Origin of the sequence: Spirillospora sp. NPDC052269 (assembly GCF_040679435.1) — a bacterium.
In the GTDB taxonomy this organism is placed as follows: Bacteria; Actinomycetota; Actinomycetes; order Streptosporangiales; family Streptosporangiaceae; genus Spirillospora.
Genome location: NZ_JBFAUU010000012.1, coordinates 112188 through 163464, shown reverse-complemented (window position 1 = coordinate 163464; position 51277 = coordinate 112188). Strand labels below are relative to the sequence as shown.

General features: G+C 70.5%; 42 protein-coding genes and 1 riboswitch. Of the genes, 24 read left to right on the top strand and 18 right to left on the bottom strand.

Annotated features, from left to right (window positions below; translation table 11 throughout):
* Positions 1-544 precede the first annotated feature (544 nt).
* From AB0L06_RS25960 to AB0L06_RS25950, 3 genes are all read right to left on the bottom strand, one after another.
* Positions 545-2410, bottom strand: coding sequence for a sensor histidine kinase (locus AB0L06_RS25960; protein ID WP_500233694.1), 1866 nt, complete (start codon positions 2408-2410; stop codon positions 545-547).
* Between the two features lie 511 nt (positions 2411-2921).
* Complete coding sequence (locus tag AB0L06_RS25955) at positions 2922-4280, bottom strand: purine-cytosine permease family protein (RefSeq protein ID WP_500233693.1); 1359 nt, start codon at positions 4278-4280, stop codon at positions 2922-2924.
* Positions 4270-4386, bottom strand: a riboswitch (TPP riboswitch). Its footprint overlaps the gene before it by 11 nt.
* Before the next feature lie 153 nt (positions 4387-4539).
* Entirely contained in the window at positions 4540-4875 is a 336-nt protein-coding gene (locus tag AB0L06_RS25950) for a rhodanese-like domain-containing protein (RefSeq protein ID WP_500233692.1), read from the bottom strand.
* A 242-nt stretch (positions 4876-5117) separates the two neighbouring features.
* Between AB0L06_RS25950 and AB0L06_RS25945 the strand changes: the two genes are divergently transcribed.
* A complete protein-coding gene (locus AB0L06_RS25945) occupies positions 5118-5564 on the top strand; it encodes an SSI family serine proteinase inhibitor (RefSeq protein ID WP_500233691.1) in 447 nt (148 codons plus the stop codon).
* Between the two features lie 180 nt (positions 5565-5744).
* Here the strand turns inward: AB0L06_RS25945 and AB0L06_RS25940 are convergent, their stop codons facing one another.
* On the bottom strand, positions 5745-6608 hold the full coding sequence (locus tag AB0L06_RS25940) for an Fpg/Nei family DNA glycosylase (protein ID WP_500233690.1): 864 nt from the start codon (positions 6606-6608) through the stop codon (positions 5745-5747).
* Positions 6609-7017: 409 nt separating this feature from the next.
* Here AB0L06_RS25940 and AB0L06_RS25935 point away from each other — a divergent pair, with 409 nt between their 5' ends.
* The 14 genes from AB0L06_RS25935 to AB0L06_RS25870 all read left to right on the top strand — a co-directional run bounded on the left by AB0L06_RS25935 (position 7018) and on the right by AB0L06_RS25870 (position 23908).
* Complete coding sequence (locus AB0L06_RS25935; RefSeq protein ID WP_500233689.1) at positions 7018-7221, top strand: heavy-metal-associated domain-containing protein; 204 nt, start codon at positions 7018-7020, stop codon at positions 7219-7221.
* A 90-nt stretch (positions 7222-7311) separates the two neighbouring features.
* Positions 7312-8223: a DUF8832 domain-containing protein gene (locus AB0L06_RS25930; protein ID WP_500233688.1), complete on the top strand. Its 912-nt coding sequence runs from the start codon at positions 7312-7314 to the stop codon at positions 8221-8223.
* Positions 8224-8318: 95 nt separating this feature from the next.
* Positions 8319-10586, top strand: a complete 2268-nt coding sequence (locus AB0L06_RS25925) for a heavy metal translocating P-type ATPase (protein ID WP_500233687.1) — start codon at positions 8319-8321, stop codon at positions 10584-10586.
* A gap of 343 nt (positions 10587-10929) precedes the next feature.
* The gene (locus AB0L06_RS25920; RefSeq protein WP_500233686.1) at positions 10930-12222 is read left to right on the top strand and encodes a methyltransferase domain-containing protein; all 1293 of its coding nucleotides are present in this window, start codon (positions 10930-10932) and stop codon (positions 12220-12222) included.
* Entirely contained in the window at positions 12219-12992 is a 774-nt protein-coding gene (locus AB0L06_RS25915; RefSeq protein WP_500233685.1) for a glycosyltransferase family protein, read from the top strand. Before AB0L06_RS25920 ends, AB0L06_RS25915 begins: the two co-directional genes overlap by 4 nt.
* Before the next feature lie 324 nt (positions 12993-13316).
* Positions 13317-13958 (top strand): PIG-L deacetylase family protein, encoded by a 642-nt coding sequence (locus AB0L06_RS25910; protein ID WP_500233684.1) that lies wholly within the window; start codon positions 13317-13319, stop codon positions 13956-13958.
* 9 nt (positions 13959-13967) lie between these two features.
* Positions 13968-14993, top strand: coding sequence for an NAD-dependent epimerase/dehydratase family protein (locus AB0L06_RS25905; protein ID WP_500233683.1), 1026 nt, complete (start codon positions 13968-13970; stop codon positions 14991-14993).
* The gene (locus AB0L06_RS25900; RefSeq protein WP_500233682.1) at positions 14990-16261 is read left to right on the top strand and encodes a DUF4910 domain-containing protein; all 1272 of its coding nucleotides are present in this window, start codon (positions 14990-14992) and stop codon (positions 16259-16261) included. Before AB0L06_RS25905 ends, AB0L06_RS25900 begins: the two co-directional genes overlap by 4 nt.
* A complete protein-coding gene (locus AB0L06_RS25895) occupies positions 16258-17289 on the top strand; it encodes a hypothetical protein (RefSeq protein ID WP_500233681.1) in 1032 nt (343 codons plus the stop codon). Before AB0L06_RS25900 ends, AB0L06_RS25895 begins: the two co-directional genes overlap by 4 nt.
* Positions 17286-18785 (top strand): lipopolysaccharide biosynthesis protein, encoded by a 1500-nt coding sequence (locus AB0L06_RS25890; RefSeq protein ID WP_500233680.1) that lies wholly within the window; start codon positions 17286-17288, stop codon positions 18783-18785. The genes AB0L06_RS25895 and AB0L06_RS25890 overlap by 4 nt, the downstream gene beginning before the upstream one ends.
* A gap of 5 nt (positions 18786-18790) precedes the next feature.
* Complete coding sequence (locus AB0L06_RS25885; protein ID WP_500233679.1) at positions 18791-19702, top strand: glycosyltransferase family 2 protein; 912 nt, start codon at positions 18791-18793, stop codon at positions 19700-19702.
* A 132-nt stretch (positions 19703-19834) separates the two neighbouring features.
* Complete coding sequence (locus tag AB0L06_RS25880) at positions 19835-21187, top strand: hypothetical protein (RefSeq protein WP_500233678.1); 1353 nt, start codon at positions 19835-19837, stop codon at positions 21185-21187.
* 10 nt (positions 21188-21197) lie between these two features.
* Positions 21198-21926, top strand: coding sequence for a YveK family protein (locus AB0L06_RS25875; RefSeq protein WP_500233677.1), 729 nt, complete (start codon positions 21198-21200; stop codon positions 21924-21926).
* Positions 21927-22585: 659 nt separating this feature from the next.
* Positions 22586-23908 carry an O-antigen ligase family protein gene (locus tag AB0L06_RS25870; RefSeq protein WP_500233676.1) on the top strand — a complete coding sequence of 441 codons (1323 nt, stop codon included), beginning with the start codon at positions 22586-22588 and terminating at the stop codon, positions 23906-23908.
* A gap of 402 nt (positions 23909-24310) precedes the next feature.
* On the opposite strand, the gene AB0L06_RS25865 is transcribed toward AB0L06_RS25870, so the two are convergent.
* Entirely contained in the window at positions 24311-25342 is a 1032-nt protein-coding gene (locus tag AB0L06_RS25865; protein ID WP_500233675.1) for a right-handed parallel beta-helix repeat-containing protein, read from the bottom strand.
* A 113-nt stretch (positions 25343-25455) separates the two neighbouring features.
* On the opposite strand from AB0L06_RS25865, the gene AB0L06_RS25860 reads away from it, so the two are divergent.
* Entirely contained in the window at positions 25456-26391 is a 936-nt protein-coding gene (locus AB0L06_RS25860) for a phosphatase PAP2 family protein (protein WP_500233674.1), read from the top strand.
* Here AB0L06_RS25860 and AB0L06_RS25855 read toward each other — a convergent pair.
* The gene (locus tag AB0L06_RS25855) at positions 26368-26916 is read right to left on the bottom strand and encodes a dTDP-4-dehydrorhamnose 3,5-epimerase family protein (RefSeq protein ID WP_500233673.1); all 549 of its coding nucleotides are present in this window, start codon (positions 26914-26916) and stop codon (positions 26368-26370) included. The genes AB0L06_RS25860 and AB0L06_RS25855 overlap by 24 nt on opposite strands.
* Positions 26917-26921: 5 nt before the next feature.
* Here AB0L06_RS25855 and AB0L06_RS25850 point away from each other — a divergent pair, with 5 nt between their 5' ends.
* Entirely contained in the window at positions 26922-27773 is an 852-nt protein-coding gene (locus AB0L06_RS25850; protein WP_500233672.1) for a glycosyltransferase, read from the top strand.
* Here AB0L06_RS25850 and AB0L06_RS25845 read toward each other — a convergent pair.
* The 5 genes from AB0L06_RS25845 to AB0L06_RS25825 all read right to left on the bottom strand — a co-directional run bounded on the left by AB0L06_RS25845 (position 27770) and on the right by AB0L06_RS25825 (position 32659).
* A complete protein-coding gene (locus AB0L06_RS25845) occupies positions 27770-28426 on the bottom strand; it encodes a class I SAM-dependent methyltransferase (RefSeq protein ID WP_500233671.1) in 657 nt (218 codons plus the stop codon). The two genes, AB0L06_RS25850 and AB0L06_RS25845, sit on opposite strands and share 4 nt — an antisense overlap.
* Complete coding sequence (locus AB0L06_RS25840; protein ID WP_500233670.1) at positions 28423-29655, bottom strand: glycosyltransferase family 4 protein; 1233 nt, start codon at positions 29653-29655, stop codon at positions 28423-28425. Before AB0L06_RS25840 ends, AB0L06_RS25845 begins: the two co-directional genes overlap by 4 nt.
* A 172-nt stretch (positions 29656-29827) precedes the next feature.
* Complete coding sequence (locus AB0L06_RS25835; protein ID WP_500233669.1) at positions 29828-30937, bottom strand: GNAT family N-acetyltransferase; 1110 nt, start codon at positions 30935-30937, stop codon at positions 29828-29830.
* Positions 30937-31878 carry a glycosyltransferase family 2 protein gene (locus AB0L06_RS25830; protein WP_500233668.1) on the bottom strand — a complete coding sequence of 314 codons (942 nt, stop codon included), beginning with the start codon at positions 31876-31878 and terminating at the stop codon, positions 30937-30939. The genes AB0L06_RS25835 and AB0L06_RS25830 overlap by 1 nt, the downstream gene beginning before the upstream one ends.
* A 4-nt stretch (positions 31879-31882) precedes the next feature.
* A complete protein-coding gene (locus AB0L06_RS25825) occupies positions 31883-32659 on the bottom strand; it encodes a polysaccharide deacetylase family protein (RefSeq protein ID WP_500233667.1) in 777 nt (258 codons plus the stop codon).
* A 232-nt stretch (positions 32660-32891) separates the two neighbouring features.
* Here AB0L06_RS25825 and AB0L06_RS25820 point away from each other — a divergent pair, with 232 nt between their 5' ends.
* A complete protein-coding gene (locus AB0L06_RS25820; RefSeq protein WP_500233666.1) occupies positions 32892-34337 on the top strand; it encodes a sugar transferase in 1446 nt (481 codons plus the stop codon).
* A 99-nt stretch (positions 34338-34436) separates the two neighbouring features.
* Here the strand turns inward: AB0L06_RS25820 and AB0L06_RS25815 are convergent, their stop codons facing one another.
* Together AB0L06_RS25815 and AB0L06_RS25810 are read right to left on the bottom strand one after the other, a co-directional pair.
* Entirely contained in the window at positions 34437-35045 is a 609-nt protein-coding gene (locus AB0L06_RS25815; protein WP_500233665.1) for a TenA family protein, read from the bottom strand.
* Positions 35046-35302: 257 nt separating this feature from the next.
* Positions 35303-35902: a class I SAM-dependent methyltransferase gene (locus AB0L06_RS25810; protein ID WP_500233664.1), complete on the bottom strand. Its 600-nt coding sequence runs from the start codon at positions 35900-35902 to the stop codon at positions 35303-35305.
* Between the two features lie 110 nt (positions 35903-36012).
* On the opposite strand from AB0L06_RS25810, the gene AB0L06_RS25805 reads away from it, so the two are divergent.
* The 3 genes from AB0L06_RS25805 to AB0L06_RS25795 all read left to right on the top strand — a co-directional run bounded on the left by AB0L06_RS25805 (position 36013) and on the right by AB0L06_RS25795 (position 38114).
* The gene (locus AB0L06_RS25805) at positions 36013-37035 is read left to right on the top strand and encodes an HNH endonuclease family protein (protein ID WP_500233663.1); all 1023 of its coding nucleotides are present in this window, start codon (positions 36013-36015) and stop codon (positions 37033-37035) included.
* Positions 37036-37061: 26 nt separating this feature from the next.
* Complete coding sequence (locus AB0L06_RS25800; RefSeq protein WP_500233662.1) at positions 37062-37373, top strand: nucleoside triphosphate pyrophosphohydrolase; 312 nt, start codon at positions 37062-37064, stop codon at positions 37371-37373.
* A gap of 84 nt (positions 37374-37457) precedes the next feature.
* Positions 37458-38114 (top strand): pyridoxamine 5'-phosphate oxidase family protein, encoded by a 657-nt coding sequence (locus AB0L06_RS25795; RefSeq protein WP_500233838.1) that lies wholly within the window; start codon positions 37458-37460, stop codon positions 38112-38114.
* A gap of 3 nt (positions 38115-38117) precedes the next feature.
* On the opposite strand, the gene AB0L06_RS25790 is transcribed toward AB0L06_RS25795, so the two are convergent.
* The 4 genes from AB0L06_RS25790 to AB0L06_RS25775 are packed head-to-tail and all read right to left on the bottom strand — an operon-like array spanning position 38118 to position 45396.
* Positions 38118-40631 carry a hypothetical protein gene (locus tag AB0L06_RS25790; protein ID WP_500233661.1) on the bottom strand — a complete coding sequence of 838 codons (2514 nt, stop codon included), beginning with the start codon at positions 40629-40631 and terminating at the stop codon, positions 38118-38120.
* Positions 40628-41866: a hypothetical protein gene (locus AB0L06_RS25785; protein ID WP_500233660.1), complete on the bottom strand. Its 1239-nt coding sequence runs from the start codon at positions 41864-41866 to the stop codon at positions 40628-40630. The genes AB0L06_RS25790 and AB0L06_RS25785 overlap by 4 nt, the downstream gene beginning before the upstream one ends.
* Positions 41863-43782 (bottom strand): hypothetical protein, encoded by a 1920-nt coding sequence (locus tag AB0L06_RS25780; protein WP_500233659.1) that lies wholly within the window; start codon positions 43780-43782, stop codon positions 41863-41865. The genes AB0L06_RS25785 and AB0L06_RS25780 overlap by 4 nt, the downstream gene beginning before the upstream one ends.
* A gap of 30 nt (positions 43783-43812) precedes the next feature.
* Positions 43813-45396, bottom strand: a complete 1584-nt coding sequence (locus tag AB0L06_RS25775; RefSeq protein ID WP_500233658.1) for a DUF4407 domain-containing protein — start codon at positions 45394-45396, stop codon at positions 43813-43815.
* 697 nt (positions 45397-46093) lie between these two features.
* Between AB0L06_RS25775 and AB0L06_RS25770 the strand changes: the two genes are divergently transcribed.
* The 3 genes from AB0L06_RS25770 (at position 46094) to AB0L06_RS25760 (ending at position 50283) form a co-directional block, all read left to right on the top strand.
* Complete coding sequence (locus AB0L06_RS25770; protein WP_500233657.1) at positions 46094-46480, top strand: effector-associated constant component EACC1; 387 nt, start codon at positions 46094-46096, stop codon at positions 46478-46480.
* A gap of 29 nt (positions 46481-46509) precedes the next feature.
* Positions 46510-48117 (top strand): caspase, EACC1-associated type, encoded by a 1608-nt coding sequence (locus AB0L06_RS25765; protein WP_500233656.1) that lies wholly within the window; start codon positions 46510-46512, stop codon positions 48115-48117.
* Positions 48118-48231: 114 nt separating this feature from the next.
* Positions 48232-50283: a UvrD-helicase domain-containing protein gene (locus AB0L06_RS25760; RefSeq protein WP_500233655.1), complete on the top strand. Its 2052-nt coding sequence runs from the start codon at positions 48232-48234 to the stop codon at positions 50281-50283.
* 70 nt (positions 50284-50353) lie between these two features.
* On the opposite strand, the gene AB0L06_RS25755 is transcribed toward AB0L06_RS25760, so the two are convergent.
* Positions 50354-51184 (bottom strand): SAM-dependent methyltransferase, encoded by an 831-nt coding sequence (locus AB0L06_RS25755; RefSeq protein ID WP_500233654.1) that lies wholly within the window; start codon positions 51182-51184, stop codon positions 50354-50356.
* Positions 51185-51277 lie beyond the last annotated feature (93 nt).

The window sequence follows — 51277 nt, the reverse complement described above, 5'->3', positions numbered from 1 at the left end:
ACGCGGCCACCGACCACCGGCGTCAGGCCCGAGTCCAGTCCTCGGCTCCGGCCCCCGGCTCGCGGCGTCAGGCCCGAGTCCAGTCCTCGGCTCCGGCCACCGACCACCGGCGTCAGGCCCGAGTCCAGTCCTCGGCTCCGGCCCCCGGCTCGCGGCGTCAGGCCCGAGTCCAGTCCTCGGCTCCGGCCCCCCGGCTCGCGGTCTCTGGCCTCAGGCCTGAGCCCCTCGGCCCCAGCCCAGGCCCCAGGCGAGGCTGCCGCGCAAGCAAGGGGGCCGCTCCCAGTCGGCACCCCAGCAAGGCGGCCGACTGACGGGATGCCGCCCGAAGGCCGAGATCTGTCTGGACGGGGCGCTGCGGGAGTCGCCGGGCATCACCGGCGGGCCGCGCCATCGGCGAGCGCCTGTGTATCCGCTAGTTCTTCGGAGGCCTCTGTGTGAAGAGAACTGGGCAGGAGCTTCGATCGAGGTGAGGCACTGAGAGTCGTCAGGCACCACCGGGCGCGAAACGCAGGGTCGGTGAGCTTCCGTCCGCCGCGGGGGTAGATCAGGAGGCTTGGTGGAGGGTCAGGCGCATGCAGGTGCCGGGGCCTTGGGGAGCGGGGTGGGCGGTGATGGTGCCCTGTTGGGCTTCGGTGAGGCGTTTGACGATGTAGAGACCGAGGCCGATGCCGCCGAAGCGGCGGCGGTCGCCGGCTTCGCCTTGGACGAAGCGTTCGAAGATGCGTTCGTGGTCGCCGGGGGCGATGCCGATGCCCTCGTCGGTGACGGTCACGATCAGGTTGGGACCCTCGGTGCAGGCGCGGACGCGGACGACGCCGCCGTCCGGGGAGTACTTGAAGGCGTTCTCCAGGAGCTGGCCCAGGACGATGTCGGTGGCGAGCGCGTCGCCCTGGCAGGACGGCAGGTCGGGGGCGAGCTCCAGCTCCACGTGGTGCAGCGGGGACAGGGACCGGAATCCGGCGACGACACCGCTGATGACGTGTGCGAGGTCGAACGCGTCGATGGTGACGGCGAGTTCGTCCGCGCCGGCGCGGGAGCCGAGCAGCAGGTGCTCCACCAGCCGTGCCAGGGACTCGGCGCGGTCGGCGATGGTGGCGACGGCGGTGCGGCGGTCGGGGTCGGGGAGCTCGTCCCAGCGGTTGACGAGCGTGCTGGCGAAGCCGCGCACGACCGTGATCGGGGTGCGCAGCTCGTGGCTGGTGGTCGCGAGGAACAGGTCCTTCGCCTCCTCCAGCGCCTTGGCCTCGGACACGTCGCGGAAGTCCACGACCAGCTCGTCGGTCTCGGCGACCTCGGCGGCCAGAACCTCCAGCCACACCCCGGACGGCAGCCGCAGCGTGCGGATGCTGCCGGGCGCGGGCGCGTCGAACGGCAGCGGGCCGCCGAGCACCTGCTCGGTCGGGACGCCGGTGAGCCGTGTCGCGGCCGGGTTCCACTGGCAGACCAGGCCGTCCCGGTCGAGCACGGCGATCCCGTCCGCGCTCGCGTCGATCACCGCGCGCTCGTGCGCGCGCTGCCGGACGGCCTCGGCGAAGGCGACGGCGTTGCCGACCGCGACTCCGGCGTGCCCGGCGAGCAGCTCCAGCAGTTCCAGCTCGGTGTGGCCGGGCCGGCGGCCGGAGAACAGCGCGTACAGCGCGCCGTACGGCCGGTTCTGCAGGTACGACAGGCCGAGCGTGATCGTGTGCAGGCCGGGCAGCTCCGACCAGATCAGGTCGCCGAGCCGCCGCTCACCTCCGGCGAGCTTGACCGTCTTGCCCGTCCGCAGCAGCTCACCGACCAGGCTGGACCGCAGGTCGGCGGTCGCGCCGCGCATCCGCTCGGGCAGCCCGGTCAGGCTGACCAGCCGCAGCCGCTCGCCCTCGATCCGGACGAACCCGGCCGCGTCGGCGCCGGTCAGCTCGATCAGCGCCGCGGTGATCCGGTCGAGCACCACGGCCAGGTCGAGCTCGGCGTTCAGGTCGGCGACGATGTCGTTGAGCCGCCGGACGAGCCGGGCCCGCTCGGCCATGTGATGCTGCGCGACCTCGTCCTCCTCCACCGGGTGGTAGACGCCGACCCAGCCGAGCGGCTCGCCGTGCGCGTCACGGAGCAGGCTCGTGTCGATCCGGACGTCGATCAGCGTCCCGTTCCGGCAGAACCGCCGTGTGGCGATCGAGATCCGGCCGGTGTCGCCCTCCCCGGCGCGCCGCGTGAGCAGCCGCTCCTGCACCGCGTTGTGCTCGGCGGTCAGCTCGTCCGGCACGATCGGAGGCACCCGCCCCATCATCTCGGCCGCCGTCCAGCCGAACATCCGCTCGGCCGCCGGGTTCCACACCGTCACGCGGTGCTCGTGATCCACGGCGACGATCGCGTCGGCGGCGCACTCGATGACGGCGCGCGCGATCGGGTCGTGAACCTGGAGCTGCACGCCCTCATGCTGCCACCGCATCACCTCGTCCTGCCGGGCAACCGCCTTTGAAAGGTCTCACCGCACCGTCCGCTCACTTCGAAAACCATCACCCCCTTCCGTCGCACAGGCACCTCCCGCACCCCCGCACGACATCCAGTCTCCGCTGCTCCAGGCACCAGGGAAAGCCAACCGGCGATCTGTGGATAACCCACAAAACTGCAGTTCAGGGCGCTCGGGTGCCCCCGCGTTCAGCCACGCTCGCCCCTGGGTCGACTGGGCGGTCACCTTCATGGCCAGGCAGGTGTTCTCGCCCTTGCGTCCGGTGGGCGGGCAGCTTCGTGTTCAGCCGCGCGTGCGCTTGGGCTGGCTGGGTGCGCATCTTCGCGTTCGGGTGGGTGTGCTCGCCTTTGCCGTTCGGCCGGGCGCGCAGTCTCGATGGGGGCGGTTGCTGGCCTGCGTGTTTGTGGCCTCGGGTCATGGGCCCGGCGTCGGGGCCATGACCCGAGGCCACAGGGTGGTGGTGCTGGGGTTAGGCGGGGGTGTCGGAGTTGGGGCGGTGGGTCAGGGGGGCCAGGAGGAGGGCGGCGGCCGCGGCGACCAGGAAGGAGAAGAGGGAGGCGCTCATCCAGGAGGCGGGGGTGAAGTGGAGGGTCTTCTGGACGTGCTGCCAGAGGTCGGTCCAGTGGGCGACGGTGCCCGGGTTGATCAGCTGGTAGACGACGATGCCGACGAGCCAGGCGACGATCATGTTCCAGCGGGCGGGGGCGGAGCGGGTGGTGTTCCAGCCGCGGCGTCCGCTGCCGAGGAAGAAGTCGGCGGCCAGGACACCCAGCATGGGGACGAACACCGAGCCGATCAGTGACAGGAAACCGGCGTAGTCGTTGATGTCCAGGGCCAGCGCGAGGACCGTGATCAGGACGCCCAGCGCGACCGACAGGACGCGGCGGTCGGCGCGCGGGACGAGGTTCTGGATCGACACGGCCGTGGAGTAGACGTTCGCGAACGACTGGTCGGCCTCCCGCAGGACGAAGATCGCGAAGATCAGTGCGCCCAGCGTGACGTGCAGGAACGGGTCGTAGATCCGGGACGAGTCGCCCGCGACCAGGGCCAGCGCGAACAGGCCGAGCACGTAGGCGATGATCTGGGTGATCGAGTAGCCGACCGTGGCCGCGCCGAAGGCGGCGCGCTGCGTCCGGGAGTGCCGGGTGTAGTCGGCGGCGACCGGGACCCACGAGATCGACACCGCGAGCGCGGCGTCCGCGCCGATCCAGAATCCGCCCCAGGAGCCCTGGTTCAGGTCGGGCAGCGGCTCGCGCAGCAGCTGGATGTAGAAGTAGACCAGCGCGACGCAGACCGCGACCGTCACATAGCGGCGCAGCAGGCGGACGGATCCGAGAGGCCAGATCGTCAGGACGGTCGTGATCACGCCCGCGGCGACCACGTAGACCCAGCGCGGCACGCCGTCGTAGAGGGCCCGTGCCGCGCCCGCGATGGTGATCAGCTCGAAGGTGCCCCAGCCGATCAGCTGCGCGACGTTCAGCAAGGTCGGCAGGTAGGACGGGCGGGCTCCGAACAGCCCGCGCAGCAGCACCATCGCGGGCTGGCCGGTGCGGGCGCCCGGGACGGCGGCCAGGCCCAGCATCAGGCCGCCGATCACCGTCCCGACGATCATCGCGGTGATGCCCGCGCTGATAGAGATGGTCGGCTTGCCGTCCGCGGTCGGCGCGAGGACGGTGTACGCGCCGGAGAACGCGAGGAGGCTGACACCGAGGTTGGCCCAGAAGGCCGACTGGTCCCAGAATCCCAGCACCCTGGGCGCGGGCTGGTCGAGGGTGTACGGGGCCTCGTCGCGCGGCGCGTCGACGGACTTCTGTTGCACAGCGGACACTGCACTCTCCCTACGCCGGCATTACCCGGACAGGTTCATGCGGTCGGCGGCGCCGCGTTCTGCCGCCCTCTCAGCCCGGTTGGCCCGAGCTCCCGCGGTGTTCCGTTAAGACGGGCAAATGGTACATCGAACGTTCCAGGGAGCGGAATGCCTCAAGGTCCGCCTCCCCCTCAGGCCACCGAACCCCCACCATCACGCGCCCCTCGCGCGCCAGACCCGCCCCCCGGGCCGCGCGGGCGCCGGGGCACGGTGTGTGGGGTCAGGCGATGTGCGGAGGTGTGTCGCCGTGGGAGTCCAGGGGGCGGCCTGACTCCTTCCAGCGCTTCATGCCGCCGTCGACGTTCCTGGCCATCCAGCCGGCCTGGTTCAGGGCGACGGTGACCTGGGCGGACCGCATCCCGGAGCGGCACACGACGAAGATCTCGCGGTCGCGGGGGATCTCGGCGGCGCGGTCGCTCAGCTCGCCCATGGGGATGTGCACCGCTTCCGGCGCGTGCCCGGCGTCCCATTCGTACTGCTCGCGGACGTCCAGCAGGTACGCGCCTTCCGGCACCTCGGCGGCGTCCACGGCCGGGACGTCGTTCCCGAAGCTCATCCGAACCTCCCAAGAGGCCCTCGCCGCGTGGGGCGGGGGCATTCGCAACCTACAGATCAGAGCACGAATCCCATCATGCTCCAGGACCTGGAACGGCCCGTGGCCCGCCCGCCCTTGTGCTGGTTCGCGCCCCCCGTCCGCGGGCCCGGACATACCCCCGGGTGGTCCGAGCTGGGGAAATCGACCCGAACGCGTGGAACCCTTCGGACGGCTGCAACGTCGAATCGTCTATGCGGTATCGGATGCTCCTTTTCACACCGGCCGCCCTGGCTCTGGTGATGTCGGCCGCCGCCTGCGGTTCCGAGAACGCCAAGTCGGGGACGTCGGTGACCCCGCCGAAGGACAAGGTCGCGCCCAGCGACTCCTCCGCGAACCACCTGACCGTCAGTGTCCGGGCGTCCGCCCAGGCTCCCGCGAAGACCTGGACGCTGACCTGCGATCCCACCGGCGGCGACCACCCGAAGGCGGCTCAGGCCTGCGCGGCCCTGGCCAAGGCCCCGGACGCCTTCAAACCCGTCCCGCCGGACATGATGTGCACCAAGATCTACGGCGGTCCGGAGGTCGCCACCGTCAAGGGCACCTGGCACGGCCAGGCGATCGACGCCAGGTTCAACCGGACGGACGGCTGCCAGCTGGCCCGGTGGAGCAAGATCGCTCCCCTGTTCGGCGACGTCCCGCCCGTCCGCTGACGCGTCGGCCCGCCGGTTGACGGCACGGCACGCTCCCTGAAGTGCCGGCCGGTCCGCTGACGGCCGACACGTTCGCCCACCGTCCCCGACCCATCCCGCCATGCCCGGCCGCGCCCGCTCCCAGCACGAGACCAGGGCGCGGCCGGCTCATGCTCGGCGCCGAGCACTGAGCCGGACGGGTCACTTGAGCAGGCGGGAGAGGCGGCGGTCGGCCAGGGGCTTGCCGCCGGTCTGGCAGGTCGGGCAGTACTGGAGGGACGAGTCGGCGAACGAGACCTCGCGGATGGTGTCGCCGCAGACGGGGCATTTCTCGCCGGTGCGGCCGTGGACGCGGAGGCCGGTCTTCTTCTCGGCCTTGAGGTCCTGCGCGGCGAGGCCCTCGGAGCGGGCGACGGCGTCGCGCAGGGTATCGACGATGGCGTCGTGGAGGGTCTGGATCTCCTCGTCGGTGAGGCTGCCCGCGATCTTGAACGGGGACATCCTCGCGACGTGCAGGACCTCGTCGGAGTAGGCGTTGCCGATGCCCGCGACGATCTTCTGGTCGCGCAGCAGGCCCTTGATCTGGGTGCGTTTGCCGCGGACGATGCCGGCGAGCGCCTCCACCGTGAAGGACGGGGCGAGCGGGTCGGGGCCGAGGCCGGCGACGCCCTCCACATCGGACGGGTCGCGCACGACATAGACGGCCAGGCCCTTCTTCGTCCCGGCCTCGGTGAGGTCGAAGCCGGAGCCGTCGTCGAGGTGGACGCGCAGGGCGAGCGGGTTCTTGCCGCCGGGGCGGACGGGCTTGACGGGCACCTGGTCGCGCCAGCGCAGCCACCCGGCGCGGGCCAGGTGGACGACCAGGTGCAGCCCGTCCACGTCGAGGTCGAGGAACTTGCCGTGCCGGGCAACCCCGGTGATCGTGAGCCCGCCGAGGGACGTGACCGGCGGGTCGTAGGTCTTGAGCGCGGAGATGGCGAGAACATCGACGCGGGCGACGGCGTGGCCGACCGCGCGTTCCCGCAGGAACGCGGCCAGCGACTCGACCTCGGGAAGCTCGGGCATGCTTCACAGTATCCGAGGCGGGGCGTCGTCCACAGTGTTGTGGAAAGCTGTGGAAAACCCTGTGCACAACGCCGGTATCCCCGGTACGAACGACGTTCGCGTCGGATATACCTTGGCAAATGCCACCGATCCGGCGCCCGCGCGCGGCCGCCGAGACTCGGGACATGTGGATAACCGGCCCGTCAGGGGCCGTCCGGAGGGCCTCCCGAGGCCGCCGGATCGGCCGTCCGGAGGGCGGAGCCGGCGGGACGTATCACCAGACGGCACCGCAATGTGACGTGAGTCTCGCAATAACCCCTAGGGGGTAGGGGTTGTCACCGGCGTGACCCTGTGGCAACATAAGGGCCACGAGATACCCCCAGGGGGTACTTCGGAGGACATCGCAACCGAGCACCGAGGAGTCAGGGACATGAGCACCGCCACCTACACCGTCACCGGAATGACCTGCGGCCACTGCGTCGGCTCGGTCAAGCAGGAGGTCGGCTCGATCGACGGCGTCACCGACGTCCAGGTGGAGCTGGCGAGCGGCAAGGTCACCGTCACCAGCGCCGCCGCGCTGGACGACGCCGCCTTCCGCGCCGCCATCGACGAGGCCGGATACGAGGTCGCCTGACCCGGTGGGACCGGTGCCGCGGCGGCCCGGGCGAACACGGGACGCCGCGGCACCTGACGCCGCCGGATCAGGCCGAAGGACGGGATGACGATGAACACGACGACGAGGGTCGGCGCGTACGTGCTGGGCCTGGCGGCCGTCTTCGGCGGCGCGCTGGGGATCGGGACGGTGACCGGAACCGTGGGTGCGAAAGCGGAGACGGGACATCACATGAACGCTGAGAGCGGGGATGACATGAGCGGCGAGCACGGCGGACACGGAGCGCACGGCGGGCACGGCGGCGGGGGTACCCCCGGGGGGCTCCTGGTCACGGACGGCGGTTACACGCTGGCCCCGCAGACCAGCACCGTCACCCCAGGACAGAAGACCGACTTCCGGTTCACCGTGAACGGGCCGGACGGCAAGCCGGTCACCCGCTACACCCCGCTGCACGGCAAGGACCTGCACCTGATCCTGGCCCGCCGGGACCTGTCGGGCTTCCAGCACCTGCACCCGACCGCGGTCGGCGGCGGCGTCTGGTCCGTCCCGATCACGCTGACCGACGCGGGCACCTACCGCTTCTTCACCGACGTGCAGCCGGTGGGCGCCGAGAAGCAGCTCACCCTGGGCACCGACATCTTCGCGCCGGGCGACTTCCAGCCCAAGGCCGTCCCGCAGCCGGAGCAGGTCTTCAAGGTCGACGGCTACGAGGTGACGCTGAAGGGCGAGCTGAAGGCCGGCGAGCCGAGCCCGCTGACCCTGAGCGTCAGCAAGGACGGGCAGCAGGTCACCGACCTGGACCCGTACCTCGAGGCGTACGGCCACCTGGTCGCGCTGCGCAGTGCAGACCTCGCCTACCTGCACGTCCACCCGGAGGGCGCGCCCGGCGACGGCAAGACCAAGCCCGGCCCGGACATCACCTTCGACGCGGACGTGCCGAGCGCCGGCACCTACCGCCTCTACCTGGACTTCAGCCACGGGGGAACGGTCCGCACGGCCGAGTTCACCGCCGTCGCCAAGTAACCCGCCACACGGCAACCCCCCACCACGGACCCCACCCCCCCCAAGACGCGTAGCAGCGGAAGCGCGGACGCGCCGGAACCGCGAAAGGAGCAGCGATGGCCACGACAGCCCCTCCCTCAGGCCACATCGAGCTGGCGATCGGCGGGATGACCTGCGCTTCCTGCGCCGCCCGCATCGAGAAGAAGCTCAACCGGATGGACGGTGTCACCGCCACCGTCAACTATGCGACCGAGAAGGCCACGGTTCAGTTCCCCGAGGGGGTGACCGCCGATGACCTGATCGCGACCGTCGTGAAGACCGGCTACACCGCCGAGCTTCCGAAGCCGCCGCGAGGCTCCGGGGCCGACTCGGACGCGGACGCCGAGCCGGTGGACGAGCTGAAGCCGCTGCGCCAGCGGCTGATCACCGCGCTGGTGCTGTCGGTCCCGGTGATCATCCTGGCGATGGTCCCGGCCCTGCAGTTCAAGAACTGGCAGTGGATGTCGCTGGTGCTGGCCGCGCCGGTCGTCGTCTACGCGGGATGGCCGTTCCACCGGGCCGCCTGGACGAACCTGCGGCACGGCGCCGCGACGATGGACACGCTGGTCAGCCTGGGCACGCTCGCCGCGTTCGGCTGGTCGCTGTGGGCGCTGTTCCTCGGCAACGCGGGCACGCCGGGCATGAAGCACGGCTTCGAGTTCTCGATGACCCGCTCGGACGGCTCGTCCAACATCTACCTGGAGGCGGCGTCCGGCGTCATCGCCTTCATCCTGGCCGGACGGTACTTCGAGGCGCGCTCCAAGCGGCGCGCCGGGGCCGCCCTGCGCACCCTGCTCGAGCTGGGCGCCAAGGACGTCGCGGTGATCCGAGGCGGCTCCGAGCAGCGCATCCCGATCGACCAGCTCAACGTCGGCGACGTGTTCGTCGTCCGGCCCGGCGAGAAGATCGCCACCGACGGTGTCGTCGAGGAGGGCACGTCCGCCGTGGACGCCTCCCTGCTCACCGGCGAGTCGGTGCCGGTGGAGGTCTCGCCCGGCGACGCGGTCGTCGGCGCGACGGTGAACGCGGGCGGACGGCTGCTCGTCCGCGCCAGCCGGGTCGGCTCCGACACCCAGCTCGCGCAGATGGCCAAGCTGGTCGAGGACGCGCAGACCGGCAAGGCCCAGGTGCAGCGCCTCGCGGACCGGATCTCCGGGGTGTTCGTGCCGATCGTGATCGCGCTCGCCATCGCGACGCTCGGCTTCTGGCTCGGCACCGGCGACGGCACCGCCGCCGCCTTCACCGCCGCGGTGGCCGTCCTGATCATCGCCTGCCCGTGCGCTCTGGGCCTGGCCACTCCGACCGCGCTGCTGGTCGGGACGGGCCGGGGCGCCCAGATGGGCATCCTGATCAAGGGCCCCGAGGTCCTCGAGTCGACCCGCAAGGTGGACACCGTCGTCCTGGACAAGACCGGCACTGTGACCAGCGGCCGGATGGCGCTCGTCAAGGTCGTCGTCGACCCCGCCGCCGAGACCGGCGAGGAGCAGGTCCTGCGGCTGGCCGGGGCGCTGGAGGACGCGTCGGAGCACCCGATCGCCCAGGCGATCGCCAAGGGCGCGACCGAGCGGGTCGGCGAGCTCCCCAAGGTGGACGACTTCGGCAACATCGAGGGTCTGGGCGTCCAGGGCGTGGTGGACGGGCACGGCGTGCTCGTCGGCCGGCCGAAGCTGCTCGCCGAGTGGGAGCAGCACCTGACCCCCGAGCTGGAGTCGGCGATGGCCGACGCCGCCTCCCGCGGTGAGACCGCCGTGGCGGTCGGCTGGGACGGCAAGGCCCGCGCGGTCCTGACCGTCGCGGACCAGATCAAGCCGACCTCCGCCGAGGCGATCACGCAGCTGCGGGCCCTGGGCCTGCGGCCGGTGCTGCTCACCGGCGACAACGAGGCGGTGGCGCGGACGGTCGCGGACCAGGTCGGCATCGACGAGGTGATCGCCGAGGTCATGCCGTCCGACAAGGTGGACGTGGTCAAGCGGCTGCAGGCCGAGGGCCGGACGGTCGCGATGGTCGGGGACGGTGTCAACGACGCCGCCGCCCTCGCCCAGGCCGACCTGGGCCTGGCGATGGGAACCGGCACGGACGCGGCGATCGAGGCGTCCGATCTGACCCTGGTCCGCGGCGACCTGCGGTCGGCGGCCGACGCGATCCGCCTCTCCCGCAAGACGCTCGGCACCATCAAGGGCAACCTGTTCTGGGCCTTCGCCTACAACGTGGCGGCCCTGCCGCTCGCGGCGACCGGCCTGCTCAACCCGATGATCGCGGGCGGCGCCATGGCCTTCTCGTCGGTCTTCGTGGTGAGCAACAGCCTCCGCCTCCGGCGGTTCCGCCCGCTCACCGAGAACGCCTGACAGCGGTCTCCACCAGCGCCTGACACCGGGCGCGCACGAGGAGGTCCGGCCCTTCGGGGCCGGGCCTCCTTCGTTGTGTTTCCCGGACGTTTGATTCAGAAGCGGCGGACGGTTGATCCCGGTGGTTCGGACGGGGCTGGGATGCCGTTCCGGGGCAATTCCGGATAGGCGTCCGATCAACCCGCAGGTCGCCTTATTCCGGTGTTGGTCACTATCTGTGGCCGCATGTGGTCAGACAGGTTGAGAACGAAAGATCGCTGGTCATGCTGATGGCGTTCGTCGGGGACGAGGCGCCGGAGCCGACTGGGGAACCGGTCGCGTGGGGGCGGCGCGGGGGGTGGCTGTGAACGATCCGAGCAGTGCCGTGGGCGAGTGCCGGCTGTGCGGCGCGAAGGGCCTGGCGAGCGTCGTCGACCTCGGGGCCACGCCGCCCTGCGAGCTGTTCCTGACGGCCGACCGGCTGGACGCGCCGGAGGTGACCTACCCGCTGCACCTGCGGGTGTGCCGGGAGTGCCGGCTGGCGCAGCTCCCGCCGCTGATCACGCCCGAGGAGACGTTCACCGAGTACGCGTACTTCTCGTCCTACTCCGACTCGTGGGTGCGGCACGCGAAGGCGTTCGTGGACGCGGCCGTCGAACGGGTCGCGCCGCGGTTCGTGGTGGAGGTCGCCAGTAATGACGGATACCTCCTGCGGCACGTGGTCGAAAAGGGCGTCCGATGCCTGGGAATCGAACCGTCCGCGAATGTGGGCGAGGCGGCCCGGGAGAAGGGCGTCCCGACGCTGACCGAGTTCCTTACCGAGGAGACCGGGCAACGGGTCAGGGACGAGAACGGGCCGGCCGATCTCGTCGTGGCGAACAACGTCTACGCGCACATTCCGGACATCGTCGGGTTCACGAAGGGCCTGCGCGCGCTCGTCGCGGACGACGGATGGGTGTCGATCGAGGTCCAGTACCTCGCGACGCTCATGGAGCTCGGCCAGTACGACACGATCTACCACGAGCATTTCCAGTACTACACGGTCGCGTCCGCGCAGCGCGCGCTCGCGAGCGGCGGGCTCACCCTTGTGGACATCGAGCTGCTGCCCACGCACGGCGGTTCGATCCGCCTGTGGGCTCGTCCGGACGGTGAGCCCAGTGCGCGCGTGCACGAGCTGCTGCAGAAGGAACGCGAACAGGGGCTCCACAGCAACAAGGGGTACGCGGCGTTCGCGGAGCGCGTCGCCAAGGTGCGACGGGACCTGCTGAAGTTCCTCATAGTCGCCGCTGAGGATGGCAGGACGGTCGTCGGATACGGGGCTCCGGGCAAGGGCAACACCTTGCTGAACCACTGCGGCGTCCGCTCCGACCTCCTTGCCTACACGGTCGATCGGAACCCGTACAAGCACGGCCGGTTCACTCCCGGGACCCGGATTCCGATCCTTCCGCCTGAGCGGATCGCCGAGGACCGTCCCGACTACGTGCTCGTCCTACCGTGGAACCTCCGGGACGAACTTTCCGAGCAACTCGCCTATGTGAGCGCCTGGGGTGGACGGCTCGTCTTCCCCATCCCCGAACTGGACGTCGTGGACGTCGGAGACGTCCTGGAAGCCGAAGACGTCCTGAGCGCCGGGGACGCCGAGGAGGTCGGGGCGTGAAGGTCGTCCTGTTCTGCGGCGGGCTCGGGATGCGGATGCGCGCCGGCACGCCCGGCGACGTCCCCAAGCCGATGCAGCTGGTCGGGCCGCGTCCGCTTCTGTGGCACGTCATGCGGTACTACGCCCACTTCGGGCACACCGAGTTCATCCTGTGCCTCGGCCACGCGCCGCACCACATCAAGGACTTCTTCGTCCACTACTCGGAGACGCACTCCAACGACTTCCGGCTGCGCGGCGGGCGGGTCGAGCTGCTGTCCACCGACATCTCCGACTGGCAGATCACGTTCGTGGACACCGGGGCCGAGTCGCCGATCGGCGAGCGGCTCCGGCGCGTCCGGCACCATCTGGACGGGGACGAGATGTTCCTCGCCAACTACGCCGACGTGCTCACCGACGCCCCGCTGCCGGACATGATCGACCGGTTCGCCGCGACGGACGCGGGCGCGTCGATGATGGTGGTCCCGCCGACCGACTCGTTCCACTGCGTCGAACTCGGCTCGGACGGCCGCGCGTCCGGCATCACCCCGGTCACCGAGATGCCAGTGTGGATCAACGGCGGCTACTTCGTCCTGCGCCAGGACGTCTTCGACCACATCCCCGAGGGCGGCGACCTCGTCGCGGACGGCTGCGCGGCCCTCGCCAAGACCGGCGGGTTGCTCACCTACCCCTACCGGGGCTACTGGCGTCCCACCGACACCGTGAAGGAGCGCCTCGCGCTGGACGAGGGGTACCTGCGCGGCGACCGCCCCTGGGCGGTCTGGGAACGGTGACACGGCCCGCGGCGGCTCCGCCGCAATCGAACACTGCGGCTCCGCCGCAGGGTGACACGGCGGCGCAGCCGCGCGAGGCGTTACGGCGCGCGATGGGACGGCCCTCCGGCTCGGCACGGGTCCGGACGGGCAGAGGGAACCGCGGCTCAGGCGGGCCGCGGGGCGGTGTAGGGAACCGCGCCTCCGGTGAGGCGCGGGGTGGTGTGAGGCTCGCGGCTCGGGTGAGGCGCGGGGTGGAGGCGCCGGACGGGCCCGGGGCGGGGCTCGGACGGGCGGACGCGGCCACGGCCGGGGGGTGGTGGCGGTGACCGGGACGAGGAAACGATGATCAGACTGACGCCGGGCCACTGCTCGGAGATCCTGCTGCTCGGAGCGCACTGCGACGACGTGCCGATCGGGGCGGGCGGGACGCTGCTGCAGCTCTGCCGGGCCAACCCCGGGCTCAGCGTGCGGGCGCTGATCCTGTCGGGTGCCGGGACGGTGCGCGAGGCCGAGGAGCGGGAGGCGCTGGACGCGTTCTGCCCGAAGGCGCGGCTGGAGGTGGCCGTCCTCGACATGCCGGACGGCCGGCTGCCCGCGTACTGGGAGCGCACGAAGGAGGCCCTGGAGGAGGTGCGGCGCGGCTGCGAGCCGGACCTGATCCTCGCGCCGACCGCGACCGACGCCCACCAGGACCACCGCGGGCTCGCCAAGCTCGTCCCGACGGTGTTCCGCGACCACATGACGCTCGGCTACGAGATCCTCAAGTGGGAGTCGGACCTCCTGCAGCCCGAGGTGTTCGTGCCGCTGGACGAGTCCGTGGTCGCCGAGAAGATCGACCTCCTGCGCAGCTCCTATCCCTCACAACACGACCGTTCCTGGTTCGACGACGAGACGTTCCGCGGCCTCGCGCGCGTGCGCGGGGTGCAGGCGGGCGACCGCTACGCCGAGGGCTTTCACACCAGCAAACTCACCCTCCGATTCTGAGGAGCTGCCGTGCGCGTCCTGCTCACCGGCCACCAGGGGTATCTCGGCACGGTCATGGCGCCCGTGCTGACCGAGGCCGGGCACGAGGTCACCGGCCTCGACTCCGGGCTGTTCGCCGACTGCGTGCTCGGGCCGCCTCCGGGCGACCCGCGCGCGCTGGCCGTCGACCTCCGGGACGCCGGGGCCGAGGCCCTCGCCGGGTTCGACGCGGTGGTGCATCTGGCGGCGCTGTCGAACGATCCCCTGGGGTCGCTGCGCCCGGAGATCACCTACGACATCAACCACCACGCCGCGTCCCGGCTCGCCCGGCTGGCCCGGGAGGCCGGGGTGCGGCGCTTCCTCTACGCCTCGACGTGCTCGGTGTACGGCGCGAGCGGCGACTCGCTGGTGGACGAGGAGGCCCCGCTGCGCCCCGTCACTCCGTACGCCGAGTCCAAGGTACGAGTCGAGGACGACATTTTCGGGCTCGCCGACGACGACTTCTCCCCCGTCTCGCTGCGCAACGCGACGGCGTTCGGGTTCTCGCCGCGGTTGCGCGCCGACATCGTGCTCAACAACCTCGTCGGGCACGCGTTGCTGTCCGGTGTCGTGAAGGTGCTGTCGGACGGGACTCCGTGGCGTCCGCTCGTGCACGCGCGGGATATCGCCGCCGCGTTCGGCGCCGTCCTGGACGCTCCGCGTGAGGCCGTCCATGCGAGGGCGTTCAACGTGGGGACCGAGCGCAACAACCTTCAGGTCGCGCAGATCGCGGAACACGTGCGGGAGGCCGTCCCGGACGCCGAGCTGGTCATCACGGGGGAGACGGGTGGGGACCCGCGTTCCTACCGGGTGGACTTCGCGCGCATACGAGATGCGCTTCCCGGCTTCGACTGCGCCTGGTCCGTCGCGGACGGCGCCAGGGAACTGGCCGCGAAGTACCGCGAGCACGGGTTGACGCAGGAGGCGTTCGACCGCCGCTTCACGCGCCTTGCGCGCCTGGCCGATCGCCGTGAGGCGGGCACGCTCGACGAGGACTTCAGGACCACTCGGTCATGACACCGGACGAGATGCATGCTCTGGTGGAGCGGCTGTATCCGCTCTGCCGGAGCATCACGGGGGACGGTGTCCGGCGCACCCTCGACATCGTGGGGGAGTACCTGCCGTCCCTGCGCGCGCACGAGGTCCCGACCGGGACGGACGTGCTCGACTGGACGATCCCTCGTGAGTGGAACATCCGTGACGCCTACATCAAGGACGTTGCGACAGGGGAGCGCGTCGTCGATTTCCAGGCGCTGAACCTCCACGTGGTCGGCTACAGCACGCCCGTGCACGAGACGATGACGATGGACGAGCTGGCACCGCATCTCCATACGCTTCCCGACCGGCCATCCCTGGTCCCCTACAGGACGAGCTATTACGCCGAGACGTGGGGCTTCTGTCTGAGCGAGGAGACCCGCGCGTCCATGGGGGACGGGCCGTTCGAGGTTTTCGTCGACTCCACCTTGGAGGACGGCCACCTCACCTATGGCGAGGCCGTCATTCCGGGAACCAGCGATAGGGAAGTGCTGATTTCCTGTCACGTCTGCCACCCGTCCCTAGCGAACGACAACCTGGCCGGGATCGCGGTGGCGGTCGCATTGGCGCAGCGGCTTCACGAGCCTCGCCACACCTTCCGCTTCATCTTCGCGCCGGGAACCATCGGGGCGATTACATGGCTGGCCCGCAACCGGTCACGCGTGGATGCCATCGCGCATGGGCTGACCCTCGCGTGCGCAGGAGACGAAGGCCAGATTCATTACAAGAGGAGTCGGCAGGGCGACGCGTCCATAGACCGGGCCTTCAAGCATGTGCTTCGCGGGCGTCCGCACACGGTTCTCGACTTCTCCCCCTACGGGTACGACGAGCGCCAGTACTGCTCCCCCGGATTCGACCTCCCGGTGGGCTCGCTTGCGCGGACTCCGTATGCGCGATACCCCGAGTACCACACGTCCGGGGACAATCCCTCGTTCGTCTCCCCCGCGGCCATGAGCGACACGCTCGAAACGCTCTGGCAGGCCGTTCAGGTGCTGGAGCGCGACCGGACGTACCTGAACCTCAGTCCCTTTGGCGAACCCCAGCTGGGACGCCGCGGCCTCTATGGGGCCCTCGGCGGACGCAGCGATACCGAGCAAGCCCAGATGGCGATGCTGTGGGTGCTGAACCAGTCCGACGGGCTGCACGGCCTCCTCGACATCGCGGACCGATCCGACCTGCCGTTCGCCACCGTCGCCGACGCCGCCGACGCCCTGTGCGACGCCGGACTCCTCAAGGAGCTGGAACCATGACCGAGGTCAAGACCGGGCCCGACGGTGGGCGGAAGGCCGGCTTGAAGGCGGGGGACGTCGTCGAGGTGCGCGGTGCGGAGGAGATCCTCGCGACCCTCGACGAGCGGGGCGAGCTGGACGGCCTGCCGTTCATGCCGGAGATGCTGGCGTACTGCGGGCGCCGGATGACCGTCCACAAGGTCGCGCACAAGCTCTGCGACACGATCAGCCGTTCCGGTATGCGGCGCATGGAGAGCGCCGTCCACCTCGCTGAGGCGCGCTGCGACGGGTCGTCCCATGGCGGCTGCCAGACCGCGTGCTCGCTCTACTGGAAAGAGGCCTGGCTCAAGCCCGCCGGCTCGGGTGCCGCCGCTGTGCCGGGGCCCGTGCCCGCCGAGCAGGACGAGGGCGTGCGCAAGCTGCTTCCCCTGCTCGAGGTCAACACGCGCAAGGAACCGGACGTGGACGGCGAGGTCCGCTACTCGTGCCAGGCCACCGAGCTCCTGCGTGCCGCGCCGGAGCGGGTCGGCGTGAAGAACGTCAGCCAGTTCGTGGACGACGTCCGCACTGGCAACAACACGATCGGCGAGTCCGTCAGGGCGTTCTTCATCGGCGGCTACAACCGCTACCAGGACATCACGCGCGCGCGTCTGCCGAAGCCTCTGCTCATCAACAAGGGCCTGCGCTGGGCCCTCTTCGAGGGAGCCGTCGACGGCCGCACCCCTGTGGAGACCCTGGACCTCAAGCCGGGCGAGCTCGTCCGCATCAAGTCGCGCGCCGAAATCATCAAGACGCTCAACAAGGACCTGCTCAACCGCGGCATGGGCTTCGAGAACGAGATGGCCCGGCACTGTGGCAAGACGGCTCGTGTGCGCGCGCGGGTGGAGAAGGTCCTCGACGAGCGCACCGGACGCCTCCTCACCATGAGAACCCCCTGCATCATCCTCGAAGGGCTGGTCTGTGAGGGGGCCTACAACTTCAACTGTCCGCGCGAGTTCGTCCCCTTCTGGCGGGAGATCTGGCTGGAACGCGTCCAGGACGCGCCTTGAGCGACGACGATGACGGCAGCGGGGCTGCCGAGCGGTCGCTGGGGGCCAAGACCCGGCGCGGGCTGAGCTGGAGCCTGTTGGGCACGGTCGGGACGAAGGCCGGCTCGTTCGCGCTCAACCTCGTGCTCGCACGGTTGCTGGCGCCCAGGGACTTCGGGGTCTTCGCCATCGCGCTAGCGGCATGGGCGTTCCTCATCCATGTGAACGACGCGGGCATCATCGCGGCGGTCGTCCAATGGCGCGGCAAGCTCGAGGAGATGGCGCCTACAGCGGCCGTCCTGGCGTTCGCTTCCAGTGCACTCGTCTATGTGGCGTGCTGGTTCGCGGCTCCGTACTACGCACACCTGGCCGACAGCGATGCCGCCACTGGGCCGATCCGTTTGCTGTGCATCGTCGTCGTCGTGGACGGGATCACGGCCGTCCGCAGCGGTTCGCTCATGCGCGCGTTCAGGCAGGACACGCTCGTCAAGGCGAATCTCGTGGGACTGGTGTGCCAGGCGCCCGTCGCCGTCGTTCTGGCGCTTTCGGACTTCGGCCCCTACAGCTTCGTGTGGGGACAGGTCGTGGCGTCCGTCGTCGCGGGCGTGCTCATCATGAAGTGGGCGGACGTCCCGGCGGAGTTCGGGTTCGACCGGGCGGTCGCCCGGCGGCTGCTGCGCTTCGGGCTGCCGCTCGCCGCGTCCCTCGGCATCGAGTCCGTGCTGCTCAACGCCGACTACGTGATCGTCGGGCACGTCCTCGGGACGGTCGCGATCGGCTACTACATGATCGCGTTCAACGTCTCGAGCTGGGTGCCGACGCTGATCGGGCAGGCGATCCGGTACGTGTCCACGGCCGCGTTCTCGCGGCTCGCCGAACGGGACGACCCCGACTCGCTGTCCGACGGCGTCCGGCGCAGCCTGCCGCTGCTGCTGGCGTTCGTGTTCCCGGCGGCCGTCCTGCTCGCGACGCTCGCGAAGCCGCTGCTGGCGTTCCTGTACGGCGCGCGGTGGACGCCCGGCGCGGTCGTGCTCGGGTTCCTCGCGATCCTGATGGCCGTCCGGATGATCACGTCGCTGACGTTCGACGTGCTCACCGCGGCCGGACGCACCCGCGCGACGATGTGGCTGAACCTCGCCTGGGTCGTCGTGCTCGTCCCGGCGCTGCTCGCGGGCGTGCGGCTGGACGGGATCCGCGGCGTCGGCGCGGCGCACGCGCTGGTCGGCGTGGCCGTCGCGCTGCCGCTCGCGCTCGCCGCGCTGCACCGGGCAGGCGTCCGGCTGGGACCGGCGCTGCCCGAGCTCGCTCGTCCGGCCGTCTCCGCGGCGGTCATGGCTGTCGTCGTGATCGGCGCCGACCACGCCGTATCCGCGGCGTTCGGGCAGGTCGCGGCGGCGCGGCTCGTCGTCGCCGGCGGCCTCGGAATCCTCGCCTACCTGCTGTTCGCCGTCCCGAAGGACGCGTTCCGGCGCGTCGCGCATCGACTTCCGATCCCCGCTCTGTCCAAGGAGGGCTGACCTTCATGCCGCTGGTGACCATCGCGCTGCCCGTGCGCAACGCCGGGGAGCGGATCGACCGGGTCGCTCGGTCGGTGCTCGGCCAGGACCACCCGGACCTGGAGTTCCTGATCTGCGACAACGCGTCCGATGACGACACCGGCGACCGCTGCCGCGCGCTCGCCGCGCGCGACCCCCGCGTCACCTACCACCGGCACCCGGAGAACATCGGCATCCTGCCGAACTTCGTGAGCGCGAGCCGGCTGGCGTCGGGAGAGTACTTCCGCTGGGTCAGCGACGACGACGTGCTCGAACCGACGCTGGTGTCCCGGTCGCTGGAGGTCTTCGGCGAGGACGAGCGGCTGGTCCTCGTGACGTCCCAGACGTCCTACACGGGCGATGACGGCGTCGTCAGCACGTCGCCCTTCACCGAACGCGGCCTGCGGTCGGACGACCCGCTCGTGCGTTTCACGGCGATGCTGCGGCTCCTCAACTCGAGCCATCTCCTCGTCGACCCGCTTTACGGCCTTTTCCGGCGGGACGTATTGCTGTCCCTGCCGCGCCGGAACATGCTCCGCGAGGACGAGGTGATGGCCGCGAAACTCGCCCTCGCCGGTCCCTGGGGGCATGTCCCCGAGATACTCGCGCACCGCCATTGGAAGACCGAGAAACCGGGTGTTCTCGCCCGCCGGCTGGGAGTGCCGTCCTGGCAGGCGCACTGCGCGACGACCCTGGAATGCCTGGAGATCTACCGGTGGGTGGACGATTCCGGAAACACGCCGGAACTGACCGACGACCAACGGCGCCGGGCGCGGGCCGCCGTCCGCGCGACCTGGGCCCGCCGGGAACGGCGCGTGGCCGGGCACCGGGCCCGGAAAATGGCCCGCCTGGCCACTGGCGCGATACGCGGTGATCTGGGGTTTTCCACAGGCCGATAGTGGCCATGGCGACACCTGGACCGATGAAATCCGCACCACCCGGATGCACGATGACAGCGTCATCAATTGCCGGGACATGGAGACGCGGCGAAGTCGACCGCCCTCGTCCACGAGGGCCCACCGGGGGCATACATGGGTTTCTGGAAGACGATCCTGGGCATCGCCCGGAACCGGCTGATCGGGCCACCCGTCGTCGTGCTCGGCCTCGGCGTCGCGGCGCTCGTGTTCGTCCTGACGCCGGTCACCTACGTCTCGTCCAGCCTGCTCGTGCTCACCACCCCGTCCGCCGGCGGCCTGGAGGACCCGAACCGTCCCGGCTGGACGACCAACCCGCTGCTCCAGTTCAACGACGGCCTGAAGACGACCGCCGCCATCCTCATCCAGGCCGCCGGGACCGACGACGCGCTCGCGAAGATGGGCGTGGGCAAGGGCGGTCCCACCAAGGTCGTCATCAACGACGGCACCAGCAACGGCAAGGTCATGACCGCGAGCCAGACCGGCCCGTTCATCTTCGTCCAGGTCACGAGCACGCAGGAGGACGCGGTCACCGGCGTCGTCCACAACGCCGAGCAGCACCTGCGCGACGATCTGGTCGACCGCCAGCGCACTCTGGGCGCGCCCAAGCAGACCTATCTGATGCTCACCGAGGTCGTCCCGGCGTCGTCCCCTGTCGCGAAGACGACCCAGAAGTGGGAGTTCTCGGGCGCCGCCTTCGCAGCCGTCGTCGCCCTGGGCTTCGGCATCGCCTACCTGGGCGCCCGCCGCCGCGCCCTCCGCGAGGCCGCCGCCGAAACCCCCTACGACTTCTACTACGGCACCACCACGGACTCCGTCTCCCTCCGCCCCGCCCGCCGTCCCGCCATCGTGTCCCCGCCGTCCCCTCGCCCGGATGCCCCGTCCACCTGGGACGAGGACTCCGCGTCCGCACCCGTTGAGGTCGTCCCCCAGTCCCCCAACGACTACGGTCTCCCGCTCATCGGCGACCCCACCGAGACCGTCCGCGACCTACCCGCACCTGACACGTCCGAGCCAGTTCCCAAGGACGAGCAAACCCCTGCCCCCGCGCACTCCCGCGCGCACGAGCAGCCGCGCCAGAACGACATCCGGCGTAGCAACGCCCGCCACGAAGAGGTCATCTTCCCCCGCGCGCACGAGCAGACGAATCGTGAGCGCCCGCCTGCGACCTCACCACCAGGTGAGGGCGGACAGTCGCATCATGCCGATCAGGCGCGTGACCAGGGACAACCGCCCGACCAGTCGCCTTGGAGTGAACCGGAGCGCGGGGGCGAGCGGCCCCGCAGGTTCGAGGACGCGTTCGGGGACGACGACGTGGTTCCGGAGGAACGCGGGGCGGCCCGGGGGGATCGCGCGACGAAGGGACGGCAGACGCCTGCGGCGTTCGAGATCCTTGGCGCCGAGGCCGCCGCGCGGGAGCGCGAGACGGACGAGGGGTCCAAGGACGCGTCCGCCCCCCGGGTGAGGTGAGCGCGGCCCGATGGACTTCTGGAGCACGCTGCTGGTGCTGTTCCGGCGCTGGTACCTGACCGTCCCGGCGTTCGTTCTGTCGCTCGCGATGGCGGGCGCGGTGTTCGAGCTGACGCCGTCCCACTGGGTCTCGACGTCGGTGCTCGTGCTGTCCAGCCCGAAGAACGGCGGCGACATCACCGTCGACCAGCGCAAGCAACCCAACCGGAACCCGCTGCTGATCTACGACCGGGGACTGAGCGAGACCGCCGCGATCCTGATCCAGATCCTCGGATCACCCGAGGTCGGGCAGCGGATCGGCGCGGCCCCCGGGGGAGCCACGCAGGTCCAGGTGGGCAACGGCAGCAACAACCCCGAGCTGCTCGACAACGGCAGCCCGTTCATCTACATCCAGGTGGACAGCACGTCCCAGTCCGTCGCCTTCAACACCAACGCCAGGCTCGTGCAGGAGGCCCAGCGCGTCCTGAACGAGCGCCAGCACTCGCTCGGCGCTCCCCCGGCCACGTTCATCACGCTCAGCAGCGCCGTCCCGCCCACGACCCCCGTCGTCCAGCGCAAGGGCAAGAAACGCGCCGCCGTCGCCTTCATGGCCTTCTCCGTCATCGTCTCGCTCACCCTCGCCTACGGCGGCGAGAGCTACGCCCAACACCGCCGTCGCCGCCGCGAGTCCCCCGACCTCACCCCTTCCCCACCCCGCCGACGTCCCACCCCGACCCCCGAGCCCACGGGAGGGCACTAACCGTGCCCAACGACCCCACCCCGCCCCCCTCCCCACGACCCGCACACCCACCCCCCGAACCAAGCACCACGCCCAGCGCCGACACGCCCGAGGAGCCGGAGCCCCACCGAGCCGCGCACACGCCCCCCGAGCCAGGCGCTATGCGCAGCGCCGACACGCCCGAGCCCTCGGAACCCTGTCGCCCCGTGCACGCACCCCGCGAACCAAGCGGGACGCCCAGCGCCAGCACGCCCGAGCGTCCGGAGCCCCGTCGAGCCGCGCAGGCACACCCTGAGCTGAGCGCCAGGCGCAGCGTCGGCACGCCCGAGCCCCCAGAACGCCGACGAGCCGTGCGGGCACAGCCCAAGCCGAGCGCGATGCGTCGCGGTGGTACGCCTGAGCGCCCGGATTCCGCTCAAGGCGGCCGTACACACGCTCGCCCTGCCTCTCCTCCAGCGGGTGGCAGGGCGCCTGAGCGCGCGGATACGCCTCCGCCCGTGGGGGGAGGGAGCGTAGGGGCTGCGCGGGGCGAGGGTGCGCGCGTTGGAGCCGTGCGCGGTGGGGGCGGACGCGGTGGTGGGGGGATCGGGCGAGGGCGCCAGGGGACTGGGCGGGGCCGCTGGGGAGCCGGGCGGGGACCGGGTGTGGCGGCTCGGGCGGACGGGGCGACGCTTGGGGTGATGTTCGCGCTGGCGACGTTGGTCGTTCCGGCGCGACTGGTGGTGCGGGGGACGGGGATCTCGCTCACACCCGCGGACCTTGTCGCGCTCGGCATGGGCCTGACGTGGCTGGCCGCGCAGTTCGTCGCGAACTCGGGGGTGGCCAAGGGGCGGGCGGCGGCGCGGACGGTCGCGTCGTTCTACGTGGCGGCGATGTTCGCCTGTTACGGCGCGGCCAACAGCAGCTACCTGCCGGCGGACGAGCGGAACCTGCTCGACCACTCCCTGGTGCTGGCGGTCGCGTTCGCGGGGGTGACGCTCGCGGTGTGCGACGGCGTCCGGACGCTCGACCGGCTGAACCTGCTGCTGAAGTGGGTCGTGGCGGGTGGGACGGCGGCGGCGTTCGTCGGCGCGCTGCAGTACCTGTTCATGTTCGACCTGACCAAGTACATGGTCGTGCCGCTGCTGCGGTACACCAGCGACGACAATCCGACGATCATTCCGCGCGGCGGGCAGCTGCGGGTCGCGGCGACGACGGGGCATCCGATCGAGTTCGGGATCGTCTGCACGATGGTGCTGCCGCTCGCGATCCACTACGCGCTGCGTGCCCGGCGCGCCGGGGAACCCGCATGGCCGTGGTGGGGGTCGGCGACGCTGCTGCTGTCCGGGATGCTGTTCTCGGTGTCGCGCTCGGGTGTGCTGACGTTGCTCGCGGTCGGGTTCGTGCTGCTCGCGGGCTGGCCGCCGCGGATGCGCACACGCGCGCTCGTGGTGGTCGCGGCGTGCTCGATCGCCGTCCTGATGGTCGCGGGCGGGCTGGTCCGGGCGATCTACAACCTCTTCGCCAACGCGCAGGCCGACACGAGCATCACCGCGCGCCAGCACCGCTACGGGCAGGCCGCGATGGAGATCTCCAAGCATCCGATCTTCGGACGGGGCGACGGGACCTGGCACTTTCCCGTCTACAACGCCTTCGACAACCAATACATCATGTCCATGGTCGAGACGGGTCTGCTCGGCACGACCGCGCTCGTCCTGCTCTTCCTCGGCGGGATCTACTCCTCCCTGCGCGCCCGCGGCAAGGCGTTCTCCGACCACGACACCCGCGACCTCGCCCTGTCGGTCACCGCCTCGCTCGCGGCCCCGTTCGTCGGCGCGGTCACCTTCGACCTCCTCTCGTTCGCGACCATCACCGGCCTCACCTTCCTCATGGTCGGCGCCGCCGGCGCGCTGCTCCGCATCACCCGCGAACAGGAGCCGCCGACGGCCATCCCCTGGCGCGTCCGAGCGAGCAAGACCCGAGCGGCCCGAGCCCTCCGCGCCAAGGTCACCCCCACCCGCTGACCCCGTCCACCTACCTTCCGCCCCACTTCCCTTGAACAAGCCCGCGCCGCCCAAGCCCGCGCCGCCCAAGCCTTCGCGCCCCACGCGCCTTCGCGCCCCACGCGCTCACCTCACACGCGCTCCCCGCACGTGCCTCTCCGCACGTGTGCCTCTCCGCACGTGTGCCTCTCCGCACGTGTGCCTCTCCGCACGTGTGCCTCCCCGCGCGTGTGCCTCCCCACGCCTCCACCCGATCTGCGCCCGCGCGTCCACCCGATCCGCGCCCGCGCGTCCCCACATCCGCGCGTCCCCACATCCGCGCGTCCCCACATCCGCACGTCCGCCCTACGTGAGCGTCTGCCCCATGCGAGCGTTCGCATTGACGTGAGCCGCCGTGTTGGGGGGCGGTGGCCGGTGGCCGGGTTACTCGACGCAGGGGAGGGGGCGGAGGGTGGCGGTGATCTTGTAGTCGGGGTCGATGGTGACGATGGTGTTGCCGGTCCAGGTCTGGATGGCGTGGCACCAGGATTCGACCGGGGCGTAGGACCAGGACTTGTCGACCATGCGGTTGTCGCGGACGACCAGGCGGCCCGCCACGTGCTTGAGCTGGATGCTGTAGGTGCCCCCGGCGACGAGGTTGTTCTCGACGGTGACGTCGTTGATGGTGCCGCCCGCGCTGTCGGCGAGGAACAACGGGGCGGTGAAGTCGGAGACGCCGCGCTGGTCGAAGGTGCTGTGCCGGACGACCAGGTGGCGCGCGTCGTGGACGCCCCAGACCTGGATGCCGTCGGCGTGGTCGGCTCCGTTGGAGCAGTTCTTGACGTAGGAGTCGGTGATCTCGACGTCGCCGCCCTTCGCCGCGTCGCCGGAGACCTTGAAGCCGTGGCTGAAGCCGCGGACGAGCAGCCCGGACGCGCGGTAGCGGGCGGTGCCGACCGCGTCCTCGCTGACGCAGCGGTCGGGGCGGCCCACGGTGGAGTCGGTGATCGTGAACGGGTGGTTCGCGTCCTTGTAGTCGTTGGTCACGCGGCCGTCGATCACGCTGTTGCGGATCGTCACGTTGTCGGCGGCGACGACCAGGTTGCCCGGGACATGGACGCCGTCCAGGACGGTGCCGGGCTTGTCGATCAGCAGGGCGTCGTTGTCCACGTTCAGCTTGACCTTGCGCGGCGCGGCGAGGGTGTGCGGCACGCCGGTGCAGTCGGGGGTCGGGTAGGCCGGGCAGCGGCCGTTCCCGGCGGGCCGGGCGGTCGCGGTCGAGTCGGCCGTCGGGAGGCTCGTGGGCGTCGGTGAGGGGCTGGGCCGGGCCGTGGACGAGCCGGGAACGGGGCGGGACGTCGTGCCCGCCGGAGACTGCGCGGTCGTGCCCTTGCCCTGGCAGGCGGCGAGGCTCAGGGCGAGGAGCCCCGCCGTCGCGACCGTCAGGGCCCGGCTCCTGCCGAACGACTCGGTCATAGGTCGCATTGTGAGCACAGCGAGGGGACGGGTGGGACGGTTCCCCGGCTGACGGCTGATTGTGGCCAGCCGGTTCCCCCGGCCGCCCGTCGGGCCTGGTTACGTTGGTGGGCATGGCGTCTCGGGGGTTGGGTGGCCGGGCCGGCGTGGTTCCCATGGGCGTCGCCGCCGTGTGCGGCGTGCTGCTGGTCGCGGTGTACGCGCTCGCGGTGTGGACGGTGCCGGGGCAGCGGTTCGAGGACGCGGTGCTGCGCGCGTCCTGGCCGGATCGCGAGTCGGCCGTGGTGACGGTGCTGGACACGATCTCGGTCGGTTCGCTGGCGCTGGCGGCGGGCCTGGTCGGCTGGATCGGCCACCGGGCGGGCGGCCGCGCGATCGCGATCGCCGCCGTCCTGATGATCTTCGCGACCGTGACGGCGACCGAGGTCCTCCAGGCGGTGCTGCCGCGGCCGATCCTGCTCGCCCACGGCTTCCGCCGGGAGGACCGGTCGTTCCCGAGCGGGCACACGGCGGTCGCGACGGCCGTGCTGTGCGGGCTGCTGCTGGCCGTCCCGGTGCGGTGGCGGTCGTGGACGGCCCTGCCGGTGCTGCTCGGCTCGGCCGGGATCGGCGCGGCGACGGTGACGGTCAGCTGGCACCGGCCGAGCGACACCGTGGGCAGTGCGCTGATCGTCATGATCGGTGTCTCGCTCACGGTCGCCCTCCTCCGTCGCCGCGGTCTCCTCGTCCCACTAACCTCAACGAACGACCGGGGGCGGATCGTTGGGGGCATTCTCGGAATTGTTGTGACGCTGTCCGCGACGATCGCCGTTTTCGCAGGTCACCGGGCTGTGCTGGCGCTGGATGTGACCGGCGATCCCGATCTTGCGCCGCCCAGCGCGGTGGTCGCCGGCCGGGCTCTGGCCATCGCGGCGGCGGGTACGGCCACGCTGACGACCTTCCTCCTGCTGCGCGGTCTGGGCCCAGCCAGACGCGCGCGCACGAGGAAGCTCAATGACCGGGAAGCCCAGCCGGTATCGGATCGCCTAGCGAGTGAGCCTGGCGCGTAGGGCGGGCCAGGAACCTGCGGCCAGATCGCGGTCGCTGATCGCGGCCACGGGGAGCGGCCAAGAGATTCCCAGGGCCGGGTCGTCGTAGCGAACGGACAGGTCCTCGGACGGGTCGTGCTCCCGGTCGATGCGGTAGCAGACGTCCGACAGGGCGGTGAGGGACTGGAAGCCGTGCAGCATGCCCGGCGGCACGTACAGCGTCGTGAAGATCTCGTCGTCCAGGCGGACGGTCACGTGCTGGCCGAAGGTGGACGACCCGGGACGGGCGTCCACGACGACGTCGAGCACCGCACCCCGCGCGCAGCGCACGAGCTTGGCCTCGCCGCGCCCGGAGCGTCCGTGTAGGCCGCGCACTGTTCCGTAGCGTGACCTGGACTGACTGTCCTGAATGAACGCGGCGGGGTCCAGTGCGTGCGCAGACGCGATGGAGGCGTCGAACGTCCGGGTGAACAGGCCGCGGTCGTCACGGTGCGGCTCGGGGACGAACAGCAGCAGCCCGTCCAGCTTCGTTCGCTCTACTCTCATATGTCGTGGACCTCACCGAAGGGCCGGTTGTCAGCGTCGTCATCCCCGCGCACAACGAGGAGGCCGGACTCGCGGCCCTGCTCGCCCGGCTCCTGGACGGAGCCGCGCCTGGGGAGTTCGACATCGTGGTGGTCGCCAACGCGTGCACCGACAGCACCGCCGAGGTGGCTCGGGACGCGGGCGTCCGGGTCGTGGAGACGGCGACGCCGGGCAAGGCCAACGCGCTGCGGCTGGGCGACGCGGCCGTGCGGGTCTTCCCCAGGGTCTATGCCGACGCCGACATCCTGCTCTCCGCCGCTGCCGTCCGCGCGCTCGCGGAGGCTGCCGGGCGCCCCGGAGTTCTGGCCTGTGCGCCTAGGCCCGTGTTGGACCTGTCGGGTGCCGGTGCGGTCGCCCGGCGCGTCCACCGCGTGCATGAGGCCCTCATAGCGCCGTCCAGGGGCCTCGCCGGGACGGGCGTGTACGTCCTGGGCGAGGACGCACACGCGCGCGTGTTCCCTCTGCCGGACGGTCTGCTCGCCGACGACGGCTGGGTCCACGCCACCTTCGGCGAGGACGAGCGCGTGGTCGTCGCCGAGGCGACCTCCGTGGTGCGGCCGGCCCGGACCGTCCGGGCGCATCTGCGGCGGCGGGTCCGGGTCCGGCTGGGTAACCGGCAGCTCGCCGAGCTCGGACGGCCGGTGACCGCGAACCCGCTGCGGCCGTCGGACCTGCTGGTCCTCGTGCGCGCGCGGAGGGTCGGGCCCGTCGAGGCCGCCTGCTACCTTGCGGTGCTGGCGTTGGACAAAGCCCTGGCCCGGGCGCGGCGAGACCGTCCCGTCAGCTGGGGGACCGACGCCAGCAGTCGCCATTCCTAACCTCGTTTCACAGCGATCAGCGACTTCACGAGCCCTGCGAACCTCTCGCCGAGGATGTCCGACTCGGGGAACAGGAAACCCATCTCCGTCCGCCCGAGGAGCTCGACGCCCAGCGCGTCCGCGATGGCGGCCTCGCGTCCCTCGGGCTTCACCTTCACGAGCGGCCAGCGTTCGGCCAGACGCGCACGCGCGTTGAGCGGAAGGAACTGGAAGCCTGGGCACACCCAATGCGGCTCGACCGGGAAGTACCGGTACGGCGTCTGCACCCAGTGCCGGGGCGCCAGGTCCCGGACCGCGCGGGCGAAGCGTTCGCGCCGCGCGATCCCGCCCACATGCTCGATCACCGAATTGGACACGACCAGGTCGAAATCGCGTCCGAGCAGGTCCTCGTGCAGGTCGCAGGCGTCGCCGGTCTCGGCTGTCACACCGTCAGGGAGGTCGTCCGGCTGCTTCTCCAGAAGGTTCACGATGTGGAGGCGGGCCGGGCGCGCAGGAGCGCGTTCCCAGAACTCGTAGGTTCCGCCAAGGTCGATCACCGACATCGCTTCCAGGTCGGGGAACGCCAGGCGGAACATCTCCCAACGCCGCCGCCGGGCCTTCGCGCCCAGCGAGTCGGGCCCCTCGACGAAGCGGCTGCGCAACGTCTGTTTCACGAACCGTCCTTGACTGTGTGGTGGGCAAGGCGTCGGGTCAGGGAGGCACGGCGCATCCGTTCCGGAGCGCACGCCGCATCGTAGGCCGCCAACAGTGCTTCCCGGGAGTGGTCCCACGAGAGTGCCCCGGCGACACGCTGACGGCCCAGCTCACCCATGCGCGCGCGTTCTGCCGGATCGTCCAGGAGCTGTGCGATGAGCTTGGCGAACGCGGATTCATCGTCGCAGGGCGCGAACAAAGCCGCCTCCCCGGCGGACACCCGCGATTCGTGCAGATCGAACGAGACCGTTGGGCGAGACATGGCCATGTACTCCATGACCTTGTTCATTGTGGATCGGTCGTTGAGCGGGCTGTACGGATCAGGTGCCAGACACACGTCGGCAGTGGACAGGTAGGGCAGCAGGCGGTCGTCCAGCACTCGTCCGGGGAACTCGACCCGATCCTCTAGGCCGAGATCGCCGACCATCCGGACAAGGGAGTCGAACATGTCACCGTCACCGAGGAACGCTGCATGCCAGTCGTTCCGGCCCAGTTCGTCACGCAGCTTGACGAGGGAACGCAGCGCATAGTCCACACCGTCCTGCGGACCCATGACACCCAAGTACACGAGCAGGTGGTCCTTGCCGCGCTTCAGTTCGTCCTGCCGCGGGACGGGCCGGAAGCGGTCCGTCGCGGGGGCGCTGCGCACGACGAAGACGTCCTCGGGACGCTTCCCGCCCCGTTCGAGGGCGATCTCCCGGTAGCTCTCGTTAGTGACGATGACGACGTCGGCGGTGTCATAGGTCGCGCGCTCTACCCGGCGGACGGAGCGGTAGAGGAGGTCCTCACCGCGCCCGAATCTCGACAGGTACAGCTCCGGCACCAGGTCATGCTGGTCGAAGACGAAGCGCGTGCCGTGTCTCCGTAGCATTCGCGCCACGAGGAACAGCAGGTCGGGCGGGTTGCAGGCGTGCACGACATGGAACGGGCCGCCCTCACGGACGAGACGCCGCGCGATCCGGGCCGTATGCCACAGCGCCGTGGAGTACTCGGCGAGGTAGCCGCGCGGCCCGCCGCTCGCCGCGTCCAGCGGATAGCGGTGGATGGCGACGCCATCGATGAATGCCTCACGTTCGGTGTCGTTCTTCGCACCCTGCGGGCAGATGACATGCACCTCCCAGCCCGCGTCGCGCAACACCGTGCTCTCCTGCCAGACCCGCCGGTCGAACGGGACGGACAGGTTCTCCACGAGGATCAGGGCGCGCCGCCGGGCGGGAGCCCGCCGGGCGGAGGCCCGCCGGACTGGGCGCTCGCCGCTCTTGTCGCCGTGAACAGCCAAAGCTCACGCATCCAGGGATGAGCCGGCGCCCCCTGGCGCCGGACAGGGCAGGGACCGAGTGCGGGGTAAGTGGCCGGCGGGATCAACGGAGGCCGTCCTCGGACTGACGGGCGGTCTCCAGTGCGCGACGGGCCCGGCGGAGAGCGGGAGCCAACCGGGTGTCGCGCAACGTGTTTCGGGCCGTTCCCACGGCGTTGTTCCGGACGCGTCGGACGGCACGCGCGACCGGGCCGCGCAGCACCGCGCCCTGACACACCTGCGTCTCGCCGGTCTTGGCACGGCGTTTGTACTCGTCCTCGCCGCGTCCCAGGTCAACGCGGGTGATGCCGAGATCCGGCGCGGCGGTGACCAGCTCGCGCAGCAGGATCCAGCCTGGAGCGAGTGCCGCGTGCGCCGGGTCGTACACCGGAAACCACCAGTGCAGAACGCCTTCAGAACGCAGACCGAAATGCGCCGCGAGCAGATTGGGACCTGCCCGCACCACCGACAGGACACCGCCGAAATCGGCCGAGCGCGTGTGCAGCAGCCGATGGAGCAGGTCACGGCGGGACGGATCGGCGAAGTGGTCGCGGGCACCGGTCGCCGCGTACTGGCCGCGCTTCAGCTTGATCAGCTCGTCCAGTGCGTCGGGGTCGACCGTGTCGGCCTCGAAGGTGACGGGCCCGAGCGTCCGTTCGGCCTTGCGGATGCGGCGGCGGGCCTGGCCCATGTTGTCCTTGCCGCTGCGGGACGCGCGGCCCAGGTAGCCGTCCAGACCGCCGCTGACGTCGAGAAACGGCGATGGCCGCCGAGACTCGGTCCACGGCTCGAACTCGGGCAGGCCGTCCAGAAGGTGATCGAACTCCAGCGCCCGGACGCTCGTCCCGGACACCAGCGACCGGACCGGAAACGGCATTCCGGCGGCCGAAATCGGCCCCTGGAAGTCGGCTCCGGGCCATCCGACCGGACGCGCGACCGCGCCGTCACGATGCAGGGCGAAGATCCCCGTGATCCGCTCACCCTCACTTGCCACCGCGACCGTGACCGGCCGTCCCGAGGCGTGCACGGCAGTCGCGAAAGCGGGGTGAAAGTACGGGCTGTCATAACGTGCGTCCGCCGCTCGCAACGCGTGCCACGCGTCCAGTTCGGCCGCGCCGAGGGCATCGAGCCCGACAAGGCGCAGGCGCACGTCGGGCTGGGGCTCGGGAGCCATCAGGCCTTCAGCTCCCGGATCCGATGGGACGGCAGCAGTAGCGCGGCCAGCGCGGCGCGCGAGGTACGGCGTCCCGCGAGCGCGCGCAGCAGCTCGCCCAACGCGATTCCCAGGAAGAACGGGACGGCGGCAAGCGTCCCCCGCCGCCGCCTGAAGAGGCGCACCCGGTTGACGGTGAGCAACGAGTACAGCATCGGACTGGTGTCGGACTCACCGCCCAGGTGCACGACCCCGGCGGCGGGCTCGTACCAGGTGGACAGCCCAAGGTCGGCGGCTCGTAGCGCGTATTCGGTCTCTTCGCTGTAGAGCAGGAACGACTCGTCCCAGGGGCCGGCTCGGCGGATCGTCTCCACGGACAGCAACTGCGCTGCGCCCGTCGCCCATGCCACCGCGTGCGCGCGCGTGTAGGCGTCCGGATCCATGACCTTCTCGCCCCAACGAGACCGGCGGCCGCCGAGGAGCGCGTCCATCCACACGCGCGCGACGCTCGGTTGCCGAAACAGCGAGCCCTGGAGTGTCCCGTCCGGGTGGGAGAGGCGAGGGACCGCGATGCCGCGCCGGTCGGGATCCTCGGCGAGCGCTCCGGCCAGTGTGGCGAGGGCACCGGGCTGGAACCGGCAGTCGGGATTCATGATGAACACCGCGTCCAGGTCGTCGAGGTCGAGCACGGCCGTTCCGGTGTTGATCGCCGCCGAGTACCCGCCGTTCCGGCCGGTTTCGATCACTTGCAACGGCAGCGTCGCCGCCGCCCCCTTCGCTATGCGCACCGACTCGTCCCGCGAGGCGTTGTCGACCACGACCACGGTCCGCAGCGCCGCGCCGTCCGCCCCCGGGGCGATCGAATCCAGGCATCCGCGCAGCACACTCGCGCTGTTGTAGGTCACCACCACGACCGCGACCCGGAACGGGGTGGCGGGCCGTACGGGGTTGGAATGCGACATTCGGTCACCTTCCGCGGGAGCGCTTGACGAGACGGGCGGCGGTGCGGCGAATCCGGAGTGCAGGTCCGGGCGGGGAGAGGACACGGGCGATCCAGGCGTCGTCCAGGTCGTGCCGAAGGCTCGTGCGCGGTTGGAGCCAGGCGTCCGGACGGGCCGGACCACCGTCGCTCGTGTACGCGCGGGTCACCGCGGCTCGCCGCAGGCGGCGCAGGACGTGCCGGTCGTAGGAGCCGAACGGGATGGCGACGCGGGTGACCGGTTTGCCGGTGATGTCCGCGAGGACCCGGTGCGCGCGCACGAGCTCCTCGCCCGCCTGCGGGGCGGTGAGCCGCCGCCAGTCGCGATGCGCCCAGCCGTGGGAACCGACCTTCATCCCGGCCCTGACCAGCTCGCGCACGCCGTCCGCGGTGAGCCGCCCCGGCTCGCCGAGCCGTCCCGCCAGCACGAAGAACTCGGCTGTCAGACCGCGCGCGAGCAGCCGGGGAAGGGCGGTCTCGATGTCGGACGCGTTGCCGTCGTCGAAGGTCAGCCGAACGTCCGGACGGCCGGCGACCGCGTCGAGCACGCGCTCGAACCGGTCGACGTCGACCCACGTCCCGCCCTCACCCGGATCGAGCGCCCGATCGGCCCGCGGCCCGACGCCGTGCACCGTGAGGTTGATGACGCCGCCGGCGCCGCCCACATGGCCCTCGCCCAGGCCGTGATCGGCCTCGTCCGAACCGGGCTCGTCGTCCGCCTCCAGGCCGTGGCCGGCCCCGCCCACCCCGATGTTCCCACCCACCCCGATGCCCTTCTGTCACCCCGACGCGACAGACAATAGCTACGAGGTTCACAATTTCCTGCAATTTCGCACTGACCACATACGGCCACTGTCTTCCGCTTTGCCGAGCGCCCGCATCGGGGTTATCAATGGCCGAGTCAGCTCTGCGACGGCACTCGGTGACCGTGCAACACGCACACATCCGGCTGAATGGCATTTCAGGGCAAAGACGTTGTTTTCGGGGGCACCACAAGTGACCGTAATTGACGGCGTTAACTCCGGTACGGGCGGCCGGATCGCGGCGCGCGCATCCTGGTTCGCCAGGTACGTCCACCTGCTGGTCGTGCTGGACCTCGCGTGCGCGGCCACTGCGGGCGTCGCAGGTTTCGCGTTGCGTTTCTCCGGCTGGGACGAGAGCGGCCGGTGGCCCGACATCCTGCTCGCGATCGGGCTCCCCCTGGTCTGGGTGCCGTGGCTCTCGTTCGCGGGCTGCTACGACCACCGATTTCTGGGCAGTGGCGCGGCCGAATATCGGAAGGTACTGAATGCGGGTGTCACTCTTACTGCGGCCGTCGCGATCCTGTCATACGCCACGAAGGCGGAAGTCGCGCGCGGATATGTGCTCCTCGCATTGCCGCTGCTCGTGGCCCTGGACGTGGGCGCCCGAAGCGCCGCCCGCAACCGCCTCCACCGCGCGCGTGAGCACGGTGACTGCATGCGCCGCGTGGTCGCGGTCGGCTACCGCGACGGCGTCGCCGACCTCGTTCGCGAGCTGTCCCTGCACCCCCACCACGGGATGCAGGTCGTCGGCGTCTGCGCGCCCGAACCACCCGGCCTGACGGTCGAGGACGTCATGGTGCTCGGCGGCTTCGACGACGTCCCCGAGGTGGTCGAACGCTGCCACGCCGACGCCGTCGCCGTGCTCCCCTGCGTCGAACTGGGCGGGGTTCAGTTGCGCCGCCTCGCCTGGCGGCTGGAGAAGTTTCGGACGGACCTATTCGTCTCACCCGCCCTCCTGGACGTGGCGGGCCCGCGCCTCACCATCCGTCTGGTCGCCGGGTTCTCCCTGCTGCACATCGACCATCCTGAGCTGGCCGGTCCGGCGCGCGCCGCGAAGGCCGTCTTCGACCGGGTCACCGCGGCCCTGCTGCTGATCGCGGTCGCCCCCCTGCTACTGGTTGTCGCGGTCACCGTCCGGACCACCGACCCAGGCCCCGCGTTCTTCCTGCAGACGAGAATCGGACGCGCCGGACGCCGGTTCCGGATGGTCAAGTTCCGGACGATGGTCACCGACGCCGAGCGCCGGCGCGTCGAGATGACCAGCCGCGTCGAGAACGGCTCGGTGCTGTTCAAGCTGAAGCGCGACCCGCGCGTCACCCGGATCGGCCGCGTCCTGCGCCGCTACTCCATCGACGAGCTGCCGCAGCTGTTCAACGTCCTGCGCGGCGAGATGTCCCTGGTCGGACCGCGTCCGCCGCTGCCCGAGGAGGTCGAGCGCTACGGCCAGGACGTCTACCGGCGGCTCGCCGTCAAACCCGGCCTCACCGGACTCTGGCAGGTCAGCGGACGGTCCGACCTCTCCTGGGACGAGGCCGTCCGGCTCGACCTCCAGTACGTCGAGAACTGGTCGCTGCTGTTCGACCTGCAGATCCTCTGGCGCACCGTCCGCGCCGTCGTCAGCGGCAACGGCGCCTACTGACCCCGACGCCACATTCACCTACCGCCAGGTCAACGGCACCAATCGCCACGCCAACCGCACCCAACGACCGGCGCCCGCGGATTCCCGTCCACGACCCGGCTACAGCGGGACGTCCCAGAAGGCCAGTTCGTGCCGCATGCCCTCCAGGAAGTGGGCCTCGGCACGGGCGGGGTCGGGCGCGGCCTCGTCGATCATCTGGGCGATGCGGCGCGTGAGCTCGGCGAATCCGGGATCGGCGTAGGTGTCCACCCAGCGCCGGTACCGGGGCTCGGACGGCGGGTTCTTCGCGAGCCGCGCCCCGAGCGTCGAATACCCCCACATGCATGGATACAGGGCGGCCAGGCCCTGGCCGTAATCAGCCGCGGAGTCCAGCAGGAACTCGGTGTACGCCGTGCACGGCCCACCCTTGGCGGCGCCCCCGAGATCCGCGCCGAACTCCGACGAGAGCCCCCTGTGCAGGCTCAGCTCCTCGTGGAAGGTCGCGTGGGCGAGATCAACGAGATCCCCGAGGTGCCCGGACGGCGCCTGCCACGCGAGCCGCGAGAAGACCCGCACGTAGTCGAGCAGGAACAGGTAGTCCTGCTCGAGCCAGGACCGGAAGACCGCCTCGTCGAGATCACCGCGCCCGATGCCCCTGACGGTCGGATGCGCGAGCTGCCGCTCGACCCACGGCAGGCCGAGTTCTTCCAGATGCGAGGCGAGACCCATGCCCAGAGTCTGCCATCGCCCGGGCAGCACGAAGCCCCGCCGGAACCGAGGTTCCGGCGGGGCTCCGCCACGTCTGACCGATGTGTGGGTCGCCTCTCGGCGAAAGGCTCAACACGGCTCCAGCCGAACGGTATTCCGTGAAGGCGATAGGTGAGGCCCGGGGACACCAGGCACATCGGCCACGTGTGATGTAACGGCAGGCCCCCGCCAGGCATTCCCGGCCCCGGGACGTTACCTGGGCCACACCCTCCGCGGCCTCAGTTGAACGGCGGCCGGACGGCCCTGACCAGCGTATCCACGGCGAACCGCTCCTCGCCGTCCACCTCCACGGGGCGCCGCACCCGCTCGGCCCGCTGCACCGTCAGCCCCGGCAGCGCCGCCGCCACGTCCGAGGGCGTGTGCAGGACCGCCGGATCCTGCGGCCCGCCGACGCCCTCGGTCAGGTTCGTCCGATCATGCCCGACGAACATCAGGACCCCGCCCGGCGCCAGCGCCTCGGACGCCCGCGCGAGCACGCCCCGGATGTCCGGCAACTGCAAATAGGCGATCACCACCAGGTCGAACTCCCCGGCGGGCGGCTCCCACACCGTGACGTCCTCGACGAGCAGCTCGAGGGAGATCCCCCGCGCCTCCGCCAGCTCGCGCGCCCGCGCGATGCCGACCGCCGAGAAATCGACCGCGGTGACCGTCCACCCCAGCTCGGCGAGCCAGAGCGCGTTCCGCCCCTCCCCGCACGCCAGATCCAGTGCCCGTCCCGGCACCAGCCCCGCGCACTCCTCGGCCACGAACCGGTTAGGCCCGGCCGACCACACGAGTTCGCGTCCCGAATACCGCTCGTCCCAACCCCGCGCATCCACCCGAGCCAGCCTAGACACTCACCCCCGCTCCCGCTGACCACCACCGGCCACCCCAACCCCCAGAAATCCGAATAAGTAGGCTTCAAGCCACATCTTGAAGATTGCGGGGGTTGATCACGATCGACGGCTTCCTTCACACAGATCCGACCCCGCACGCCTCCTGGCGGATGGCCGTCCTGATGGGCGCGAACACCCGCACCTACAAGTTCGCCCTCGGCGACGCACTGCTCCATGCGGCGGCGGACGGTCGTGACGAGATCCCCCTCGCCGAACTCGCCCTGGCCTACTCTGCGGGCCTGCTCGACCACATCGCCCACGCTCCGCAGGCACCCTCCAAAGCGTCGCTGGGGGAGTCCGACTTCCTCACGCTGGCAGCCGCGGAGGCCGGAGAGAGCCGCCGGATCGGCCGTCCGACCGAAAAGCTCGTGGACGCGGCGGTCGGCAACATGCCTCAGATGGTCATGCGGATGTTCCACAACGTCTCACGCACCGAGGTTCCACACCGCTTCTACGAACTCACGGGAACCCGTCGCGACCGCGTCGTTCGGCTGACCCCGCATCTTCGGACGGTCGCGATGTCCGAGCAAGCCGACCTCCTGCGCGACGAGCTGTCGGCCCGCTGGAGCATCGTCGAGACCTCGTTCTCCACCGGAATCGGCGCGTCGCTGATGACCGAAGGACTCGTCGTCGACCACGCGGAACAGGTGCTCTATGACAAGCGCCGCCGCCGCGCCGTGGCCGGCGTCCGCGCGGCGTTGACCGGCTTCCACCACGGCCGCTGCCTCCTCTGCGACCAGGTCCTCACCTCGGACGAGAAGAGCCAGGTCGAGCACCTGTTCCCGTTCTCCCTCATGAACCGTTTCGCGAGCGTCGGCCAGTGGAAGGGCCCGGACCTGGACACGGTCTGGAACCTCGCACCGGCGCACCGCACCTGCAACGCCGAGAAGGGCGATCGCCTCCCGTCGGAGGTCGAGAGAGAGCGGTTGGCGAAACGCAACGCGGAGATTCTGAACTCCCCCCACCCGCTGAGGAAGACCTTGGTCCTCACGCTGAAGCTGCACGGGTGCGACCCTGGTGATCGGAATGCGTGGAGGAAGTTCATCCGGCGCGTGTATGCGCAGGTCGTGAGCTGAGAACCCGCGTTTCGTAGGATCGCGGCATGGCCACGGGACCCACGGGTGAGAAGCTCGTCCGCGACCGCATCCCCGAGATCATCCGCCGCGCGGGGCGGACCCCGGACGTCCGGACCGCGACCGCTGACGAGTACGCCGTCCTGCTTCGCGCGAAGTTGCGGGAAGAGGTGGACGAATACCTCGCGGACGACGATCCCGCCGAACTCGCCGACGTGCTCGAAGTGCTCCACGCGCTGGCCGCGGTGCACGGCATGTCCTCCGCTGATCTGGAGGAGGCCCGCGCGGCGAAGGCCGGTGAGCGCGGAGGGTTTGCGGGGCGGATCGTCTTGCGCGGGTGAGACCGGGACAGGGCTGGTTTTCCGGGGGTGGGGCGCGGGATGATCTTTGGGTTTGGTTCTTCCCGGAGGCGGTTCATGGATTCGTTGTTGCCTGAGAACGAGCGGACGCGGCATCGGCGGTTGCGGGGGCAGGGGAGCCGGGAGCGGGGGGATCTCGACGCGATTCTGGCGGCGGGGTTCGTGTGTCATGTGGGTGTCGTGGTCGACGGGACGCCGCTGGTGGTGCCGACGGTGTACGGGTGCGACGCGGGGACGTTGTACTTCCACGGGTCGGTGGCGAGCCGGAGTCTCGTTGCCGGGGCCGTGGACGAGGTCTGCGTGACCGTGACGCATGTGGACGGCCTCGTGCTGGCGCGGTCGCTGTTCGAGCACGGGGTCAACTACCGCAGCGCGATGATCTTCGGCGTGCCGCGGCGGGTCACCGACCCCGAGGAGAAGATCGAGGGACTGCGCGTCCTCACCGAGCACTCGTCGCCCGGCCAGTGGGACTACGCGCGGCGGCCCAACAAGAAGGAGCTGGCGGCCACGACGCTGCTCGCCTTGTCGCTGGACGAGGCGTCCGTGAAGATCCGCGTCGGCCCGCCGGACGATGGCGACAGTCCGGACGTGGCGCTGGGCCTCTGGGCAGGGGTTCTGCCGCTGGAGTCCCGGTGGGGCGCGTTGCAGGCCGACCCCGCGCTGCCGGCGGGGATCGAGCCTCCCGAGCACCTGACACGGCTGTCCGGAACGAAGGCGGACTGAGCGTCAGCCGTTCCTGCGGCGTCCCAGGATCCCGCGTCGTCCCTGGTAGGAGCGGATGCGGGCCTCGGTTTCCTCCAGGGTCTGGCGCGTCTTCTCGGAGATGTCGAGTTCGTCCGACGGGGTGGTGGACGTCGCCTCGACGAGGTCCAACTGGAAGTCGAGTTCGCTGGGCAGGCGGGCGTCGACGGCTTCGCGGAGTCCACGGCCGAGGTTCGCGGCGGCGTCGTATGCGGTCCTGATCAGCAGGTGCGCCCTGTCGTCGGCGTCCCTGAAGGAGTGGCCGTAGAGGTGGACGCCGACCATCCGGGCCTCGAGCGCGGCGGCCAGGAGGTTGGGGCCGGTGAGCGGCCACGCGGAGTCGTCGATGGCGTGGAGGATCGACATGGGCTCCATGCCGGTGACGGTCGCCTCGGCGATCAGGCGGCCCACGTCGCGGAACGGCGTGTCGCCAGGTAGGGCTTGCAGGACGATCCGGGACTCGTCGGCCGCGACGTGCGGGTAGCGGCCGGCAGCGTCCTTCCACCAGCGCTGGTACGCGGGCCAGTCGGCCATTCCGGGGTTGACGGCGCGTCCGCGCAGCACGGCCTCGGCGATGGCGGAACGGTTCGGCCCGGCGACCGCGCATAGGGCCCCGGCCAGGGCGACGACCAACGCCACCTGGTCCGGATCACGGGCCCATTGGCGGTCCGCCAGGTGTTCGACCAGCGCGTGCTGGACGGTGGTGGTGAAGCGGCGGAGCGATTCGTCCGCGACAAGGGACCCGAAGGTGGCGGCGTACGCGTACCGGTCGGGGATCTCCATGTGGACGGGAGCCTCGTCGGCGGTCATCCGCAGGAGGTCGAGGACGGCGGCGTCCGCGCCCCGGGTCGGCTGGACGTCGCCCAGCCGGTCCAGCCAGCTCCTGCGTTCGGACGAGGGCAGGCCGGTCAGCCAGCGGATCAGGACGACGGCGAGCCGGTCGAGCCGTTCGCGGCGGGCCGCCGAGGAGACGAGCAGCGCCACACAGTCCGCGCCATGCCGGGCGAACGCGGCGATCTCGGATGGCGAAACGGTCGTGTCGGACGTGCGCAGCGCATGGAAGGGATGCAGCAGGTCATGCGGCGCGACCCCGGCGAGAAGATCGAGCCAGGCGTCCTCGTGGTGGACACCCGCCTTGTCCAGGTCGGCGACCAGCGCGCAGATGAGGGTGGATTGGCCACGCAGGGCGCGAAGCATCGCAGGACGGTCGGCCGTGCGCGGATCCGTCCAGCGTTCTATGAGCTTTGCCGTGGTTTGAACCGGCGCGAGGCCCAGCCTCGGATCGCGGGACGTCCCGACCACGTCGGCCAGCAGCTTGTCCGTATGGCCAAGGGCATCGGCTAGACGGACGTAGGCGTTCGCATCCTCGGACGGAGAGCTCCGGACGCGTCGCAACACCTCGTTCGTAAGAGCACGCCACGGTTCGCTCGGGACGCCGACACCCAGCTCTTGCCACGTGCTCTGAACCGCAGCCAGTCCCCCACCAAGCCGGATCAAAGCCGCTAGGAGAAGCTCATGGTCGGACCGTCGGGGGAGTTCCTTGTAGCGTCCACTCTCCAGCAGAGCCGCGACCTCGGACACCTCGCACTCGTTCCGCCGCACGCGCTCGAGAACGAGGGCAGGACGGTCCAGATCCACCAGGATGTCGTACGCTCGGCTCGGATCCGCGTTCACCATGTACTCGGACCTGCCGGAGAGGTAGTGCAGAACCTCCAGCAGGCTGCGGCGCGAGGTAGACCGACGCAGCTCGTGCGCGTACGCGTGGGCGAGGCGAGTTTCGGTAGGCGGCTGCGGCTCCGAGGAACGCCAGTCGACTTCGAAGCTGCCCGGACGTGAGTGGTAGGCGAACGTCAGCCGGATGCTGGAATTCTCCCCGCGCAGCCAGGTCGCAGCAGTCAGCCCAGGACGCCACCCATAGGGGAGCAGTGCGGCGACCGCGTCTAGGAAACGGAGCCGGACGGTGTGGTCCAGGTCGTCCGCCCCGGTGATCGTGACGGGACCTTCGAGGAGCAGTGCCGCCGTGGTGGCGGCCCGTCCGAGCCAGTTGTGGTCCTCGATGTCGCGGGCGATGTCTTCAGGCGCATAGGCCGGGACGTCCAGCGCGGCCGGTGCGAAGCCGTCCGGGCCGAGCCCGGATACCGCGCGCACGAGGCTCGCATAGGAAACCGGTGCGTGGACGAACTGTTCGTACGGAAAGCAGCCGTAGCGCGTCCGGACGATCGGACGGCCAGCCGCGTCCGATCCGTCCGTCCAGTCGTGGATGGCGACGCCCAGGTAGCTGCCGCGGTCGTCGAGGACCTCGGTGAGGCTGATCCAGGGGAGCGCCTCCGCGCCGGTGCGCTCCGGCGGCGGGTTCCCCAGCGTGTACTGGTCGAGGATCGTGGTGAAGTCGTCGGCGTTGAAGAATCCGCCGCCGGTGCCGAGGATCCCGTAGTCGTCGTAGCTGCCGGGGGTCTTGCCGCGCACGGCCCAACCGGCCGAGAGGCCGACCGTCGTCATCCGGCGCTCCCGACCGGTCGGCTCCGGAGACCGCCGGTATCGCCGGACGGAGCCTGGGACAGCCGGTCCACCAGCCACATGATCGGCTCCATCACGTTGATCGGGCGGACCTTGCCGCGCAGGTGCATCGAGGTCGAGCCGTCCGTGTGGGTGCGCCGGACGAGGTTGCTGTAGTTCTCGTCGTCGAACTTCCCGGTCCGCGGGTCGATGTAGAAGCCCACGGCGGACGTCACGAAGTAGCGGGTGCGGTCGGGGGAGAAGTGCTGCCTGATCTCGCGGCGGATGGCGTCGATGTTACCGATGCCGTCCTCGCGGCACAGTTCCTCGAAGAACCGCTCGGCGACCTCGTCGTGCACGGCCGGGAACAGCAGGTCCGGGTCGGTCACCGACTCGTAGCCGCCGCGCCGCGCGATGTCGCGCACCCACAGGTGGTCGTATTTGGTGATGCAGACGGCCAGGTGGTGCGGCAGGTAGTGGTCGCCCCGGCTCTCCGGCGCGCGCTGGCTGATCTCCAGGATCGTCCGGTTGAAGAACTGGTAGGAGTCGCGGGCCTCGCGCTCGCGCGTCGGGTCGAGCAGCAGGATGAGCCCGCCGCACGCGGCCAGGTGCTCGACCAGCTCGCGGCGGTCCCGGCCGCCGCCCTCCCCGCGCCGGGACGGCTCGGGCGCGCTGGTCGCGAACCGCGGCCCGCCCGACGACCCTCCGGACGCGCTCGAGGCGAACCGGGGCCCACCGGACGAACCGGACCCCGAACCGCCGCTCGACGCGCCACCCTCGGCGCCCGCGCGGCTGTCGAACAACCGGCCGGGCGGATCGACGAAGTCGAGGTGCACGCGGACCGGGACGTCCCGCTTCGCGGTCGGCCGGTACCACTTCGTCCGCTCCCTGACCTGCCGTGTTCCGTGCAGCCGCCAGGACAGCTTCTCCGACGAGTTCGTCGCGTGCGGGAACACCCGCTGCTCGCTGAGCTGGTCGGTGCTGGACGCGAGGAACGCGGTCGAGCCGTCGTTCGCGCCGTCCAGCCGCCAGCCCGGATCACCCAGGCTCATCGCGATGCGCAGCGCGGCGAGGAAGGTCGTCTTGCCGCTCTGCGGCGCGCCCCAGATGCCGATACTGGTCTTACCGGGACGAACCTCCTCCATCGGAGGGGCCGGGGGGACGTCCTGCGGCGGCGTGGCGTCCCCCGCCTCCGGCCCGGGCGCCGTCTCCGGCGGGGGAGCTGTGGGCTCGGTCATGCGGGATCACCTTCCACGGGGACGGGGGCCATCAGCGGGAACGGGACGCTCGCGCCGCCCGGCGGGACGAGTCCCATCGCGTCCGCCAGCGCGCGCGGCGTCAGGCCCTCCAGGGTGAGTCGGCGGTGCGCGCCCAGGGCCGTCCAGTAGTCGCGGTCGGCGTCGGTCGCGCCGTCGAGGACGGCGACCAGCCGCACGCCGAAGCGGCGCAGCGCGTCGACCGCGGCGCGCCAGTCGTCCTTGCGCGGGCACGGCTGGGCGAGCTCGCGCAGCGGGTCCTGGCCCTGGCCGCGCGGATGCGGCGGACGCCCTGCCAGCACGACCAGCACGCGGTAGGGCGGATGGTGCACCTCGTTCAGCCAGCCCCGCGCGTCCCGTTGCCGCTCGAGGAAGCCGACGATCTCGACGAGCGCGTCCTCCAGCGGAGCCGCGTCGGACTGGTACGGCTGCGCCCGGCGCTCCAGCGCGGCGAACGCGTCCAGCGCGCGGTCGGGATCGGCGTCCCACACGCCCTCGACGACGGCGTCGCGCTCCTCCCCCAGCTCGAACGAGTGCTCACGGTAGCCGCGCACCGACACCCCGGCGCGCTCGCCCAGGTCGGCCGAGACCAGTTCGAGCGTTCCGGCGAGCAGGTCGCGGCGGGCGGCGGCCGGGGTCGGCGGGCCGCCCAGTTCGATCGCGCACATCACGTCCACGGTGGCGGCGGGCGCCGGGCAGGCCCGCGTGTGCGCGTACAGCTGGTCGAGCGGACGCGATTCCGGCCGGACGTCCGGCAGATCAGGCCAGCGGACGCGTCCGGGCCCCTCGAGCGCGGCGCGGAGCGACAGCACGCCGCGCGGCAGCCGGGTGGCCAGCACCGACACCGGACGCGGGTCGTACAGCACCTCGGATGTGGCGACGACCGCGAGCACGACGTCGTTGTCCGCACCGCCGGGCCCGCGCGCGACCCGGACGACGGCCTCCTGTCCGGTCATGCTCCCCGCCGGGAACAGCGGGACCAGGACGGGCTGTGCCGTCGGCCCGTCGAACTGGGCCCCGACCAGCCAATACGGCGCCTGCAGCGGCAGCCGGGCGACCGCGTCCGCCAGCTCCTCCACGGCGGGCCGCCCGATCCGGACGACCCGGACGTCCGGACGCAGCAGCTCCAGCCGGGCGATCGTCAGCCCCGGGACGGTCCAGCCGGGAGCGGAGTCGGCCAGGAGGGTCGTGACGCCGATGGGCAGCCGCTCGACGATCCGCGCGAGTTCGGAATCGAGCGCCTCGGTCAGCCGGGCCCGGTCGATGTCGTGCAGGCCGCCCGCGAGCTGGAACGCCCGCTCACCCGCGCCGGACGCGAGATGCGACGCGGCGAGCCGCTCCCAGGAGTGGTCCTCACGCGACCAAGGATCGCCGGGTCCGTCCACGGCGTCCGGCCGGACGACCATCACGGACACGCCGTCCGCGCCGACGTCGATCAGCACCGGCGACCGCGCGTCGTACCGGACGAGCTCGTCGAACGCCCACTGCGTCGTCCACGTGGACGGATCGCGGCCGAGATCGGGCCGGCCGAACTGGAGCGTCCACCCGCCGACACCGGGCGTCGCCGTGGCCGCCGTCCTGGACTCCTCGAGCAGGCGCGTCCGCTCCCGCTCGGCCTCTTCGCACGCACTCGTCCACTGGTCGCCGTCCGGAACGCCGCCGCGCACGAACGGCCGCGCCTTGTCGCCCACGCGCGCCGCCGCCCGCAGGTCGTAGCGGAACCGCGCCTCGCTCAGCTTCGTCCCGTGGACGTCGTCGTCGGAGGGCGTCCAAGCGCACTCCGCGCACGCGAAACGCGCGAACTCGTCCGGCACCAGCCCGCACACCGGGCACGGCAGCGGCGCCTCGAACTCGGGCGGAAATTCGGTTTCCAAAGGCAGCGGCGCGTCAGGATCCATCAGCCGCCTCCCCCGACTGGCGGATCCGGGTCACCGCCCGTCCCGCCGGTTTCGCCAGCGCCCCAGACCTCCACGCCGAGACTCGTCCATCGAGGACGGGTAGTTCCGCGTCTCCCCGTGCGAGCCTGTCGGACCGCTGGGACCGTTCTGCCCCCACGCCGGAGGCGGCGGCGCCCCCGTCCTGATCACCGGGGTGTTGACCGGCGGGAACGCCGGCCCACCAGGCATAGGCGGCCCGGACCGGCTCAACCCGCCGGGAGGAGGCGGAGTCATCGGCGGAACGCTCCCGTTCACCGGATGCCCGTTCCCATTCCCGTTCCCGTTGGACTCGGCGGAGAAGCGCCGGAGCTGCTCGCGCTCCCAACGCTCCAGTTCGAGCCGCTGCAACCGCCGCTCGACCTCGATGATCTCCTGAACGGACGAGTCGACCAGCTCGGTCCGCCGCTCCTGGAGCCGCCGGGCGAAGTCGGTCTGCCCGGAGTTCTCCCGCAGCCCGACGCCCTCCTGCTTGCGGACCTGGTCGTCCAGCAGCAGCCGGTCGCGCGCGCGGACCTTCTCCACGGCCTCGTCGTACGCGCCGGGCGGGCCGAACAGCGACAGCACCTTGACGATGATCGGCAGGCACTCCAGGACGGTGATGAACAGGAACAGCAGGAACCGCGCCCACTGCAGCTGGCTCTCGCCCGCGGACGCCCGGTCCAGGCCCTTCAGCCGGATGAGCAGCCCGGTGTTGTCCTTGTTGCTCTTCTCGAACGCCGCACGGTCGGACAGCTGCCGGCCGCGCAGCGTCTTCAACTCGTTCTGCACAGCGGGGAGCTTCTGCTGCGCCTGCGCGATGAGCACGTCCTTGTTCTTCGCCGCGGCCTGGTTCAGCGCGCCCGACTTCGTGCTGATCCGGCTGTTGATCTGGTCGATCTGCGCCTTCGCCTGGTCACGCCGCCGGACGAACTTCTGGTAGCGCGGCCCGTCGCCGCTGTGTCCGCTGGTTCCCTTGCAGCGGTCGCCGGTGAGTTCGCACGCGGCCTTGTCGTCGTAGTCGTTGAACTCCTTCTGCAGCGCCGGGAGCTGCGCCCGCAGCTGCTTGATCTCCGGGTCGTCCTCGGGATTGGCGAGGCCGTCGCCGGTGCGCTGCTTGAGCAGCTGCGCCTCCTGCTGCTCCAGCACCTTGATGCGCAGCGCGTCCGGCCCGCCGTCGAGGTTCTGCTGGAACTTCCGGGAGTCCTCGTCGTGGATCTTGTCCACGGCCACCGCGACCTCGTCGTTGAAGATCTGGAGCACCAGCGGCGTCGAGATGATCACCCCGAACAGCAGCGCCATCGCGACCCGCGGCAGTGCCAGCAGGACGGTCAGCACCCTGCCCTGGCTGCGGGTGAGCGACACGACGAGCCATCGGTCCAGGTTCAGGATGACCAGGAACCACATCATCGACAGCGGCACGGCCGCCCACACCGAGGCGCCGACCGCCATGCGCAGCGCGAAGAACATCGAGACGGACGCGAGCGTCGCCGTGGTGAGCACCGCGCCGCCGATCCCGACGTATTTCGCGCGGTCGGTCGTCGCCCGCCGCAGAATGTCGGGATCGGCTCCGGACAGCCACACCAGGGGGTTCTTCATAGGCCCCGTCCGTCTCGCAGGGTCATCCGTTGTGAGACGCCACTTCCGGGTCGAAAGTTCCGGCGCGTCCCGAAGAAGCCAGCCCCGGGTGAGCCATCGCGACGAACGCAGGCGCTCTTCCGCCTCGCGCTGCTCCGGAGCGAAGGAGGCCGGCGGCCCGCCCGGAAGCCGTCGTGGTTCGGGAGGGTCGTTCGGACGCGTCACCGCACCCCCGGAATTCCTCGATGGAACGGATCGAGAAGCGGGGTCAGCCTAACCCGAGCCATTCCGGCGCACCCCCACGAACACCGCCAACAGTGACGAAGCGTGACCCGACCGTGATGGTCCCCTCCGATGACCTGGCCGGGTTCGCAGCTCGCCCACGCCTGCTCCACCGGTGTCACTGATCGCAGCCACAGCATCGAAGGCATGACCGAAATCCGCCCGCTTCGCCGGCCCGCAAGTCCGGAGGATGGCCGAATAATTCGCCCTTACCTGCGAAAACTCTCGCGTTCGTCATGGGTCGTCATGATGCGCGAGACAGGGTTATCTGGCTCCGATAGAGCCGTCCGGAACGCGAGCATCGGTCTACGCTGACTGTCTGGACGTCTACGGAACCCCCCCATCGGAGACGTCCGCCAGCAGGCGTTTCACCCGCCCCTTCCCCTCGGAGGGAGAGTCTGCAATCATCCCGAATCCAGGGGAATTGGGGGATCTTGTGGAGCTACTCATCCACCTCGAGGGGTTCGAGGGAGACCGCGAGCTGCACTCGCTTCGAGGCTGGTTGCGTGACGAGCCGAGGCTTCGCGGGACGGCAAGGATGAAACTGCTTGCCACGCCCTCCACGCCGGGTCAGATGGGTGGGTCGCTGGAAGCGCTCCAGATGATCTTTACCGACGGCGTTTCAGCCAGTTCGCTGGCCGTATCGATCGCTGCATGGCTGGACAATCGGCGGAAGGCCAAGGGCAAGGCGAAGGACGCCGCGGCCGATGCCGTGACCATGGACGTCGTCATCCAGCGAGGAGAGACGCGGGTCTCCGTCTCGGGCGCCACAGTGGAGGAGATCCAAGCGCTCCTCGACCGGGAAGACGGCGCCGCACCGTGACGCAGCCCGATGCACAAGCTTCTCGGGCTGTGCTGATCGGTACCGCCAACTACGACCATCTGTCGCAGCTTCCAAGCGTCACCAGAAATCTCGTCGCTCTTCAGGAGGAGCTCAGCCGGCCCGAGATCTGGGGGCTCACGCCGCAGGACTGCAGAGTCGTCAAGGATCCGCGCGGCGCCATGGAGATGCTCCACCCGGTGACTGAGGCCGGGCGAGAGGCGTCCGGCGTGCTACTGGTGTACGTGGCAGGCCACGGAATCCGCGACGAGCGGGGCAATCTGCTCCTCGCATTGCCAGTTACGGATGAGGACGAGGCAACCCACAGCTACACCACCGTTGCCTACGACCAACTCCGTCAGACAGTCCGCCAGGCGACGGCTCAGTATCGAATCGTCATTCTGGACTGCTGCTACAGCGGTGCCGCCATCAACACGATGGCTGGAAGCGATGACTCAGGCAAGACGTGGATCGAAGGCAGCTACGTGCTCGCCTCGGCTTCGGCGACCGAGACGTCGATGGCGCCGGAAGGCGAGGAGCTCACCGCCTTCACCAGTGAGCTCGTCAAGGTCATTCGGGAGGGGGTCCCCAACGGGGAGGAACACCTGACGCTTGACGTGATCTTCAACCATGTGACCAGGGAACTGCAGTCGAAGAGTCGTCCGTGCCCTTGGAAGCAGGATCGTAATGATGCCGGGAGGGTGCCCCTCCTCAAGAATCGTGCGGTAGCCAGCCGCTCAGTCAACTCGCCGTCCGAGTATGGCGAGGTGGCTGGGGTCAAGCTGGGCCAGCTGTTTCAGTCTCGGCGTGAACTGAGTGACGCCTATGTGCATCGCGCGCTTCAGGCTGGCATCTGCGGCAGCAAACACAAGGGTGGTGCCGAGTCCATTGTGGTCTCCGGCGGCTACGTCGACGATGAAGACCACGGCGACGTCATCATCTACACCGGGCACGGCGGACGGGACCCCAGCACCGGCCGCCAGGTCGCCGATCAGCGTCCCGCCGACAGCGGCAACGCGGCGCTCATTGCCAGCATCACCAGCCGTTATCCCGTCCGGGTGATTCGAGGGGCCGCGGGCGATCCAGACCACTCTCCGCCCGTCGGGTTCAGCTATGACGGCCTGTACACGGTGGAGAGCTACTGGGCGAAGCCAGGACGGGACGGGTTCCGCGTTCTTCAGTTTCGCCTGGAGAAGTCCAACGACCAAGCCCCGCCGGTTGCCCCAACGGGCTCTCCTGAGGCTCGCGCAGGTTACGACCTTTCGCGCTGGGCCCCTGTCTCTCTCGACGTGTACCGGGACCGTCGCGTGGCAGCGTCCGTGTGCAGAATGCACAGCTACGAGTGCCAGCTGTGTGGGGTCGTCCTCCAGTCTCCGGACGGCCTGCAAATCACCCCAACCACACATCTGAAGAGCCTCGCGCCGCCGCACCACGGACCGGACGTCCCGGAGAATGTTCTGTGCCTCTGTCCCACGCACAGAGTGCAACTCGACCTCGGCATCTTCACCATCGAGGACAACCTGACCGTCATCGACGAGATCACGGGTGCTCCGGTCGGTGAACTGACTGATCATCCGCGGCGGAAGGTCAGCCCGGAGTACGTCCGGTATCACCGAGGCCTTTACCGCCAAAAGCGCTAATTCCCTCAGCGCCGGCGACAGGGAGAATTCCTGGCTGCGGGGGTGTTGCCGACCGGTGAGAGTTGCTAAGTGTGGGGTGGGTCGTGACTTTCCGACGTGGTCGAGGGGTGCGCGGTGGTGGCTGGCGGGGCGGCGGGGTCGCGGGGACGGCGGGCGCGTGAGGAGGCGCTCGAGCTGGCTCGGCGGTCGCGGGAGGCGTGGGAGCAGGCACGGCGCTGGGACGCCACGGAGAATGAACGGCGGGTCGCGGCCACGTTGCTGACGCTGACCGCGGACGGGTGGCGGCTGCTGGTGGAGCGGCGCTGGCCGGGGACGGCGTCGGCGGACGTCGACATGATCCTCGTCGGCCCCGGTGGAGTGTTCGTCGTCGGCATCAAGGACTGGCGGGACGCGCCGTCCGTCGAGAACCAGCTCAGCGGGGGCGGCCGGGAGTGCAGCGACGAGATCGCCAAGATGCTGGCGATGGCACGGACGGTCGAGGAACGGACGGCTGCGCTCGGCATGTCGCCGGTGGCCGTCCAGCCGCTGATGGTCTTCGCGGGGCACCGGCTGGACGAGGCGCTCGGCCGCGTCCGGCTCGTTGGGCGGGAGGACGTTCTCAACGTGCTGCTCGCCGCGCCGAAACGGCTGAACGCGCCGATGGTAAGGGCGGTCGCGACGCACCTGGAGGAGGGCTTCGCGGCCTACGAACCCTGCGCACTTCCGGAACGTCCGAGCACCGACCCGGGCGAGGCGGAGTCGCTGTTCGATGTCGAGGAGGTCGAGAAAGCAGCGCTGGAGTCCGTCCTGCACGGACCGATCGAGCAGTGGATGACGTTCCTGCACCCCGACCAGGTGGCGATTGCGCGGCGCGACTGGAGCGGCCCAGCGCGGATCAGCGGTCCGGCCGGAACCGGGAAGACGGTCGTGGGTTTGCATCGCGCCGCGCACATCGCGATGCGCACGACCGGCCCGATCATGTACGTCACCTATGTGAACAACCTGCCGCGCGTCCAGGGGCGGCTGTTCCAGCGGATGGCCGGACACCTGGCCGATCGGGTCGAGTTCACCAGCTTGCACGGATGGGCACAACGTCTCCTCACTGGCCGCGGGGTCCGCGTCAACCTCGACCGCCGCCAGGCCGAGGACGCCTTCTCCCGCGCCTGGCTCCAGGTCGGACGCGGTAGCGTCTTGACCGAGATCGACCCGCTCCCGCACTACTGGGAGCAGGAGATCCACTACGTCATCAAGGGACGCGGCCTCACCACGCTCGAGGAGTACCGGACGGTCAGCCGCTACGGCCGCCGCACCCCGCTCCAGGCCGCGCACCGCGAGGCGGTCTGGCTCCTGTACAAGGAGTACGAGCTGCTCCTGGGCCGCCGCGACGTCCACGACTTCAACGATGTCCTGCTCATGGCCCTGGACGAGCTGCGCGAACGTCCGGCCTCACCGTCCTACACCGCCGTGATCGTGGACGAGGTGCAGGACCTCACCCTCACCGGTGTCCGCCTCCTGCACGCCCTCGCGGGCGACGGTCCCAACGGCCTCCTCCTGATCGGCGATGGCCAGCAGGCTGTCTATCCAGGCGGTTTCCGTCTTGGGGAGGCCGGCGTCGGGATCAAGGGACGCGGCGCTGTCCTGCGCGTCAACTACCGCAACGCCGCCCCGATCCTGGATGAGGCGCTCCGCCTGGTCTCCCAGGACCCCTTCGACGACCTGGACGGCCCCACCCCCAACGGCCACCGTACGGTCGAGACGACCTACCACGACGGACGCGTCGTCCACGCCGCCGCACGCTCCGAGTCCGGCCACGACGAACACCTGGTCAAGGCGCTCATCGCGCGTGCCGAGGAGGAGGACGCGCTCGCGAGCACCGCCGTCCTCTGCCGCTCACGCAACGACGTTGAGCACTACCACCGTCTCCTGACCCGCGCGGGCCTGCCCGTACTTCGCCTCGACAACTACGACGGCCGCCCGGCCGACGCCCTGAAGATCGGCACCTACCTCCGCGCGAAGGGCCTGGAGTTCAAGAACGTCTACCTGCCCGCCTTCAACGCCCGTCCTGCCACTCCCGGCGGCGACCCGACGGCCGACGAACGCGCCGCCCTCACCCGCCGCCAGACCTTCGTCGCCATGACCCGAGCCCGCGACGTCCTCTGGCTCGGCACCATCGTCCCGGAACACTGAGGTCTCAGGGTCTGCCTGCTTGCGAGCCAGGATTCAAAGGCTTGAGGGCCAGCGTTTTCGTGCTTGAGGGCTAGGGTTCGCGGGCTTGAGGGGGCTGAGGTTTGCGGGCTATTGCTGCATACATGCCGGATTCGATCGGAGTTGCGGTCGGGGTGTTCGGGGGTGGGCGCCAGTCGGCGGTGTAGACGAGGCCGGGGGTGAGGAGGTCGGTGCCGGTGAAGAAGCGGGAGACCTCGGCGGCGGTGCGGGTGTGCAGGGACGCGGAGGAGTGCCGGTCGTAGACCTGCTCGGCCTCGTGGGCGATGTCCGGGTCCGGGTCGGACGTGCCGTGGGAGATGACCAGGTGGCTGCCCGGGGCGGTCGCGGACATCAGGCGGGTGACGATGCCGTGCGGGTCGTCGGCGTCCGGGAAGAAGTGCAGGACGGCCAGGAGCAGGACGGCGACCGGACGGTCGAAGTCGATCAGGTTCGTGACGTCCGGGTGCGCCAGGATGCCTTCGGGGTCGTGCAGGTCGGCCTGGACGAGCGCGACGCCGTCGGTCCGGGCGAGCAGCGCGCGGGCGTGGGCGGCGACGATCGGATCGTTGTCGATGTAGACGACCCGGGCGTCCGGATTATGGAGCTGCGCGACCTCGTGCACGTTCTGCTGCGTGGGGAGACCGGTGCCGATGTCGATGAACTGGTCGATCCCGGCATCGCGGACGAGGTGCGTCACCGCGCGGCTGAGGAAGGCCCGGTTGTGCCGGCAGGCGGAGAGCGTCTGGGGCGCGGCGCGCAGGAACGCCTCGGCGGCGACGCGGTCGGAGGCGTAGTTGTCCTTGCCTCCGAGAAAGTAGTCGTAGATGCGCGCGGGGCTCGGCACGGTCGTGTCGACTCCGGTCGGCACCCATTCTGCGGTCATCGCTTCTCCCACCGGGCGGCTACGGGGCGATCCTAAGCGGCCTCCACACGCCGGGCGAGGGATTCGTTCCAGGACGGGCGGATCGCCTGAGCT

Bases quoted from the DNA above. Each gene is read 5' to 3' on its own strand.
- AB0L06_RS25950 (WP_500233692.1), bottom strand. From the start codon at position 4,875: ATGAGCTTCGGGAACGACGTCCCGGCCGTGGACGCCGCCGAGGTGCCG.
- AB0L06_RS25945 (WP_500233691.1), top strand. From the start codon at position 5,118: ATGCTCCTTTTCACACCGGCCGCCCTGGCTCTGGTGATGTCGGCCGCC.
- AB0L06_RS25940 (WP_500233690.1), bottom strand. From the start codon at position 6,608: ATGCCCGAGCTTCCCGAGGTCGAGTCGCTGGCCGCGTTCCTGCGGGAA.
- AB0L06_RS25935 (WP_500233689.1), top strand. From the start codon at position 7,018: ATGAGCACCGCCACCTACACCGTCACCGGAATGACCTGCGGCCACTGC.
- AB0L06_RS25930 (WP_500233688.1), top strand. From the start codon at position 7,312: ATGAACACGACGACGAGGGTCGGCGCGTACGTGCTGGGCCTGGCGGCC.
- AB0L06_RS25925 (WP_500233687.1), top strand. From the start codon at position 8,319: ATGGCCACGACAGCCCCTCCCTCAGGCCACATCGAGCTGGCGATCGGC.
- AB0L06_RS25910 (WP_500233684.1), top strand. From the start codon at position 13,317: ATGATCAGACTGACGCCGGGCCACTGCTCGGAGATCCTGCTGCTCGGA.
- AB0L06_RS25900 (WP_500233682.1), top strand. From the start codon at position 14,990: ATGACACCGGACGAGATGCATGCTCTGGTGGAGCGGCTGTATCCGCTC.
- AB0L06_RS25895 (WP_500233681.1), top strand. From the start codon at position 16,258: ATGACCGAGGTCAAGACCGGGCCCGACGGTGGGCGGAAGGCCGGCTTG.
- AB0L06_RS25885 (WP_500233679.1), top strand. From the start codon at position 18,791: ATGCCGCTGGTGACCATCGCGCTGCCCGTGCGCAACGCCGGGGAGCGG.
- AB0L06_RS25880 (WP_500233678.1), top strand. From the start codon at position 19,835: ATGGGTTTCTGGAAGACGATCCTGGGCATCGCCCGGAACCGGCTGATC.
- AB0L06_RS25875 (WP_500233677.1), top strand. From the start codon at position 21,198: ATGGACTTCTGGAGCACGCTGCTGGTGCTGTTCCGGCGCTGGTACCTG.
- AB0L06_RS25870 (WP_500233676.1), top strand. From the start codon at position 22,586: ATGTTCGCGCTGGCGACGTTGGTCGTTCCGGCGCGACTGGTGGTGCGG.
- AB0L06_RS25865 (WP_500233675.1), bottom strand. From the start codon at position 25,342: ATGACCGAGTCGTTCGGCAGGAGCCGGGCCCTGACGGTCGCGACGGCG.
- AB0L06_RS25860 (WP_500233674.1), top strand. From the start codon at position 25,456: ATGGCGTCTCGGGGGTTGGGTGGCCGGGCCGGCGTGGTTCCCATGGGC.
- AB0L06_RS25855 (WP_500233673.1), bottom strand. From the start codon at position 26,916: ATGAGAGTAGAGCGAACGAAGCTGGACGGGCTGCTGCTGTTCGTCCCC.
- AB0L06_RS25835 (WP_500233669.1), bottom strand. From the start codon at position 30,937: ATGGCTCCCGAGCCCCAGCCCGACGTGCGCCTGCGCCTTGTCGGGCTC.
- AB0L06_RS25830 (WP_500233668.1), bottom strand. From the start codon at position 31,878: ATGTCGCATTCCAACCCCGTACGGCCCGCCACCCCGTTCCGGGTCGCG.
- AB0L06_RS25815 (WP_500233665.1), bottom strand. From the start codon at position 35,045: ATGGGTCTCGCCTCGCATCTGGAAGAACTCGGCCTGCCGTGGGTCGAG.
- AB0L06_RS25800 (WP_500233662.1), top strand. From the start codon at position 37,062: ATGGCCACGGGACCCACGGGTGAGAAGCTCGTCCGCGACCGCATCCCC.
- AB0L06_RS25790 (WP_500233661.1), bottom strand. From the start codon at position 40,631: ATGACGACGGTCGGCCTCTCGGCCGGTTGGGCCGTGCGCGGCAAGACC.
- AB0L06_RS25785 (WP_500233660.1), bottom strand. From the start codon at position 41,866: ATGACCGAGCCCACAGCTCCCCCGCCGGAGACGGCGCCCGGGCCGGAG.
- AB0L06_RS25780 (WP_500233659.1), bottom strand. From the start codon at position 43,782: ATGGATCCTGACGCGCCGCTGCCTTTGGAAACCGAATTTCCGCCCGAG.
- AB0L06_RS25775 (WP_500233658.1), bottom strand. From the start codon at position 45,396: ATGAAGAACCCCCTGGTGTGGCTGTCCGGAGCCGATCCCGACATTCTG.
- AB0L06_RS25755 (WP_500233654.1), bottom strand. From the start codon at position 51,184: ATGACCGCAGAATGGGTGCCGACCGGAGTCGACACGACCGTGCCGAGC.